At 69.2% G+C, this 55392-nt stretch carries 49 protein-coding genes and 9 pseudogenes (2 of these 58 only partly in view); 23 read left to right on the forward strand and 35 right to left on the reverse strand.

Going from position 1 to position 55392, the window contains the following annotated elements; all coding sequences use genetic code 11:
- The 3 genes and pseudogenes from C7T91_RS02435 to C7T91_RS02445 all read left to right on the forward strand — a co-directional run.
- On the forward strand, positions 1-355 hold the 3' end of the coding sequence (locus C7T91_RS02435; protein WP_108257851.1) for a thiamine pyrophosphate-binding protein. 1475 nt of this gene lie to the left of the window's left edge; the window shows 355 of its 1830 coding nt (coding positions 1476-1830); the start codon falls outside the window, past its left edge; its stop codon occupies positions 353-355.
- A 97-nt stretch (positions 356-452) separates the two neighbouring features.
- A pseudogene (locus C7T91_RS02440) lies at positions 453-719 on the forward strand (iron chelate uptake ABC transporter family permease subunit); the annotation flags it as partial.
- Positions 720-721: 2 nt separating this feature from the next.
- Entirely contained in the window at positions 722-970 is a 249-nt protein-coding gene (locus C7T91_RS02445) for an ATP-binding cassette domain-containing protein (protein WP_108257852.1), read from the forward strand.
- Between the two features lie 111 nt (positions 971-1081).
- On the opposite strand, the gene C7T91_RS02450 is transcribed toward C7T91_RS02445, so the two are convergent.
- The 6 genes from C7T91_RS02450 to C7T91_RS33215 are packed head-to-tail and all read right to left on the reverse strand — an operon-like array spanning position 1082 to position 6365.
- On the reverse strand, positions 1082-2395 hold the full coding sequence (locus C7T91_RS02450; RefSeq protein ID WP_108257853.1) for a TRAP transporter large permease: 1314 nt from the start codon (positions 2393-2395) through the stop codon (positions 1082-1084).
- A gap of 10 nt (positions 2396-2405) precedes the next feature.
- Entirely contained in the window at positions 2406-2960 is a 555-nt protein-coding gene (locus C7T91_RS02455; RefSeq protein ID WP_108257854.1) for a TRAP transporter small permease subunit, read from the reverse strand.
- Between the two features lie 51 nt (positions 2961-3011).
- Positions 3012-4040, reverse strand: a complete 1029-nt coding sequence (locus C7T91_RS02460; protein ID WP_108257855.1) for a TRAP transporter substrate-binding protein — start codon at positions 4038-4040, stop codon at positions 3012-3014.
- A gap of 26 nt (positions 4041-4066) precedes the next feature.
- Entirely contained in the window at positions 4067-4783 is a 717-nt protein-coding gene (locus C7T91_RS02465) for an aspartate racemase/maleate isomerase family protein (RefSeq protein ID WP_108258461.1), read from the reverse strand.
- A 32-nt stretch (positions 4784-4815) separates the two neighbouring features.
- Positions 4816-6210, reverse strand: coding sequence for a dihydropyrimidinase (hydA, locus tag C7T91_RS02470; RefSeq protein WP_407943246.1), 1395 nt, complete (start codon positions 6208-6210; stop codon positions 4816-4818).
- Positions 6210-6365: a hypothetical protein gene (locus C7T91_RS33215; RefSeq protein WP_201742001.1), complete on the reverse strand. Its 156-nt coding sequence runs from the start codon at positions 6363-6365 to the stop codon at positions 6210-6212. Before C7T91_RS33215 ends, hydA begins: the two co-directional genes overlap by 1 nt.
- A gap of 38 nt (positions 6366-6403) precedes the next feature.
- Between C7T91_RS33215 and C7T91_RS02475 the strand changes: the two are divergent.
- Positions 6404-6715 (forward strand): annotated as a pseudogene (locus C7T91_RS02475) (IS30 family transposase); the annotation flags it as partial.
- 31 nt (positions 6716-6746) lie between these two features.
- Here the strand turns inward: C7T91_RS02475 and C7T91_RS31325 are convergent.
- The 4 genes and pseudogenes from C7T91_RS31325 to C7T91_RS33220 all read right to left on the reverse strand — a co-directional run.
- Positions 6747-7169, reverse strand: a complete 423-nt coding sequence (locus C7T91_RS31325) for a hypothetical protein (protein ID WP_145962747.1) — start codon at positions 7167-7169, stop codon at positions 6747-6749.
- Between the two features lie 401 nt (positions 7170-7570).
- Entirely contained in the window at positions 7571-8182 is a 612-nt protein-coding gene (locus C7T91_RS02485; RefSeq protein ID WP_108257857.1) for a YitT family protein, read from the reverse strand.
- A gap of 4 nt (positions 8183-8186) precedes the next feature.
- Positions 8187-9365 carry an aspartate aminotransferase family protein gene (locus C7T91_RS02490; protein ID WP_407943255.1) on the reverse strand — a complete coding sequence of 393 codons (1179 nt, stop codon included), beginning with the start codon at positions 9363-9365 and terminating at the stop codon, positions 8187-8189.
- Positions 9366-9662 (reverse strand): annotated as a pseudogene (locus C7T91_RS33220) (MerR family transcriptional regulator); the annotation flags it as partial.
- A 160-nt stretch (positions 9663-9822) separates the two neighbouring features.
- Between C7T91_RS33220 and C7T91_RS38990 the strand changes: the two are divergent.
- Positions 9823-9882: pseudogene (locus C7T91_RS38990) on the forward strand (cation transporter); the annotation flags it as partial.
- 228 nt (positions 9883-10110) lie between these two features.
- Here the strand turns inward: C7T91_RS38990 and C7T91_RS34530 are convergent.
- Positions 10111-11154: pseudogene (locus tag C7T91_RS34530) on the reverse strand (aminotransferase class I/II-fold pyridoxal phosphate-dependent enzyme); the annotation flags it as partial.
- A gap of 977 nt (positions 11155-12131) precedes the next feature.
- On the opposite strand from C7T91_RS34530, the gene C7T91_RS02505 reads away from it, so the two are divergent.
- The 3 genes and pseudogenes from C7T91_RS02505 to C7T91_RS38995 all read left to right on the forward strand — a co-directional run.
- Positions 12132-12512: an EamA family transporter gene (locus C7T91_RS02505; RefSeq protein ID WP_236637931.1), complete on the forward strand. Its 381-nt coding sequence runs from the start codon at positions 12132-12134 to the stop codon at positions 12510-12512.
- Between the two features lie 109 nt (positions 12513-12621).
- Positions 12622-13215, forward strand: coding sequence for a 2-dehydropantoate 2-reductase N-terminal domain-containing protein (locus tag C7T91_RS02510; RefSeq protein ID WP_145962748.1), 594 nt, complete (start codon positions 12622-12624; stop codon positions 13213-13215).
- A gap of 78 nt (positions 13216-13293) precedes the next feature.
- Positions 13294-13539 (forward strand): annotated as a pseudogene (locus C7T91_RS38995) (ketopantoate reductase C-terminal domain-containing protein); the annotation flags it as partial.
- A 235-nt stretch (positions 13540-13774) separates the two neighbouring features.
- Here the strand turns inward: C7T91_RS38995 and C7T91_RS02525 are convergent.
- Positions 13775-14404 (reverse strand): FMN-dependent NADH-azoreductase, encoded by a 630-nt coding sequence (locus C7T91_RS02525; RefSeq protein WP_108257861.1) that lies wholly within the window; start codon positions 14402-14404, stop codon positions 13775-13777.
- A 294-nt stretch (positions 14405-14698) separates the two neighbouring features.
- On the opposite strand from C7T91_RS02525, the pseudogene C7T91_RS39000 reads away from it, so the two are divergent.
- Positions 14699-15043: pseudogene (locus C7T91_RS39000) on the forward strand (ABATE domain-containing protein); the annotation flags it as partial.
- On the opposite strand, the gene C7T91_RS02535 reads toward C7T91_RS39000, so the two are convergent.
- The 4 genes from C7T91_RS02535 to C7T91_RS33225 all read right to left on the reverse strand — a co-directional run bounded on the left by C7T91_RS02535 (position 15040) and on the right by C7T91_RS33225 (position 18412).
- The gene (locus C7T91_RS02535; RefSeq protein ID WP_108257862.1) at positions 15040-15525 is read right to left on the reverse strand and encodes a type VI secretion system baseplate subunit TssF; all 486 of its coding nucleotides are present in this window, start codon (positions 15523-15525) and stop codon (positions 15040-15042) included. The pseudogene C7T91_RS39000 and the gene C7T91_RS02535 sit on opposite strands and share 4 nt — an antisense overlap.
- A gap of 6 nt (positions 15526-15531) precedes the next feature.
- The gene (gene tssE / locus C7T91_RS02540) at positions 15532-16002 is read right to left on the reverse strand and encodes a type VI secretion system baseplate subunit TssE (protein ID WP_108258465.1); all 471 of its coding nucleotides are present in this window, start codon (positions 16000-16002) and stop codon (positions 15532-15534) included.
- Positions 15975-18110: a primosomal protein N' gene (locus C7T91_RS02545; protein ID WP_108257863.1), complete on the reverse strand. Its 2136-nt coding sequence runs from the start codon at positions 18108-18110 to the stop codon at positions 15975-15977. The genes tssE and C7T91_RS02545 overlap by 28 nt, the downstream gene beginning before the upstream one ends.
- Before the next feature lie 83 nt (positions 18111-18193).
- Positions 18194-18412 carry a hypothetical protein gene (locus tag C7T91_RS33225; protein WP_201741942.1) on the reverse strand — a complete coding sequence of 73 codons (219 nt, stop codon included), beginning with the start codon at positions 18410-18412 and terminating at the stop codon, positions 18194-18196.
- Between C7T91_RS33225 and C7T91_RS02555 the strand changes: the two genes are divergently transcribed.
- From C7T91_RS02555 to C7T91_RS02570, 4 genes are all read left to right on the forward strand, one after another.
- Positions 18405-21431 (forward strand): HAD-IC family P-type ATPase, encoded by a 3027-nt coding sequence (locus C7T91_RS02555; RefSeq protein ID WP_161555704.1) that lies wholly within the window; start codon positions 18405-18407, stop codon positions 21429-21431. The two genes, C7T91_RS33225 and C7T91_RS02555, sit on opposite strands and share 8 nt — an antisense overlap.
- A 183-nt stretch (positions 21432-21614) precedes the next feature.
- Positions 21615-22838: an ABC transporter substrate-binding protein gene (locus C7T91_RS02560; protein ID WP_201741943.1), complete on the forward strand. Its 1224-nt coding sequence runs from the start codon at positions 21615-21617 to the stop codon at positions 22836-22838.
- 533 nt (positions 22839-23371) lie between these two features.
- Complete coding sequence (locus C7T91_RS02565; RefSeq protein ID WP_330848799.1) at positions 23372-23683, forward strand: hypothetical protein; 312 nt, start codon at positions 23372-23374, stop codon at positions 23681-23683.
- A 26-nt stretch (positions 23684-23709) separates the two neighbouring features.
- On the forward strand, positions 23710-24294 hold the full coding sequence (locus C7T91_RS02570; protein ID WP_108257867.1) for a hypothetical protein: 585 nt from the start codon (positions 23710-23712) through the stop codon (positions 24292-24294).
- A 1300-nt stretch (positions 24295-25594) separates the two neighbouring features.
- Here C7T91_RS02570 and C7T91_RS02580 read toward each other — a convergent pair.
- Entirely contained in the window at positions 25595-27085 is a 1491-nt protein-coding gene (locus C7T91_RS02580) for a sensor histidine kinase (RefSeq protein WP_407943247.1), read from the reverse strand.
- Between C7T91_RS02580 and arsH the strand changes: the two genes are divergently transcribed.
- A complete protein-coding gene (arsH, locus tag C7T91_RS02585; RefSeq protein ID WP_108257869.1) occupies positions 27084-27875 on the forward strand; it encodes an arsenical resistance protein ArsH in 792 nt (263 codons plus the stop codon). The genes C7T91_RS02580 and arsH overlap by 2 nt on opposite strands.
- An 873-nt stretch (positions 27876-28748) precedes the next feature.
- On the opposite strand, the gene groL is transcribed toward arsH, so the two are convergent.
- From groL to C7T91_RS02600, 3 genes are all read right to left on the reverse strand, one after another.
- A complete protein-coding gene (groL, locus tag C7T91_RS02590; RefSeq protein WP_108257870.1) occupies positions 28749-30389 on the reverse strand; it encodes a chaperonin GroEL in 1641 nt (546 codons plus the stop codon).
- A 53-nt stretch (positions 30390-30442) separates the two neighbouring features.
- The gene (groES, locus tag C7T91_RS02595) at positions 30443-30736 is read right to left on the reverse strand and encodes a co-chaperone GroES (RefSeq protein ID WP_108257871.1); all 294 of its coding nucleotides are present in this window, start codon (positions 30734-30736) and stop codon (positions 30443-30445) included.
- Between the two features lie 293 nt (positions 30737-31029).
- Positions 31030-31623, reverse strand: a complete 594-nt coding sequence (locus C7T91_RS02600) for a calcium-binding protein (RefSeq protein ID WP_330848816.1) — start codon at positions 31621-31623, stop codon at positions 31030-31032.
- On the opposite strand from C7T91_RS02600, the pseudogene C7T91_RS02605 reads away from it, so the two are divergent.
- A pseudogene (locus C7T91_RS02605) lies at positions 31524-31859 on the forward strand (CAP domain-containing protein); the annotation flags it as partial. The gene C7T91_RS02600 and the pseudogene C7T91_RS02605 overlap by 100 nt on opposite strands.
- 4 nt (positions 31860-31863) lie before the next feature.
- Here the strand turns inward: C7T91_RS02605 and C7T91_RS32135 are convergent.
- Positions 31864-32064 (reverse strand): hypothetical protein, encoded by a 201-nt coding sequence (locus tag C7T91_RS32135; protein WP_161555705.1) that lies wholly within the window; start codon positions 32062-32064, stop codon positions 31864-31866.
- Between the two features lie 152 nt (positions 32065-32216).
- Here C7T91_RS32135 and C7T91_RS02610 point away from each other — a divergent pair, with 152 nt between their 5' ends.
- A complete protein-coding gene (locus C7T91_RS02610) occupies positions 32217-33011 on the forward strand; it encodes an IclR family transcriptional regulator (protein WP_269099591.1) in 795 nt (264 codons plus the stop codon).
- 35 nt (positions 33012-33046) lie between these two features.
- Positions 33047-33514 (forward strand): helix-turn-helix domain-containing protein, encoded by a 468-nt coding sequence (locus tag C7T91_RS02615; protein ID WP_108257875.1) that lies wholly within the window; start codon positions 33047-33049, stop codon positions 33512-33514.
- Between the two features lie 245 nt (positions 33515-33759).
- On the opposite strand, the gene C7T91_RS02620 is transcribed toward C7T91_RS02615, so the two are convergent.
- The 4 genes from C7T91_RS02620 to C7T91_RS02635 all read right to left on the reverse strand — a co-directional run bounded on the left by C7T91_RS02620 (position 33760) and on the right by C7T91_RS02635 (position 40648).
- The gene (locus C7T91_RS02620; RefSeq protein WP_108257876.1) at positions 33760-35316 is read right to left on the reverse strand and encodes an amidohydrolase family protein; all 1557 of its coding nucleotides are present in this window, start codon (positions 35314-35316) and stop codon (positions 33760-33762) included.
- Positions 35313-36356, reverse strand: a complete 1044-nt coding sequence (locus tag C7T91_RS02625; protein ID WP_201741944.1) for a questin oxidase family protein — start codon at positions 36354-36356, stop codon at positions 35313-35315. Before C7T91_RS02625 ends, C7T91_RS02620 begins: the two co-directional genes overlap by 4 nt.
- Positions 36357-38492: 2136 nt before the next feature.
- On the reverse strand, positions 38493-39065 hold the full coding sequence (locus C7T91_RS02630; protein ID WP_108257877.1) for a DoxX family protein: 573 nt from the start codon (positions 39063-39065) through the stop codon (positions 38493-38495).
- A gap of 1145 nt (positions 39066-40210) precedes the next feature.
- A complete protein-coding gene (locus C7T91_RS02635; protein ID WP_108257878.1) occupies positions 40211-40648 on the reverse strand; it encodes a hypothetical protein in 438 nt (145 codons plus the stop codon).
- A gap of 195 nt (positions 40649-40843) precedes the next feature.
- Between C7T91_RS02635 and smpB the strand changes: the two genes are divergently transcribed.
- The 3 genes from smpB (at position 40844) to C7T91_RS02650 (ending at position 43859) form a co-directional block, all read left to right on the forward strand.
- On the forward strand, positions 40844-41317 hold the full coding sequence (gene smpB, locus C7T91_RS02640; protein WP_108257879.1) for an SsrA-binding protein SmpB: 474 nt from the start codon (positions 40844-40846) through the stop codon (positions 41315-41317).
- Between the two features lie 162 nt (positions 41318-41479).
- Positions 41480-42331, forward strand: a complete 852-nt coding sequence (gene sseA / locus C7T91_RS02645) for a 3-mercaptopyruvate sulfurtransferase (protein ID WP_108257880.1) — start codon at positions 41480-41482, stop codon at positions 42329-42331.
- A gap of 172 nt (positions 42332-42503) precedes the next feature.
- Positions 42504-43859, forward strand: coding sequence for an aminotransferase class I/II-fold pyridoxal phosphate-dependent enzyme (locus C7T91_RS02650; RefSeq protein WP_161555707.1), 1356 nt, complete (start codon positions 42504-42506; stop codon positions 43857-43859).
- A 939-nt stretch (positions 43860-44798) separates the two neighbouring features.
- Here C7T91_RS02650 and C7T91_RS02660 read toward each other — a convergent pair.
- The 3 genes from C7T91_RS02660 to C7T91_RS02670 are packed head-to-tail and all read right to left on the reverse strand — an operon-like array spanning position 44799 to position 46259.
- Positions 44799-45512, reverse strand: a complete 714-nt coding sequence (locus tag C7T91_RS02660) for a ribonuclease activity regulator RraA (protein ID WP_108257883.1) — start codon at positions 45510-45512, stop codon at positions 44799-44801.
- 58 nt (positions 45513-45570) lie between these two features.
- The gene (locus C7T91_RS02665) at positions 45571-46035 is read right to left on the reverse strand and encodes a MerR family DNA-binding protein (protein ID WP_108257884.1); all 465 of its coding nucleotides are present in this window, start codon (positions 46033-46035) and stop codon (positions 45571-45573) included.
- A gap of 23 nt (positions 46036-46058) precedes the next feature.
- The gene (locus C7T91_RS02670; protein ID WP_108257885.1) at positions 46059-46259 is read right to left on the reverse strand and encodes a heavy-metal-associated domain-containing protein; all 201 of its coding nucleotides are present in this window, start codon (positions 46257-46259) and stop codon (positions 46059-46061) included.
- Between the two features lie 131 nt (positions 46260-46390).
- Between C7T91_RS02670 and C7T91_RS02675 the strand changes: the two genes are divergently transcribed.
- Positions 46391-46990: a hypothetical protein gene (locus C7T91_RS02675; RefSeq protein ID WP_108258467.1), complete on the forward strand. Its 600-nt coding sequence runs from the start codon at positions 46391-46393 to the stop codon at positions 46988-46990.
- 70 nt (positions 46991-47060) lie between these two features.
- Here C7T91_RS02675 and C7T91_RS02680 read toward each other — a convergent pair whose 3' ends face one another.
- From C7T91_RS02680 to C7T91_RS02710, 6 genes are all read right to left on the reverse strand, one after another.
- Complete coding sequence (locus C7T91_RS02680; protein WP_108257886.1) at positions 47061-47402, reverse strand: hypothetical protein; 342 nt, start codon at positions 47400-47402, stop codon at positions 47061-47063.
- 441 nt (positions 47403-47843) lie between these two features.
- The gene (locus C7T91_RS37700) at positions 47844-47975 is read right to left on the reverse strand and encodes a hypothetical protein (protein WP_269099606.1); all 132 of its coding nucleotides are present in this window, start codon (positions 47973-47975) and stop codon (positions 47844-47846) included.
- Between the two features lie 2 nt (positions 47976-47977).
- Complete coding sequence (locus tag C7T91_RS02690) at positions 47978-48985, reverse strand: imelysin family protein (RefSeq protein WP_108257887.1); 1008 nt, start codon at positions 48983-48985, stop codon at positions 47978-47980.
- Entirely contained in the window at positions 48985-50481 is a 1497-nt protein-coding gene (locus C7T91_RS02695; protein ID WP_108257888.1) for a di-heme oxidoreductase family protein, read from the reverse strand. The genes C7T91_RS02690 and C7T91_RS02695 overlap by 1 nt, the downstream gene beginning before the upstream one ends.
- Before the next feature lie 520 nt (positions 50482-51001).
- Positions 51002-51775: an ABC transporter permease gene (locus tag C7T91_RS02705; RefSeq protein WP_236638029.1), complete on the reverse strand. Its 774-nt coding sequence runs from the start codon at positions 51773-51775 to the stop codon at positions 51002-51004.
- Positions 51776-51827: 52 nt separating this feature from the next.
- A complete protein-coding gene (locus C7T91_RS02710; protein ID WP_108257890.1) occupies positions 51828-53726 on the reverse strand; it encodes a glycosyltransferase in 1899 nt (632 codons plus the stop codon).
- A gap of 166 nt (positions 53727-53892) precedes the next feature.
- On the opposite strand from C7T91_RS02710, the gene C7T91_RS02715 reads away from it, so the two are divergent.
- Positions 53893-55062, forward strand: a complete 1170-nt coding sequence (locus C7T91_RS02715) for a substrate-binding domain-containing protein (protein ID WP_108257891.1) — start codon at positions 53893-53895, stop codon at positions 55060-55062.
- Between the two features lie 46 nt (positions 55063-55108).
- Positions 55109-55342: pseudogene (locus C7T91_RS02720) on the forward strand (ATP-binding cassette domain-containing protein); the annotation flags it as partial.
- Here C7T91_RS02720 and C7T91_RS34540 read toward each other — a convergent pair.
- A protein-coding gene (locus C7T91_RS34540) for a hypothetical protein (protein ID WP_236638057.1) crosses the window boundary here: on the reverse strand, positions 55329-55392 show its 3' portion. 83 nt of this gene lie beyond the right edge of the window; 64 of the gene's 147 nt are visible here — the last part of the coding sequence; its start codon lies off the right edge, out of view; the stop codon is at positions 55329-55331. The pseudogene C7T91_RS02720 and the gene C7T91_RS34540 sit on opposite strands and share 14 nt — an antisense overlap.

Below are 55392 nucleotides of genomic sequence, written 5' to 3' on the forward strand. Positions count from 1 at the left end.
CTTCAAGAACGTGCAATCGGCGCTTCTCGAGACGCAGAGCGTGGTTCCGGGCTTCGCCGGGGCGGCAACCGCCCTGGGGCTCAAGGGCATCTACGTGGAGAAGCCCGACCAGATCGCGGCGGCGCTGGACGAGGCCTTCGCCCATGACGGCCCGTCGGTGGTCGAAGTGCGCGTCGACGACCTAGCAACGCCGATCCACTCCTTCAAGCGCCGCATGAAGGAAGGGGCCGATGCACCGCGCCCGCGCCCCGGGACGGTCTACAAGCTGCGCGACTACAAGATCTCGCCCGACCTGCCCGAACCGGCAGAGGCCGGAGCCGACCTGCATCCGCGCACGCCCGAACAGGTGGACTGACGGCACGGCCTGCGGCGGCAGCCCCGTGCCGGGCATCTCCGCAGCTTAGGCGGCTTGCGCACGGACCCGGCGTCCCGAAGGCGCGAGGCCGGTCCGGAGCGCAGCCCTGGTGGCGGTGACCGGTGGGATCGGCTTTGTCGGCATCGTGGTGCCGCATCTGCTGCGCCTCGTGCAGGGGCCGGACCATCGCGGGCTCCTGCCCAATGCGGCGCTGGCCGGGGCGATCCTGCTGCTTCTGGCCGATGCCGTCAGCCGCAGCGTCGTCGCGCCCGCGGAGCTGCCCATCGGCATCGTGACCGCCTGCCTCGGCGGGCCGTTTTTCCTGTGGATCGTGCTGCGCAACCGCGCATTGCTGGAGGCCTGATCATGGAGCTGCGCGCAGAGGATATCCGGATCGCGCTCGGCGGGCGCGACATCCTCGGCGGGGTCGATTTCGCGGCCCGCGCCGGGCAGGTCTCGGTCATTGCCGGGCCGAACGGGTCGGGAAAGACGACGCTCCTGCGGGTGCTGACCGGCGAGCTGGCCGCCTCGGGCGGGGTCACGCTCAACGGCCGCGACTGTGCCGCGATGCGCCCTCGGCCATGGCGGTCGCCGAGCGCGCGGAATGGGCGTTGAGGACCGGCTCGCGCGCGTCGATCCGGGCGAGGGTGGCGGCCATGACTTCGGCCGGGTCGGCCTCGCCGGAGGCGAAGGCGGCGAGCAGGGCGGTTGCGTCGCGTTCGAGCATCAGAACAGGTTCCCCGGCAGCCAGAGCGCCATGCCCGGCCAGAAGATCAGCAAAGCGGTGAAGAGAAGCATCAGGAGCGCATAGGGAATGGCGCCATGGACGACATCCGAGAACGGCCCGCCATCGCTGCGCACGCCCTGCACGACATAGAGGTTCATGCCCACGGGCGGGGTGATCATGCCGAGCTCGCTCATCAGCACGACGAAGATGCCGAACCACACCGGGTCGATGCCCGCGGCAGTGACGATCGGCACGACGACCGGGATGGTAAGCACCTGCATCGACAGCACGTCCATGAACATGCCGAGGATCAGGTAGAAGACCATCAGCGCGAAGAGGAGCGCGGTGGGCGACAGCCCGAGCCCCGCCACCCAGGCCGACATCGTGCCGGTGATCCCGCCGAGCGCCAGCGTGACGTTCAGCGTGAAGGCCGCGCAGATGATCAAGAGGATCATGCCGGTGGTCTTGGCGGTCTGGCGGAAGCAGGTGTCGAGGAAGCCGAAGGTCAGCCGCCCCTCGCGCCAGACGAAGAGCAGCGCGACGATCACGGCCAGCGCGGCACTCTCGGTGGGCGTGGCGATGCCGAGATAGATCGAGCCCATCACGATCAGGAACACTGTCGCGGCGGGGATCAGATGGAGGAGCGCGCGCAGCTTTGCCTCCAGCGGCACCTCGGCCTCGGGACGGGAGGCGTCCGTGAGGCCGCGGCGGCGCAGCCAGAGGCTTTCGCCCGTCACGAAGGCCATGAAGAGGAGCGTCAGCAGGATGCCGGGGATGACGCCCGCGACGAAGAGCTGGCCGACCGAGACCGAGGCGAGCGAGCCATAGACCAGCAGGTTGACCGAGGGCGGGATCAGGATGCCGAGCGTACCTCCGGCGGCCAGCGATCCCAGCGACCTTGCCGGGCGGTAGCCGCGCTCGCCGAGCGCCGGGAGCGCCACCGTGCCGACCGTCGCAGCGGTGGCAACGGAGGAGCCGGAGGTCGCGGCGAAAAGCGCGCAGGAGCCGATGTTGGTGTGCAGCAGCCCGCCGGGCAGCCGCCCGAGCCACAGCGACAGCGCGCCGTACATGCGGTCGGCCATGCCCGAGCGCAAGAGCAGCTCGCCCAGCAGGATGAACAGCGGGATCGCGGTCAGGACGCTCTCGTTCGAGACGCCCCAAAGAACCGGGCCCATGCTGTTCAGCAGGACCGGACCGTAGAGGATCATGCCGCCGGCGACGCCGAGCGCGACCATCACCACGGCGACCGGCAGGCCGATCAGCAGGAGCCCCATCATCACCGTGAAGCCCAGAAGGATGTCTATGATCGTCATGGAGGGGTCCTCAGCGGGCGCGGAGCTGGTCGAGTTCCTCGGACAGCTCCTCTTCGGCGGATTTCGGATTGAACTCTGCGGCGACCTCGCGGATGCGGCCCTTGGCGACCAGCAGGGCGGCGCGGAGGGCGAGCCACAGCGAGGCGGCGGCGAAGAGCGCCAGCGCGCCGTACCACGCGGATTGCGGCCAGATCAGCGGCGTGCGCCAGGGCGTGGCGGCGGTGGACTTGTAGGCCAGCGTATCGGCGATCACGCCCCAGCCGACATGGAGGAAGAAGACGCCCAGGAGCCCGAGGCTGAGGACCGAGGCAAAGTCGATCCAGGCCTGCACGGCCAAGGGAAAGCGGCGGTGCAGCACGTCGATGCGCACATGCGCGCGGTCGACCAGCGCGACGGTGAAGGCGGCGGCGGCGCCGAAGGCCAGGATGTAGCCGCCGAGCTCGTCCGCGCCCTGCAGCGAGGTGTTGAAGGCCTTGCGCAGCACCGTTTCCAGCGCGACGAAGCCCGAGAGGAAAAGGAGCGCAGCGCCGAAGAGGCGGCTGATCCAGGTGGCGAGGCGGTCCATGGCGTCATCCTTGGCGAAGGCCCGCGCCGGGACAGGCGCGGGCAAGGGGGATCAGAACTGGTAGTTCGTGCCCACGGTCTCCATCCAGGAGGCCGAGCAGCCATCATTCACCGCGTCGCAGGTTTCCTTCCAGGCGGGGAAGGACACTTCGGTCACGGCGGTGCCGATCAGCTCGACATCGGCGTCGGAGGGCTCGACCAGCGTCAGGTCGTATTTGGTGCCGGTCTCGCAGGTCTCGCCGCCGGTATTGCAGCTGACCGCATCGACGAAGAGCTCCTCGGAATAGGCCCAGATCTTGTCGGAAAGCCCGTCGAAGGCGCCCTGCAGCTTCTCCTGGTCTTCGGCGGAGAGCTTGTTCCATGTGTCGAGATTGATGCCGTAGCCGTTCATCGCCAGCTGGAAGGCGATCGGCATCATGTAGGAAGTGACCTCCGGCCAGCCGGCCGAATTGGCCGAGGACGGGCCGGTAATCGCGCAATCGACGACGCCGCGGGCCAGCGACTGCTGCACTTCGGGGAAGCTCAGCGGGACCGGCGTGCCGCCGACCAGCGAGATGAAATTGGCGAGGTTCTGGTCATAGACGCGGACCTTCAGCCCCTTGAGGTCGGACAGCGAGGCGATCTCGGGTTCGCAGAACAGCACCTGCGGGCCGAAGGGCCAGACGCCCAAGAGCTTGGTGTTGAATTTCTCCTGAAGCTGCGCATCGACCATCGGCGCGAATTCCTCCACCGTGCGCTTGCCGGTGGCGTAGTCGGGGTTGAGGCCCACGAGGTCGAGCCCGAGGATGGTCGGCTCGTCGCGGCTGACCTGGGAGAGACGCAGCGAGACGATGTCGAAGAGCCCGCCCTTGAGGATGCGCAGCTGCTCGGTATCCTTGATGCCGGTGACGTCGACGGGCTGGTAGTCAGCGGTGAAATCGAGCCCGGTCTCCTCGGCGAAATTCTCGAAGAAGGGTTGTTCGACAGTCTTCTGGATCAGGCCGGTGGCGACGGGCTGGCCCATGACGCGCAGGCTTTCGGCGCTTGCGGGCATGGCAAGGGCGGTCGCGGCCAGAGCCGCGGCGGTCAGGGTGAGTTTCATGTGGGTCCCTCGTTGGTTGGTGGTGGTCAGTCGATGTCGGAGAACAGCCGGAACACGGAGCCCCAGCCGGTGACGCGGGCGGGGTCGAGCCCCATTTCCCGCATGGAATGCGCGGCGGTGACGGAGATGGAATCGAGCACGGGGATGCCGGTCTCGGCCTCGATCTCCTCAGCGACGGGGGCGCCGCGGAAATTGGTGCAGACGACGGCGATGGCGTCGGGCTTCGCCTTGGCGACCTCGCGGATCATCCCGGCGACCTGCGCGGGCGGGTAGGTGGCGAAGGAATAGTTGCCCTTGTCCTCCAGCCGCGCCTCGGACACCGTCTCGATGCCTTGCGCGGCGTAGTTCGCTTGGATGAGGCTCTGGATCTCGCCCAGATAGGGCGTGACGAGGCCCAGCCGCTTCACCCCGAGCCCGCGGAAGGCGCGGTCGAAGGCGAGCATGGTGGAGGAGGCCGCGATGCCGGTGCGCGCCTTGATGGCCGCGCAGAGCGCGCGGTCCTTGTCGAGCCCGAGCCAGGCTGCCGAGGTGCCGTTCCAGCAGATCAGCCGGGGATGGCATTCCGCCAGCCGTTCGGCGGCTTCGAGGATCGGGGCTTCGGTGAACTGGGTCTGCGAGGCCTCGGACATGGAAATCTCCACGACGCGGAAGCGGCCGAAATGCGCGCTGGCCTCCTCCCCGAAAGGGGCGAACATGGCCGAGGTATAGGGCTCCAGCGCGGTATTGGACGAGGGCGTCAGCATGCCGACGCGGGCGCCGTCGATCAGGGGGAAGGTCACAGCAGGGTCTCCGGGGAAGTGCGTTCGAGATGGCGGCCGAGGGGGGCGCCGACGGGATCTCCGCCCAGCATGACGGTCTGCCCGCGCAGGAAGGTGCGGACCGGCCAGCCGGTGACCTCGAAGCCTTCCCAAGGCGTGTAGTCGGAGCCGTGATGCAGGTCGGCCTGGCGGATCGTGCGGGTCAGGGACGGGTCCCAGAGCGTGATGTCGGCATCCTTGCCGACCATGATCGCGCCCTTCGTGGCCAGCCCGTAGAGCCGTGCGTGGTTGGAGGAGGTGATCGCAGCGAAGCGCTCGAGCGAGATCCGGCCCTTGATGACGCCCTCGGAGAACAGGATCGGCAGCCGCGTTTCGACGCCGGGAATGCCGTTGGGGATGTTGCGGAAGCTGGCCCGTGCGCCGGGCGCGTCCTTGCCTGCGGTGTCGGCGAAACGGAACGGGCAGTGGTCGGAGGAGAAGAGCTCGAACGTGCCCTGCTCGATCCCGGCCCAGATATCGGCCCAGTTCCCGCGGTCGCGCGGCGGCGGCGAGCAGACGTATTTCGCGCCCTCGAAGCCCGCGCGATCGAGATCTTCGGCGGTCAGGGTGATGTATTGCGGGCAGGTCTCGGCAAAGACCTTCGCGCCCCGTGCGCGGCCCCGGCGGATTTCCTCCAGGCTCTCGCCGTTCGAGACATGGACGATGGTCAGCGGCACATCGGCGATCTCGGCCAGGGTGATGGCGCGGTGGGTGGCTTCGCGCTCGACCGGGACGGGGCGGGTGCGGGCATGCCAGACCGGCGCGCCTTCGCCCTCGCGCGCGGCCCTGTCGCGCAGGAATTCGATGGCGTCCTCGTTCTCGGCATGGACCATCACGAGCGCGCCCTGCTCCTTCGCGACGCTCATCACGTCGAGGATCTCGCGGTCCGTCAGCGCCAGTCCCTCGTAGGTCATGAAGACCTTGAAGCTCGTATGCCCGGCAGCGATCAGCGCGGGCAGGTCCTGGCCAAGCGTGACCGGGTCCGTGTCCTTGACGATCAGGTGGAAGGAGACGTCGCACATGCAGTTGCCGTCGGCCTTCGCGTGATAGGCGGCGACCGCCTCGCGGAGCGTCTGGTCGCCCTCCGGCAGGCAGAAGGGCAGGACGGTGGTGTTGCCGCCCGCCACGGCCGCGCGGGTGGCGGAGGCGAAATCGTCGGCCATCTCGATGCCGGGGCCGGAGGGCTGCGAGATATGCACATGGCTGTCGATCCCGCCCGGCATGGCGATCAGCCCGGCGGCGTCGATGATCTCGGCCGCCGCGGGGACGTCCTCGCCGAGAAAGGCGATGCGCCCCGAACGGAGGCCGATATTGCAGGCCGTGGTTCCTGCGGGAGTGACGACGCGCGCGCCTGCGATCAGCGTGTCGAGCATCAGGGCCGTTCCATCGCAATGGCCCGGGTCAGGGCGGCGGGAAGTCCGGTGGCCGCCTTCGCGGCAGGCTTCCAGGCGCGTCCGGAGAAGCTGGCGCCCAAGGCGGCGAGGCTCAGCGCCTGCGCAGTGGCGGCTGCGATCGGATCGATGACCACGGCGCGCACCTCGGGGGCGATTTCGGGGGCGAGCCCGGCCAGCGCCCCTGGCTGCCCGGCAGTCGATCACCTTCGACCGTGGATTCGAGTTCGGCGCCTGGCGCGAACTCGGCACCGGCATGGGAACCGAGAGCTGGTTCTGCGATCCCCAAGCGCCTTGGCAGAAGGGCCAGGTCGAGAACCTCAACCGCCGCGCGCGCCGCTACCTGCCCCGCGACACCGCGGTGTCGGCGCTCCCAAATCGATCCATGAGGTCGATTTGCGACCGCCTCAACGCCACGCCGAGGAAGTGCCTTGGCTACCGGACTCCGGCCGAAGCTTTCCGCGAGGAACTCGCCAGGCTAATCTAGCCTCGAACCGGTGTCGCAACCGGGTTAGAACTCACCAGGGGTGCGCGCTGCCTCGAAGTGCGGCTTCCATTGTAAACCAATGCGTTATCAAATGGGGAGAGCCGGAATGGGAACGGTCTGCATGCAACTGGCGGCACGCCAAGGTCCCCGTCAGAGAGATGGCACGCATCCTTGAGCGGCACAAATGACCATCTTCCGGGAGGTCGAACGCAACTTCCGGGCCGATGGCGCGCTGCCGAAGACGCATGTCGGCAACTTCGGGCAGGCCGCACAGCTGCAGCCCCGGAAACGCCGGACGGTGCAGCGCAAGCTGATCCGGCACCCGGACCTGCGCAAGAGCATCGCGGCCGAGATCAAGCTCGGGCGGACGTCCGGGCAGACCGGCAACCGGATGATCCATGGGGGCGCGGAGCGGCGCGTCTGCCGGGATCGGCTGCGGCAGCGAGTTCGCCAACCGGCCCCGCCTTCAGGCCGGGACCGGCCTGGAGGCGCGATTCTGCGATCCGTCCCCGCCCTGGCAGACGGGAACGGCCGGGACCGCCACCCGGCGCGCGGGAAAGCGGCTGCCGGGGACACGCGGCATCCCGGCAGCCGGTGACCATGATTTGGAGAGGAGTGCCGGCCGCCTCGGCGCCACGCCCCGGAAATGCCTCGGCTGGAAGACACCGGCCGAGGTGTCCCGCGAAAGGATGGCGGAAGAAATGGGACGGGCCCGCTGCCCTCAACGGCAGGAGCCGCGCAGCAAAGAGCGCTCACAATTCCCGGGCGGAGGAGCGCACGGGGCCTCCGTTCCCTTCATGGTGCATGGGCGCGAGTGCCAGCTCCGGAAGCGGCCATCGCCTGCGGCGGGTGCGGTCAGCCGGGCTCTGCTGCCGGGGCTGCCTGCGACACGCGGAAATTCCAGGCGATGATGGCGTTCAGCACGATGGCGCCGATGCAGGAATGCAGGATGCTCTCGACCGGCAGGATCAGCAGCGCCACCGCGAAGATCACCGCGTCGAAGCACATCTGGAACCATCCGGTCCGGAAGCCGGTCCTCTCCTCGACGATCAGCGCAAGGATGCCGAGACCGCCGGCCGAGGCGCCATGCCGGAAGAGCGCGATCAGCCCGACCGCACAGCAGGCACCTGCCAGAACCGCCGCCAGGAGCGGCGGCAGCGCTTCGAACCGGATCAGCGAGCCGAGGACCGGAGATGCCGCGGAAATGCCCAGCACGGCGGCGATGGTGCGCAGCGTGAAGCCGGCGCCGCGCCGCACCCAGGACAGCCAGAAGAACGGCAGGCTGACCAGCACGAAGAAGGCGCCGAAATCGAGCGGCAGAACGTAGGAGAGCAGCACTGCCGCCCCGGCGGTCTGGCCGGTCACCAGCGCTGCCGCTTTCAGGAAGGTCACCCCGAGCGAGGTCATCAGAACGCCGAAGGCGAGGCCTTGTGCGTCATAGAGGGAAATAGGCGATTTCAGGGCCATGCTGTCAGGTCTCCGGTCGGGCGCGGCCCGCGGCGAGCACGGCGTCGAGCGCGTCGAGGAAGCCCCCGGTCTCGGCCTCGCCCAGCGGGAAGGACAGGGCGATCAGTCCCCGCGCGGCAAAGTAGAAGCCCCGCTCCATCATGCGGAACTGCAGAAGGCGCAGGCGGTCGCGGCGGATGGCGGCGTCCGGCCCCGTGCCGTGGATGTTCATGACCGATCCCATGCCAGTGACGTGGAAGGCCCCGCCATGGTCGGCGAAAAGGTCGTTCAGCGCGGCGCGGAACGCCTCGCCCCGCGCGTAGAGCGCCGCCAGAGCGGCGGGCGTCAGGTGATGGCGCACCGCCTCGAGCCCTGCCGCCATGGTCAGGCGGTTGTTGTTGAACGTGCCGGCATGCGGGATCGGATCGGCATGGGCCGGATCGAACCGTTCCATTGCCGCCTTGCGCCCGCCGAAGGCCCCGAAGGCCAAGCCGCCGCCGAAGATCTTGCCCAGCGTGGTCATGTCGGGGGTGATGCCCAGGAGTTCCTGCGCGCCGCCCGGTGCCATGCGCGCGGTCTGCACCTCGTCGAAGATCAGCAGCGCGCCGCTGCCGTCGCAGAGCTCGCGCAGCGCCTGAAGGAAGGCGGGCGTGCCCACCGTGCAGCCGCCCGCGCCCTGCATCGGCTCGACCAGGACGGCGGCGATGCTGTCGCCCGAGGCGGCGAATTCGCGCGCGGCCGCTTGCGGGTCGTTATAGGGCAGGATCGCGAAGTCCAAGGGCAGGTTCACCGGCGCGTTGCCCTGGCCGAAGGTCAGCACGCCGCCGTGATAGCCGCCCGCGAAGACGACGATGCGGTCGCGGCCGGTCACCAGCCGCGCGGCGGCGAGCGCCATGACATTCGCCTCGGTCCCGGAATTGGCGAAGCGCAGCAGCTCGATCGAAGGGAAGCGCGCCGCCAGTTCCCCGGCCAGCTCGGTTTCGTAGGGCGTGTGCGAGGACAGGCCGAACCCGCCGCGATGCGCCGCCGTCAGCGCCTGTTCCAGCGCCGCGCAGGTATGGCCGAAGATGCCGGCGGTGAACTCGCCGAGGAAGTCGACATAGCTGTGGCCGTCGGCATCGGTGATGCGGCAGCCCGCGCCGCCGGTGATGGACAGCGGATAGGGCGCAGCCCAGAGCGAACTGCGGGTGTTGCCGCCGGGCAGGACCCGGGCCGCACGGGCGAGCGCCGCGGCGCTTTCCGGCGTCCGCATGGCGTCGACATCGGCGCAGGACCGGTCGGGCGTGTCGGCGAGGCCCAGAAGCTCGCGGACCGCCTCCAGCGGGAAGCCGAGCTGCCGTGCATGTCGGATGAAAGCCAGCCGGTCGCGTGCCGCCTCGCCATAGCGCCGCTGGCCGCCGGCGCTGCGTTCGGGCGCGGGCATCAGCCCGATCTCCTCGTAATAGCGGATTGTCTGGACCTTGGTGCCGGCATGGAGGGCCAGCGCGCCGATCGTGTGCATCGGAAGCTCCTTGCTGCGTGGCGGCCACATTAGCGCGGAACCCCCCTTGAAGCTACAGTGGCTGTAGGTCCTATCTTCTGTCCCGACTCGGAAACCCCAGAGACGGAGCGGCGGAATGGCGGACGGAGCCCGCAGCATCGAGGAATGGCGCGTCACCGGCATGGATTGCGGATCCTGCGCGGCGAAGGTGCGCGGCGCGGTCGAACGGCTGCCCGGCGTGTCCGGCGTCGAGGTGGCGCTGATGGCCGAACGGCTGCGGCTGGAACTTGACAGCGGCCAATCCAGCCGGGCCGAGGTGGAAACCGCGGTGCGCGCGGTGGGCTTCGGCATTTCGGCCCCGGACGGCCCGGCGGAACGCGCGAAGGGCGGATTTGTCCTGCCGGAGGCGGCGCAGGCGGCGCGTGGCCTCGGCGGCCGCGGCCTCGCTGCCGATCAGCACCGGCACGATATGCACCTCGCTGCCGAGCGTGTCATAGCCGAGCGCCCGGACCTCGCGGCGGAAATAGGCGGCGTTCTCCAGCGCCTTCTCGCGGCGCCAGGGCTCGCGCTCGGCAATGTCGATGGATTCCGCCACCCCCGCCGCTATGGCGGGCGGCAGCGGCGCCGAGAAGATGTAGGTCCGCGCCGAGATGCGCAGGAAGTCGATCAGCCCGCGATCGCCCGCCACATAGCCGCCGACCCCGCCGAAGGCCTTGGTGAAGGTCCCCATCTGCAGGTCGATCTCGGCGGGCGGCACGCCCAGATGCTCGAGGCTGCCGCGCCCGCCCGCGCCGAGCATTCCGACGCCATGGGCGTCGTCGATCATCAGCACCGCGTCGTGTCGGCGCGCCAGCCGGGCCAGTTCGGGTACCGGGGCGATGTCGCCGTCCATGCTGAAGACACCGTCGCTGACGATGAATTTCGAGCGCGCGGCCGAGGCGTCGAGCCGTGCCGCGAGCCCGGCCATGTCCTTGTGGGCATAGCGGCTGACTTCGGCGGCGGCGAGCCGCACGCCGTCGACCACGCTGGCGTGGTTCAGCTCCTCGCTGAAGATTTCCCAGGAGGGGCCGGCGGTCCCGGGCTGCGGCGGGGCGAGCGTCCGGACCTGGTCGATCTGCATGTAGCGGTCGAGCTTCATCAGCGCCGGGATCACGCCGACATTGGCCATGTAGCCCGCGGCGAAGCAGATCGCGTCCTCCTGGCCGAGGAAATCGGCGATGCGGTGTTCCAGCGCGCGGTGGACGTCGATATTGGCCGCCATCTGGCGCGAGCCGCCCGAACCCAGCCCGTAGCGCTCCAGCGCCTTGGCGGCGGCGGCGCGGACTTCGGGGTGGTTCGACAGGCCGAGCAGGTTGTTCGAGCAGAACAGCAGGTGGTCGCGCCCGTCGACCCAGACCACCGGCTCGGTGGTGGCGCTGTTGACGATCGGGTTCTGCGGATAGAGCCCGGAGTCCCGCACGGCGCGGACGAACTCCTTGATGCGCCTTGCCGGGGAATGTTCGGTTGCAGTCATCACGGCCTCCCTCCGCGCGGCCCGCCGGTCGCAGGGCCGATGCGCCGACCATGCTAGGCCGGGCAGCCGGGCGTGCCTTGACCTGTGTCAGGCAGGCCCCGGGGCCTGCCGATGCCGCGCTCCGTCCGGGCCGCATCCGCCCCCCGTGAACAGCGACCGGACGTTCCATCCTGCGGCGGGGCCCCGGACCGGGGCGCGGAGGACCCTGCCTGCAGAGCTGCGGTACCAGCCGCCGGAAGGATCGCCGCCGCGGAGGCCAGCGGAACAGCGGATCCGGCGCGCCGCAGCCGGGCGGCATCTGTCGACGGGTCCGGACAACTCGAAGCGCGGCACGGAACGGCGTCCGGTTGGAAACTTCGGGACCCGTTGTTTCCGCCGATCCGGGCGAATGATTTGGCCAGTCCCGACGGAGGACCGCATCTTGGCAGCCGGCCATCGCCCGAAGATGCCGGCCGTCTGGCGCAACTCCGGCCAAGCGCGCTGCTGCATGACCGCCAGCCGGCGCATCCGGCCCGAGTTGCCGGCAATTTCGGCCAGGCCGAAAGTGGCCTCCGCGCGGGCCGGGCCGATCCTCCGGACGGCCAAGCTCCTCCGATCCTGCCATCGGACGGAGACAGCCGCGACCGGCAACCGCAACCGGGAGCCCCCGGGCGCCCGAAAGGTCCTGCCCTGCACCAGATTGCCTTCCAGCTTCCGGCGAGCCGCCTCGCCGCGGATCATGCCAGCCGCGGTCAGCTGCTTTCCGCCATCCGGCAGGCCATGCCTGCGCAAGCCTCCTGCCCGGCCTCCGACGTTTCCGCCAACCCTCCGCGCAGGAGCGGCATGCGGCAAGGCATCGGCGATGCCCTGGCGCCCCGGATGGCCGGAGCGGACCCTCTCCGCCATCGGGATTTTTCATGATACCGAATCGTACTATTTAGGGCATATCGGTATGGAATCGGCCATACAGGCTGCATCCCCCCTTCGAGAGAGGTTCCATGACACTTCCGCCCAAGACCGCGGCCGCCGCCGCCACCATATTGTGGGGCTTCACCTACATCCTCACCACCACCATGCTGCCCGCCAATCCCTGGTTCATCGCCGCGGTGCGGGCGATCGGCGGCGGGCTGCCGCTGCTCCTGCTGGCGCGCGACCTGCCGCCGCCCGGCTGGTGGGGCAAGCTCGTCATTCTCGGCACGCTGAACAACGGCCTGTTCTTCGGCCTGCTCTTCGTCGCCGCGATCCGCCTGCCGGGCGGCGTGGCCGCGACCTTCCAGGCGCTGGGGCCCGGGCGGCGCTGGCCGTCTCCTCCGGACAGCCGGCCTCGGGCAATGCGGAGCCGGGGCACGGCCCCGTCCGGGAAAGCCGGCGGCCGGTGAGCCGGCCTCTGTGGCCCGGCTGCTTGCGCGTCCGCCGTTTCCGTTTCGCCGGATCGGATTGCCATCTTGGGTTGTGAGGGCTCGGGCGGATTCGATCTTGGAGGGCGCGATGGCCAGCTATCGCATTGCGGTGCCGGGCGGCGGATCGGCTGGGCTTTTGCCTGGCGGCGAATTTTCCCTGGCCGGGGCGGAGGTCACGTCGCTGGTGCGCGGCGGCAGCGTGGCGAACGGCCTCGCGGTATCGGGCCTGCTCGGCGGGCATCGCATCCCGCCGGGCGCGATCCGCGTTGCGGAGTCCGGCGCGCCGGATGCCGAGACCCTGTCCTGCGGCATGCTGCCGGTCGCGGCCAAGGCCCATGATCTTGCCGCGGCGCTCCGGCCCGATGCCGGGCGGTTCGGCGGGCGGAGTTCGGTGCTTCTGCTGCAGAACGGGCTTGGCACGGCGGAGCTGGCCCGCAGCATTCTGGGCGGAACCGTTGCAATCTACCCGGCCGAGATGATGATCGGCATGGCCCGCCGCGGTCCTGCGGAGGCGGAGGTGAGGACGCATGCCGGTCCGCTCCGTTGCGGAGCGGGCTCGGAGACGGCGAGGCGCCGCTCGCGGCTTTTCCCGAGCTGGCCAGTTCGGGCTTCCTTCCGGTCGCGCAGGATCCGGCAGTCGGCGAGACCATTTTCTTCAAGGTGCTGTTCAACAGCTGCATGAACCCGACCGGTGCGCTGACCGGCCTGAGCTATGGCGGAGTTCTGGAGACCCCGCAGTCCCGCCGGCTGATCGCCGATCTTGCCCCAGGAGGCGCTGGCGGTCTTCGCGGCACGGGCCTACCGCCCGGAAGACAGCGGGCGCGCCCATGTCGACGGAACGCTGAGCCGCATCATCTTTCCCGGGGCCGACGGACACCAGCCTTCGATGCTCCGGGCCATCGAGGCCGGGCGGCGGACCGGGATCGATTTCCTGAACGGCGCGATCGCGGAGATGGCGAGGACGTCGGGGGTTTCCGCCCCCAAGCACGAGGCCGTCACCAACCTCATCCATTCGCGCGAGGCGCTGCGGGCGTGCCCCCGGCCTTGCGCAAGGCTGCGGTCCCGGAGGCGGGGGCCGCAGGTGCGAATGCGGCGCGCGGCGGTCCAGCAAGCGTGCCGGGCCAGGGCAAGGCGTCCGTTTCGGGCTTTGCGGTCCTCCGGACTGCCGGTACGCCTCCGGTGCTGCAGTTCCGCGCGACGGGAAAGGTGCCCCGGAACCGCCGGTCCCGGGGCACGGGGGATCATGCGGGCAGCATGGCGATCTCCGAGGCGCGCTGCAGGGCCCGCGCCTGGTCTCCGGCCGGATCCGCGGTCATCAGCGACGGCTGGAACCGCACGGTTTCGACCTCGGTCACGCCGATGAAATCGAGCCACCATCCGAGATAGGACGAGTGGTGGTCGGTGCCGTATTTTGCCGGTGCGCCGGGGGCAAAGACCCCAGCCGTGTAGAAGACACGCGCCGTCTTGCCGGTCAGCAATCCGCGGTATCCCTCCTGCGGATCGAAGCCGAACAGCAGCCCCGGCTGGGTGACGATGTCGATATACTGCTTCAGCTTGTAGGGAATGCCGCCATTCCACATCGGCACCGACAGCACGTATTCGTCCGCGGCGGCGAAGCGGTCGGCGATGGCGACGACCTCGTCCCAGGCGCTCCGGCGCGGCGCGTCCATTTCGCCCTGGCCGAAGAAGGTCATCTTGGCGGCTGCCTTGTCGCCGTCGAATTCCGGCAGGGTCTCCTGCCACAGGTCCAGCCGGTCGATCGCGACATCGGGCTCCGCGGCGCGGCGCGCGCCGAGATAGGCATCGGCCAGCTTGCCGGACTGGGAGGCCGCGCCTCGGGGGGAGGCGGCGATGTAGAGGATCTTCTGCATTCTGTCGTTCCTTTCCGAAAAGAGTGGTCCGGCGCGGGCATGCCGCCGGGCCAGGCGGTCCGGCTGGGGATCGTCCGGGCGGTCCGGCGCGCCGCGGGCGGCCCTGAATGTGGTGGTTGCTTCCGGGATAACCGGTGAAATGCCTGTTTGGCAGGTGATTGAGTAACCGCTCAAAATATACTTAGCCAGTTACTTTAACGTGACCGCAAGAAACGTCCCGTGACTCGCGAAGCGGTCTTTCAAGGGTTAGTCTGGCAAGGTTGCGCCCCCTGCTTTCCCGCCCGGATGGATCAGATGCCCCGCGAAGCCAGACCTGCCCCTTTCTTCGTCGGGGAAAGCCCCGCCCTGGATTTCCTCAACTCCGTGGCAACGCCGCGCGCCGTCCGGTTCGACTGGCTGGAGACCGGGGCGGACCTGCTGGATTGGATGGTCGCGGCAGGACTGGCCGCCGAAGCGGAAGTGGCCCCGTTCCGCGGCAGCGGCGCGCGGGACGCGCTGGAGCGCGCGCGCTGCGAGGCCGTGCAGTTCCGCGCTTCCTTCAGGTCCTTCATCGAAGAGCGCAGCGGGACGGAGCTGACGCAGGCCGACCACCCGGTCCTCGGAGAGATCAACCGGCACCTGGCCCGCGCCCGCCGCTACCTGCAGCTCGAGGCCACCAGCGCGCCGCGGCCCTCGACATACTCGGCCTCGGCGATGCGCACCGGCCAGAGCGTCACGTCATGGGCGGTGCGGAACTCGCAGCGCGTCGAAGCCCCCTCGGCCGGGAGCGCGTTGAGCCGCGTGCCGCGCGCCAGCAGATGTCCGTCGGCCAGCGCGGCATTCTCCATGTCGGGCACGAATTGCGCCACGGCCATCGACGGCACCGGCGCCAGGAATTGCGGATAGACGATCTCGAAGAGATGGCTGGCAAAGGCCGGGTATTGCAGCTCCAGCTCCAGCTGGACCCGCGCGGCCAGGAAGGCCGAGCCCTCGAGCAGCCGCTCGACATAGGGGTCGAGCACCTCGGTGCCCTCCATCCCCAGCCGGCCGGCGATCTTCGGATAGGCCTCGGCGAATTCGGCGCCCATCCTGCGCAGATAGGACAGCTCGGCTTCGTAATGGCGCAGCAACCGGGTATCCATCGCGGCTCAGCCCACCACGTCGAGATTGAGCGCGCCGGTGGTCAGGTCGACCTCGGAGCGCAGGTAGAGGCTCTGCGGCACCGGCTGCGCCCACATGTCGGCGCGGATGTCGTAGCTGATCACCGTGACGCGGGCATGTTCCTCGCTGCGCAGCTCCACCGACAGGGACGAGGGGTCGATGCGCGGCTCGAACGCGGCGATCGCCTCCCGGATGGCGTCGCGGATCAGGCTGGCGCGGGTCTTGACCGAAAACGCGCCCGCCACGTCCGACACGCCGTAATTCAGCACCGAGGCCGCCGCCTCGGGCCAGTCGGCGGCGTCGATCCGGTCCTCGAGGTTGCAGGTGTTCAGGAGCCAGCCCAGATCGCGCTGCAGGATGTCGCGCAGCCGCCGCGCATCGATTGTCCGCGCGCCGCGCGGCTCGGTCCGCTCGCCCGGCGCGTCATCGGTCAGCCGGTCGAGCAGCGAGGGCTGCAGGCGGTCCTGGAGTGCTGCAGCGGCGCGGCCTTGTCGGCCTTGACCAGGAGCCGCACCCTGTGGCGGCCGCGGATCCGCGCGATCGGCGCCGGGGCCGGGCCGTAGACCTCGGCGCCGATCTCCTTCAGCGGCCCGGCATTGCGCGCCAGCGCCTGGCCGAAATCGAAGACCTGCGCCACGTCGGGCGAGCTGAGGATGATCCCGGCCATCCGCCCGAAAGGCGGCATCGAGATCCAGCGGCGGCCTTCCGCCTCGGCCCTCCAGAACGCCTCCTCGTCGCCCGACAGGATCGCCCGGATCACCGGATGCTCGGGTTCGTGCGACTGCAGCAGCGCCAGCCCGGGCTTCTCGGCGCGGCCCGCGCGCCCCGCCACCTGCCGCATCTGCTGGAAAGTCCGTTCGGCGGCGCGCAGATCCGAGCCCTTCAGCCCCAGATCGGCATCGATCACGCCGACCAGCGTCAGGTTGGGGAAGTTGTGGCCCTTCGACACCAGCTGCGTGCCGATGATGATCTCGGCATCGCCGGCCGCGATCTCCTCGATCCGCTCCTTCAGCTCGCGCGCCGAGGCGAAGAGGTCCGAAGACAGCACCGCGAGCTTCGCCTCGGGGAAGAGCGCCTGCGCCTCCTCGGCGAGCCGCTCGACGCCCGGGCCGATCGGGGCGAGCTTGTCCGCTGCGTCGCATTTCGGGCAGGTCTCGGGCTTCGGGATCGACAGCCCGCATTGATGGCAGATCAGCCGCTTCTGGAAGCGGTGCTCGACCAGCCGCGCGTCGCAATGCGGACAGCCGATCTGGTCGCCGCAGGCGCGGCAGACCGTGACCGGCGCATAGCCGCGGCGGTTGAGAAAGAAGAGCACCTGCTCGCCGCGCGCCAGCCTGGCCTCGGCCGCGCGCTGCAGCGTCGGCGAGATCCAGCGGTTCGAGGGCAGGCTCTCGCGGCGCATGTCGATGGCGCGCATCTCGGGCAGCACCGAAGGACCGAAGCGCGACACAAGGTCGAGGCGGCGGTACTTGCCCTGTTCGGCATTGACCCAGGTTTCCAGGCTGGGCGTCGCCGAGGCCAGAACGACCTGTGCCTTGCAGAGCGAGGCGCGCAGCACCGCCATGTCGCGGGCGTTGTAGAGGACGCCGTCCTCCTGCTTGTAGGAGGTGTCGTGTTCCTCGTCGACGACGATCAGCCCGAGATCGCGATAGGGCAGGAACAGCGCCGAGCGCGCGCCGATCACCATCTGCGCCTCGCCGGTCGCGGCCATGCGCCAGCAGCGGCGGCGCTCGGTCATGGTAACGCCGTGATGCCATTCGGCGGGTTTCGCGCCGAAGCGCTTCTCCACCCGGGTCAGGAACTCGGCGGTCAGCGCGATTTCCGGCAGCAGCACCAGCGCCTGGCGTCCCTGGGCGAGGCAGGCGGCGACGGCTTCGAGATAGACCTCGGTCTTGCCCGAGCCGGTGACGCCCTTCAGCATCGTCGTGCCGTAGCGCCCCGAGCGGATCGCCTCGGCCAGCGCTTCGGAGGCGCTGCGCTGGTCCTCGGTCAGCGCCTTGCCGGGCAGCGCCGGGTCGAGGGCCGGATAGGGCGTGTCGCGCGGCGCCTCGATCTCGGCGACCGCGCCCTGTTCGACCAGCCCCTTGATCACCGAAGACGAGGTGCCCGCCTCGTCCGACAGCTCCTTCATCGTCACCGGCTGGCCGCCGAATCCGTCGAGCGCGTCGAGCACCCTTGCGCGGGCCTCGGTCATCCGCGCAGGCTCTTCGGCGCCGCGGATGTAGAGCGTCTTCATCGATGGCGGGTCGGTCAGGCCGGGCGCGCGGGCGGCGAGGCGCAGCATGGCGGGCCAGGGGGTCAGCGTGTAGTCGGCGGCGCGGATCAGGAATTCCTGCATCTCCCCGCGCATCGGCGGCACGTCGAGCACGCGATAGGCGGCGCGCAGCTTCGATTCCTCGAAATCGCCGCCGCCCTCGCCCCAGACCACCCCCAATATCTTGCGCGGGCCGAGCGGAACTTCGACGAAATCCCCCGTCCGGCAGCCGCCTTCGGGCGCCTTGTAGTCAAGGAGCCGGTCGAGCGGCTGGGTGGTGAGGACGGAAATGCGCGCGCCTGCTGGGAACAAGGGGGATCCTGCCGGTCTCGTGTGTCAGGCCCGAGCCGTAGCGGAGGAAGCGGGCCGAGGGCAAGGGCCGGAGCCGCGCGGCGTCAATGTGCCGAGGAGAGCTTCATCAGCACGAGGCCGCTGGCGATCAGCGCGGCGGCGGCCAGCCGCAGCGGCGTCAGCGCCTCGCTGAGCAGCAGGATGCCGGCGAGGAAGGCGCCGAGCGCGTGCGCAGCCTGCCGCTCGGCACCGCCTACATGGTCTGGACCGGGATCGGCAGGCCGCCAAATCGCGCCGGATCCTTCCGGCGGCGGAATGACCATGAAGCCGGCGCGCAGCCTTCCCGGATGCGCCCTGCGCGGCAACGGCCAGGCCGAGATCACCCGGAGCCTGCCCGAGGAGACCCCCGTCGCGATCACGTTCGACGGGGCGACCCAGGCCGTGATGATGGCGACGCCCTCGGATATCGAGGATTTCGCCATCGGTTTCGCGCTCAGCGAAGGCATCCTGCAGGGGCTGGCGGACATCGCCAGCTTCGAGGTGCTGGAGCACGAGACCGGCATCGAGGCGCGGTTCTGGCTCGCCGCCGACCGCTCCGCCGAGGTAAAGGCGCGGCGCCGGGCGATGCTCGGCCCGGTCGGCTGCGGCCTCTGCGGCATCGACAGCCTCGACCAGGCGCTGCGCCCCCTGCCCGGTGCCCTGCCGGAAGCCGGGCTGACGGCGGCGGAGGCGGCGCGGCGGCTGGAGCTGCACGGGCCGAACCGTCTGGACGAGGCGGCGGCGGAGCCCGCCTGGCGGCTGTTCCTGCGCCAGTTCCTCAATCCGCTCCTGCTGATCCTGCTGGCCGGCGCCGCGATCTCGGCGGTGACCGGGCACATGATCGACACCGTCGCCATCGCCGTCATCGTCTTCCTCAACGCCGCGATCAGCTTCTGGCAGGAATATTCCGCCGAGCGGTCGCTGGCCGCCCTGCGCGAGATGGCCGCCCCCGAAGCGCTGATCCTGCGCGGCGGGACGTGGCAAGACGTGCCGGCCGCGCAGATCGTGCCCGGAGACATCGTCCGGCTGAAGGCCGGGGACATCGTGCCCGCCGACCTGCGGCTGATCGAGGCGCACCGGCTGCAGATCGACGAGGCGGCGCTCACCGGCGAATCCGAGCCGGTCGACAAGCATGACCGCGCCATCGCCGATCCCGATCTGGCGCTGGCGGACCGGCTGAACATGGGCTTCATGTCGACGGTCGTGACGGGCGGCACCGGCATCGGCCTGGTGACCGGCACCGGGATGGCGACCGAAGTCGGCCATATCGCCGGGCTGATGGCCGCCGCCAAGGAGCCGAAGACGCCGCTGCAGCAGAAGGTCGAGGCGCTGTCGCACGTGCTGATCGTCATGGCGCTGGTCACGGTCGCGATGGTCGTCGGCATCGGCGTGATCAAGGGCATGCCGCTCGACGACATGCTGGGCACGGCGATCTCGCTTTCGGTTGCGGCGATTCCGGAGGGCCTGCCGACCGTGGTGACGATCCTGCTGACGCTCGGTTCGCAGAAGATGGTGCGCTCGAACGCGCTGGCGCGCAGGCTGTCCTCGGTGGAGACGCTGGGCGCGGTCTCGGTGATCTGCTCCGACAAGACCGGCACGCTCACCCAGAACCAGATGCAGGTGATGCAGCTCTGGGCCGGCGGGCGCCACTGGAAAGTTACCGGGCAGGGTTTCTCTCCCGAAGGCGCCTTTCTTTCCGAGCACGGCCACGAGGCGGCGATCGGCGAAGAGAAGGACCTGCGCCACATGCTGATGAACTCGGCGCTTTGCAACGATGCGGTGCTGGCCGAGGCTGATGGCCGCCCGGCGATCCAGGGCAACCCGACCGACGGCGCGCTGGTCGTGGCCGCCGCCAAGGTCGGCATCACGCGCCAGGCCATGCATGACGGCGGGGTCGAGAAGCTGGCCGCCTTCCCCTTCGACAGCACCCGCAAGATGATGAGCCTGCATATCCGCGTGCCGGACGGCGGCGAATACCTCTCGGCCAAGGGCGCGCCCGACGTGATCCTGTCGCGCGCCACCCATGTGCGGATCTCGGGCGCGGAGCTGCCGCTCGACGGGGCGCTGCGCGCCGAGATCGAGGAGGTGATCGCGGGCTTCGGCCGCGACGCGCTCAGGACGCTGGCCATCGCCTATCGCCGGATCGGGCCGGAGGGGCTCGACCATGCCGATCCCGAGCAGCAGATCGTGCTTCTGGGCATCCACGGCATCATGGACCCGCCGCGCCCCGAGGTGAAGGCGGCAGTGGCCGAAGCGAAGGCGGCGGGCGTGCGCACGGTGATGATCACCGGCGACCATGCGGTGACCGCCAGCGCCATCGCCGAGGCGATCGGCATCCGCCATTCGCCCGCCCAGACCGTCCATGCCGGCGCGGATCTCGACCAGATGGACGATGCCGCGCTGGAGGCCGCGGTGCCGAAGGCCGCCGTCTTCGCCCGCGTCACGCCCGAGCACAAGCTGCGGATCGTGCGGGCGCTGCAGAAGACCGGCGAGGTCGCCTCGATGACCGGCGACGGGGTGAATGACGCGCCCGCGCTCAGGACCGCCGATATCGGCGTCGCGATGGGCATAGCCGGCACGTCGGTAGCTAAGGACAGCTCGGCGCTGATCCTCTTGGACGACAACTTCTCCACCATCGTCGGCGCGGTGCGCGAAGGGCGGCGGATCTACGACAACCTGCTGAAATTCATCCGCCAGGCGCTGACCGCCAATGTCGCCGAGGTCTCGGTGATCCTGCTGGCCTTCGTGCTGATGGGCGACCATCCGGTGATGCCGGTCACGCCCTTGATGATCCTCTGGGTCAATCTCGTCTCCGACGGCATGCCCGCGCTGACGCTTGGCTTCGAGGCGGAGGAAGGCGACATCATGGCCCGCCCGCCGCGGCCGCGGTCGCATTCGATGTTCGGCGACGGCATGAAGGAGCGCATCCTGATCCGGGGCCTCGCCATCGGCGGGACGACCTTCTGGGTGTTCCAGACCAGCCTGTCGCTCGGCGGCAGCGAGGCCTATTCGCAGACGCTGGCCTTCGCCACGCTGATCTCGGGGCAGATCTGGCATATCTTCGACGCCCGCACGGTCTCGACCCTCTTCCGCCGCTCGCCGTTCGGCAACCGCCAGCTGCTGATCGCGGTGGGCGCCTCGGTCGTCCTGTCGCTCGGCGCGATCTACACGGGCTTCGGCAACCTGGTTCTGGGCACGGTCCCCGTGGATCTGCCGCATCTTCTGGGGGCCGCCGCCATCGCCGCGCTGCCGGTCTTCGCGCTCTCCGGGATCAAGGAACTCACCGGCGCCAAATGGCTCTGACCGCGCGCCCGTCCTGACGCGCCCTGCCCTCCGGCCGCGCCGGTCCGGTCCGGCACGGATTTTGCGTCTCCGGCTGCGCTGCCGATGTAAGGGCCGCGCAGACCGGCACCCCGGACCTCCGGACAGGTGCCGGCAGGATTGCGGCCCGGCGGCAGCGACATGCAGTGGGGAGGACACTTGAATATGAAGACCGCAGTATTTGCCGCGCTTGCCGCGGGCACCGCGCTGGCCGGGCCGGCCCTGGCAGAGCGGGCCGGCGCTGCCGACGGAACCGTGAAAGTCGGTGTTCTCGTCGACATGTCGGGCGCCTATTCCGCCCATGGCGGGCCCGGGGTGGTCGAAGCCGTGAAAATGGCCGCCGAGGATTTCGGCGGCACCGTCGGCGACCGGCCGATCGAAGTCCTGGACGCGGACTACCAGCTCAAAATCGATATCGGGCTGTCCACGGCGAACCGCTGGCTCGACACCCAGGGCGTCGACGCCATCATCGAAAGCACCGACAGCGCCACAGCCATCGGCCTGTTCGACCTGAGCAGGGAAAAGGACTTCGTCGCGCTCGGCGTGGGCTCGGCCTCGACCGAGCTGACCAACGGCCACTGCTCGCCGAATGCCGTCCATTACGTCTACGACACCTGGGCTCTGGCGGCGGGGACCGGCGCTGCGATGGTGGCCGAAGGCGGCGACAGCTGGTACTTCCTCACCGCCGACTACGCGTTCGGCCATTCGCTCGAAGAGAACACGTCGAAATTCGTCGAAGCCGCGGGCGGCGAGGTGCTGGGCGCGCTGCGAGCGCCGCTCGGAACGTCGGATTTCTCGTCCTTCCTCCTGCAGGCGCAGGCCTCCGGCGCCAAGGTCGTGGGCCTGGCCAATGCCGGAACCGATTTCGTCACCGCCGTGAAGCAGGCAGGCGAATTCGGTCTCGTTGCCATGGGGCAGAAGCTCGGCGGCATGCTGGTCTTCATCAACAACGTCAAGGCGCTGGGGCTCGAGACCGCCGAGGGGCTGACCTTCACCGTCGGCTACTACTGGGACCGCAACGACGAGACCCGCGCCTTCGCCGAGCGGTTCTTCGAGCGGACGGACCAGTATCCGTCGATGGTGCAGGCCGGCGCCTATTCGGCCACGATGCATTACCTCCATGCGGTCGAGGCAACCGGCTCGGAGGATGCCGCGGACGCCGTCGCCTGGATGAAGTCCAATCCGGTCAACGACTTCTTCGCCGAAAACGGGACGATCCGGGCGGACGGGCGTATGGTCTACGACAACTATCTCGTCGCGGCGAAAGCGCCGTCGGAAAGCTCCGGCGACTGGGATCTGATGAAGGTGCTGCGGACCATTCCCGGCGAGGAGGTCGTCATGCCGCTGGAGCAATCCAGCTGCGACCTGGTGACCGGCAGCACGCAGTAACCGGCCCCGGCGCCGGTTTCCCGCGGTTTCCGGGCGCAGACCGCTCTGCCCCGGACATGCGGAGGCGCCCCGCCGGGGCGCCTTCTGCAGTCCCGCAGGCCCGGAAACAGAGGCTGTCGGCAGCGGGTCCTCCGATGCAGAGCGCGGCGGGAGGGGGCGCCGCCTGTGCGGCTCGTGTCTGTGCCACCGTGGAGAGAGACACCCGGAACTCCGCCATCAGGTCTTTCCGGGAATTTACCTGCACGTCCTGCATGACTGCATTCATCGCTGGCCGCCGCGCGCGCCAGGCGACGGCCAGCCCGCAACGAAATTGCCCCGGCAACCGAAGTTACCGGGGCTAAGCATGCTTCAAATGCGTCGCGGGCTGCTCCATCGGAACCTTCCGCTGGCCGAACCGTAACACGGGCCGGGGATAGCTTCCAGAAGATTATCATCTTGATAATTTCCGGAAAACCATTCCCCGTTGACCCCGCATGGCCATTCGGGGATTATGAGTCATGGACAGGCTATCTTCCATTTTCGAATTGCGGGAAATGCTCGGCCAGCTGGAGCGCGATGTCGGACTCGACCGCCTCAGCCGGATCGAGCGGGATGTCCTGCTTGCGGCCCACAGCCTTGCCCCGGCTCCCGGCTCCGTCGTGAATTCCGATCAGATCCGGGCGCATCCCATGCTGGCCGCGGTGACGCAGGCGACCTATTACCGGGCGCTCCGCAGCTTGCTGAGCGCCGGTTTCCTGGAGCGCGCCCAAGGCTCGAAAGCCAAGAGCTATACCGTGCGCAGCGACCGCATGGAGCAGACCGCGACGGCTCGGCAGGGGCCCGGAGCCGCCCCCGCGGGCGACTGAACCGGCCGGGCAGAAGCGAGCGGACCTTGAAACTCCTCCAGACAGAAGCAATCGTGATCCTGGCCTACATCCTGTGCCATGGATTGACCGCATTGCTGGTCACGCCGCTGCAGTCCCAGATCTCGCCGCATGTCACCGCCTTCGCCAGCCTGCTCTACCTTCCGCACGGGGTGCGGGTGCTTTCTGCCTGGCTTCTCGGATGGCGGGCGGTGCTTCCGCTGTGCGTCGGCGCCTTCCTGTCGGAGCTGATCTTCACGCCCGCGGGGATGTCGGGCGCGGCGAGCCCCGTGATCCTGGCCTCCATCGCGGTCGGCGCCGTCTCTGCCCCGGTTGCCTTCGAGCTGCTCAAGCTGATGGGCCGGAACCTCTATGCCGGCACCGGGATGCGGATCCACTGGAGCGCGCTGCTTGTCGCGGGCATCCTCGCATCGATCCTGAACTCGATCGGCCAGGCAGAGGTGTTTTCCGGCCTGATCCTGCCCGGCAGCTCGATGGCGGTTCTGGCGGTCTATGCCATCGGCGATCTCGCCGGGCTCGTTGCGGCGACGCTGGTGCTGATGATGGTCTTCCGCTGGATGCGGCTCGCTGCCCGGCCGGGCGCGACGCGCTGACGCCGGTCGCGTTGCGCCAGGCAGCGCACGGGACCGCCCGTTCCCGATCGGGCTGCCGAAAAAGTCCGTTCCGCCGGAGAGACACGAACCAAGACCGGGAGAAGAGCCTCAAGGCGGCCTGGAATTATCTGCTTCCGGAGCCGGTCTTGCCTGGCTCCGGAACGGTTTCGCCACCGAAGGCGCCCGGCAGCCTTTTCCGCAGCCAGCACCCGCTCCTGGTCGGTCCTTCGGGGAACCGGCGGCCCCCTGAGCGGTCTGTCTCCCGGATGGTTGCCGCGCTCGTCGCCGCATGTCGCTTGACGCGGAAATCGGCATGCTCCGGACTGGCCGCAGCCGGTCAGTCGCTGCGATTCAGGCCATGCATGGCCGTTTTCCCGGAAGGCGTCCGCAGCGCGCTGTCCAGTCCGAGGGCCGTGCGGAGGATCCGCCAAGCCGGTGGCGTATCCGTTGCGCATATCTCCCGCCGGTCCCGTCTGTCGCTTGGCGGATGCCACGGTCGGCCGGCGCCTTGGCAGGCTGGAGCCGCTCCACCTCGCTCCGTGTCAGCCGGTTCCGGTTTTGCGGCTTCGGCGCCGGTGGCGATGTGACGGGCCTGTCGATCGCGGCCAGCCCGGTGCCGCCCATGCCGATGGCCGCAAGCCCGCCCCACCGGCCTGTCCCTCCGTGGCGCGTGGCGGCCGTAGATCTGCTGCGGATGAATCATGTTCTGCAGACCACGTCGAGGTCCGACTATTTCAGCACCCTGCTAGGGTCGGAAAGCTTCGCCGGAAGCGGCGCACCGCGGATGGGCGGCGCCAATGATTGAGGTCCCGCAGCAGACGGGGCCCGCAAGCGCGCGGCGCGGACGGCATCGGACAGACGCGGCGGCGAACCGGAGAAAGCTTCCCCGATCCGGGCCGCCGCGCCGAAGACCGGCCGCCGCGGGGGGGGGGACCCGGGCCCGGAGAGGACAGGAGAGGAGCATCCGCGCCCCTCGCGGGGAGATCTCCGGTCCAGAGCGCAGGAGCCAAGGCCCCAGGAACGAGCAAAATCCAGGGATCACCTCCACGGCGAACCCGGCGCCGGACCAAGCCGATTGCCCCAGCCCCATCTCTCCAGAAGCGCTTCGGCGCAGCCAGAGCATGACACGATGGTTTGCAAGGACAAGTCCGATTGCATTGATGCCCTGCAGATTTCGGTCCCGGCGGCGCCGCGCCGGACCTTGCGTCGCAGCATCTGTGCCGGTCCCGGGCGCTGCGAGGAGCAGCGCGCGTGGGGGGCTCCCCGTCCTCCCGGCAGGCATGCCGGATGCAGGCGTGGATCATCCCGGTCCTCGCGGCCTTGCGCGCCCCGGTGCCGCTCCTTCGCATATCCACGAGGCTCCAAGTGGGCGTTCCCTCTTTTCCGGCTGGCATTTTCGGTTGCGGGCGGGGGACGTTGCCATCCCCATGATGTCCGGTCGGCCTCTGCCTGACGGGCGCCGGTCGCGGCTGCCGCGCTTGGCGCTTCCGTGCCGCAAGGGCGGATCCGGGCGGATGCCTGCGGCTGCAGCACCGGGATGCCCGGCGGGCGAGTCCCGTTCCGTCGAGGCGCGGCCGGGAACGTCGCGGGCCTCGCGGGCGAGCGTCAGCCGCAGCCGGCCGGAGCCGCCCATCGCCTGCGCCGCGTTGAGGATCAGGTTGATCGCCACCTGCTGCATTTCCCCGGCTTCGATTGCGGCGGGGGGCAGCGCGGGCAGCTCGGTGTCCACCTCGATCCCGGCCCTGCCGAGCGCGTGGTCGGCCAGAAGCAGCGAGTCCTCCGCCACCGCTGCCAGATCCGCGGTGCCGCCGCCGTCGGAGAACTCGCTCGGCCGGGCGAATTTCAGGAGCTTGCCGACGATCGCCTCCATCCGCATCACCTGGCGGTCGATCAGCGCCAGCTCGGTCTCGACCCGCGCCGCCTCCGGTCCGAGTTCCAGCCGGATCACGTCGACATTGCCCTGGATCACCGCCACCGGATTGTTGATCTCATGCGCCACGCCGGCGGTGATCTCGCCGATCGAGGCGAGCTTCTCGCTCGTCACCAGCTGGCGGAAGGTCTGCTCCAGCCTTGCATTCGCGTCGCGCAGCTCGGCGGTGCGGCGGTCGACCCGGTCCTCCAGCTCCTCCGCCCAGGCGCGCAGCTTGCGGTCGCGGTCCTGCACTTGGTCGAGCAGCCCGTCGAGATGCGCCGCGACCTGGCCGATCTCGTTGCGGCTTCCGACCGGGCCGATGCGCGCGGCAAGCTCGCCTTCGCCTACGCGCGTCATGGTCTCGGTCATCCGCTCCAAGGGCGCGAAGATGCCCTTGGCGAGCCAGAGGAAGACCGGCGCCGAGATCGCCAGCACCGCGGCGAAGGCCGCCATCATCCACAGATAGGCGTCGCGCTTGGCGGCGGCAAAGGGGGCTTCGAGAATGCCGACATAGAGCATGCCGACGCGGTTCCCGAAGCTGTCGTCGAGCGGCAGATAGCCCGAGATGTACCAGTCATTGACCACGAAGGCGCGGTCGAGCCAGGTGCGGCCCTCGTCCAGCACCGCTTGGCGCACCTCGGCCGAGACCCGGGTGCCGAGCGCGCGGACATCCTCGAAGAGCCGGACATTGGTGGAGATCCGGACGTCCTCGAGGAACAGCGTCGCAGTGCCCTGCCGCGTGCCGCCATTGACCGGGTTGAGGTAGACCAGCGCGTTGATCGCGTCGATGAAGTCCAGATTGGCATTCAGCAGGATGCCGCCCGCCAGAACGCCGTCTGCGCCGGGCAGCTCCACCGGAGCGGCAGCCTGCACGACCATGCCGCGGTCCTCGGCCGAGCGGCCGGTAGGCAGCGCGGCGCGGGTCTCGATCAGCTCGATCCGGGCGCGGGAACCGGCCGACCCGGCCACGCCGCAGCTCGACGAGGCCTGCTTCCGGACCGCCGATGCCAGGCAGCTGGAGGCGGCGGAGGAGATCGGCCACCGGCCGCGGATCCTGCTGCTCTACGGCTCGCTGCGCGAGCGGTCCTTCTCGCGGCTGATGGCCGAGGAAGCTGCGCGGGTCCTGCACCGGCTGGGCGCCGAGACGCGGATCTATTCGCCTGCCGGCCTGCCCCTGCCGGACGATGCGCCGGCGGAGCATCCCAAGGTGGCCGAGCTGCGCGACATGGTGACCTGGTGCGAGGGCATGGTCTGGTCGAGCCCCGAGCGCCACGGCGCGATGACCTCGGTGATGAAGGCGCAGATCGACTGGATCCCGCTCAGCCTGGGCGGGGTTCGGCCGACCCAGGGCAAGACGCTGGCGGTGATGCAGGTCTCGGGCGGCTCGCAGAGCTTCAACACCGTGAACCAGCTGCGCATCCTCGGGCGCTGGATGCGGCTGCTGACGATCCCGAACCAGAGCTCCGTGCCGAAAGCCTGGAGCCAGTTCGGCGAGGACGGGCGGATGCTCCCCTCGCCCTTCTACGACCGGATGGTCGACGTGATGGAGGAGCTGGTGAAGTTCACCCTGCTGACCCGCGGCCGCGGCGGCTACCTGCTCGACCGCTATTCCGAGCGCGTGGAGAGCCGCGAAGCGCTGTCGCAGCGGGTCAACCAGGCGGATATCTGAGGGAGGGATTCCGGGACCCGGCGCGTTGCGGCGTGGGGGCTATGAAGCAACCCGCCGGGTCCCGATAGCCTGTGTCTAGCGCTGCCATGCGGCGGCGGCATGGACCTCCTTGGACGTCCGCGGGGTCTTTCCGTGGCCGGAATGAGGCAGCGACACCGCGCGAGCCGACCCGGCGCTGCGCCGTCGGCGGAAGCGATCCCGAAACCGCAAGACGGGCCTCAGCCTGCACGGCCATGCGGCTTTCCGGGATTTCGGCGGCCGGTTCGGGACGAGACCGCCGGGGCGCCGCGCTGGCGGAGAGGCCGGAGCACGGATGTCCGGGGGCAGGCATCTCGCGGACCAGCCCATGAAAGGCATGACGACGCCTGTCGGCACGCCCCTTGAAAGCAGGGAGCCTTCACGGGGCACCTCCCGCAGACCGGCCGCCCGCGCCACACGCCCGAACACAGCGCGCGGATCGCCCTTCGCCCTGTTTCGTCGCCACCCCTGTCTTCATCCGGTTTCCGGGGAAGGACCCTGAAAGGCAAATTCGATGTTTGCCGTCCACTTCGGCAAACATGGCAGGCCAGAGCCCCGAGCCCGAATTGCTCCTCCTCTCCGGCCGCGGCAGCCGGACATCGGCAACGCCATCTAGCGCCAGCTCGAGGCCGATCCGGAGCTTTTCCCGGGCGACCCTCTCCGGTCTCCTGCAGCCGTGATCCCTGCACGGCCCCTGCCGGACGCCATGCCTGCCGACTGGACAGATCGGGGCCCTCCCCGCTCGGCATGCCGCACTTGGACCGGCGGAGCCTGGCGCTCCGGAGCCATGGTCCCGGAATGCAGAAAGGGCCGCCCGAGGGCGACCCTTTCCGTAGTTCCTGGCGGAACGGCTGATTACATCATGCCGCCCATGCCGCCCATGTCGGGCATGCCGCCGCCGGCCGGTGCGTCCTTGACCGGCTTGTCGGCGACCATGGCTTCGGTCGTGATCAGCAGGCCTGCGACGGAGGAGGCATCCTCCAGCGCGGTGCGGACGACTTTCGCCGGGTCGATGACGCCGAACTTGAACATGTCGCCGTACTCTTCGGTCTGCGCGTTGAAGCCGAAGGTCAGGTCGTTGGATTCGCGGACCTTGCCGGCAACGACGGCACCGTCGACGCCTGCGTTCTCGGCGATCTGGCGCAGCGGCGCTTCGATCGCGCGGCGGACGATGGCGATGCCTGCGTCCTGGTCTGCGTTCGCACCCTTGAGGCCTTCGAGAGCCTTGCCGCCCTGGACCAGGGCAACGCCGCCGCCGACGACAACGCCTTCCTGCACGGCTGCGCGGGTTGCGTTCAGGGCGTCATCGACGCGGTCCTTGCGCTCTTTCACTTCGACTTCGGTCATGCCGCCGACGCGGATGACTGCGACGCCGCCTGCGAGTTTCGCAACGCGCTCCTGCAGCTTCTCGCGGTCGTAGTCCGAGGTGGTCTCTTCGATCTGGGCGCGGATCTGGGCAACGCGTGCCTCGATCTCTGCCTTCTCGCCTGCACCGTCGACGATGGTGGTCTCATCCTTGGTGATGGAGACTTTCTTCGCCGAGCCGAGCATGTCGATGGTGACGTTCTCGAGCTTCATGCCGAGGTCTTCGGAGATGACCTGGCCGCCGGTCAGGATCGCGATGTCCTGCAGCATGGCCTTGCGGCGGTCGCCGAAGCCCGGTGCCTTCACGGCTGCGATTTTCAGTCCGCCGCGCAGCTTGTTGACCACGAGGGTCGCCAGCGCTTCGCCTTCGACATCTTCCGCGATGATCAGCAGCGGCTTGCCGGACTGGATGACCGACTCGAGCAGCGGAACCATCGGCTGGAGCGAGGAGAGCTTCTTCTCGTGCAGCAGGATGATGCAGTCGTCGAGTTCCGCGATCATCTTGTCGGCGTTGGTCACGAAGTACGGCGACAGGTAGCCGCGGTCGAACTGCATGCCTTCGACAACGTCGGTCTCGGTGACGAGGCCCTTGTTCTCTTCGACGGTGATGACGCCGTCATTGCCGACTTTCTGCATCGCGTCTGCGATCTGGCGGCCGATTTCGGCTTCGCCGTTCGCGGAGATGGTGCCGACTTGGGCGACTTCGTCGCTGTCGGTCACGTCGCGGGCAGCGGATTTGATCGCTTCGACGACCTTGGCGGTTGCCATGTCGATGCCGCGCTTCAGGTCCATCGGGTTCAGGCCGGCAGCAACCTGCTTCAGGCCTTCCTTGACGATGGCCTGGGCCAGCACGGTCGCGGTGGTGGTGCCGTCGCCGGCTTCGTCATTGGTGCGCGAAGCGACTTCGCGGACCATCTGGGCGCCCATGTTCTCGAACTTGTCTTCCAGTTCGATTTCCTTCGCCACGGACACGCCGTCCTTGGTGATGCGCGGTGCGCCGAAGGATTTGTCGAGGACGACGTTGCGGCCTTTCGGGCCCAGCGTGACCTTCACGGCGTCTGCCAGGATGTTCACGCCCTTGAGCATGCGGTTGCGGGCGTCGGTGTCGAACTTGACGTCTTTTGCAGCCATGGGAATAGCTCCTTAATTTCGGTGTTCGGGAAAGGTCTCAGGCAACCGGCCGCTTACGCAGCTTCGGTGATGCCGAGGATGTCGCTTTCCTTCATGATCAGCAGCTCTTCGCCGTCGATCGAGACTTCGGTGCCGGACCACTTGCCGAAGAGCACCTTGTCGCCCGCTTTCACGGTCATCGCGATCAGCTCGCCGGAGTCCTTGCGTGCGCCTTCGCCGCAGGCGACAACCAGGCCTTCGGCCGGCTTTTCTTTCGCGCTGTCGGGGATGATCAGGCCACCTTTGGTTTTCTCTTCGCTCTCGACACGCTTGACGAGAACACGGTCATGCAGCGGCTTGAATGCCATCTCTGACTCTCCTGTCTCAGAGTTTATGACGCTTTTAGCACTCACTCCCCGCGAGTGCCAACACCGGGGAGGTAGTCACCGTCTCCCCCGCCTGTCAAGTCCGGCGTCCTGCAAATTTGCAGCTCTCCCCCGGATTTTTCCGCCGGCGCCGAAGATGGCAGCTGGCGGCGGCGGACGGAACCGGCCGCCCCTGCCCTCCGCAGGTAGGAAGGCCGCTCCGGAGGCGCAACCCGTGCGCCTCCGCCGCAGCGATTCTCCGCCGGCAGCCGGCCTGCGGACCCGCCGCCGCGCGCTCAGAACAGGAAATCGGCGTTCGACAGATCCGCGGCGGCCACGCCGTCGAGCAGGATCGACAGGCCGTAGGTCCCGGACAGGTCGATCAGCACCCCGCCCGCCGTCTCGGCGACATGCGCGGACAGGCTCGCGCCGTAGCCGGTCAGCCTCAGCGCCGTCAGGTCGATCAGGTCGGTGCCGTCCTGGAAATCCGCCACCGTGTCGAAGCCGTCATTGGCGCGGAACACGAACGTGTCGGCGCCGCCGCCGCCCTCGAGCAGATCGTCGCCCTTGTTGCCTTCGAGCACATCCGCACCGGCGCCGCCGCCGAGCGTGTCGTCGCCAGCGAAGCCGCGGAGCCGGTCGAAGCCGAAGCCGCCATTCAGCCCGTCATTGCCGCGCCCGCCGATCAGCAGGTCGCTGTTCAGCCCGCCCTCGATCACGTCGTCGCCGTCGCCGCCGCGCAGCTCGTCATTGCCGGCACTGCCCGAGAGCGTGTCGTCGCCCAGCCTCGGGCCTGCCGCCGCTGGCCGCCGATCCGCTCTGCGAGCGCGCCGCCCAGGCCCATGCCGCCGACCAGGCGCAGCGCCAGGTGCTGACCCATGGCAGCGGATTCGAGAACCGCGACACCGCCGCCAACCGGATCGCCCAACAGGGCTACCAATGGAGCTTTGCCGCCGAGAACGTCGCCTTCGGCCAGAAGGACGCGCAGGCGGTGCTGGAGGCCTGGGCCAGCTCCCCGGGCCACCGCGAGAACATGCTGAGCGGCAAGGCGGTGCATTACGGCTTCGGCGGCGCCTCGAACCGGCTGGGACCCTATTGGGTGCTGGTGCTGGCCGCGCCGCTGTGACCGCTCAGCGGTAGCGCGCGTCGAGCGCCCGCTCGACCTGGCCCGCGAACTTGGCCGCCGCCACCGGCAGCGCGCGGTTCCTCAGCTGGCAGAGATAGAGCCGCCTGCTTCTCCATCGCGGAGTTCCTCCTCTCCATGGGGCAGGACGGGCCGCCGCGCAGGGCCGCAGGCGCGGCCCCTCGGGGCCGTGGCGCGGTCCGGACATGCGGCATGCCTCCCTGCCGGGCAGGCCCGAGACCTGCCGTTCCTCCTAGTTGTATTTCGTATATGCCAAATACATATGTCAATAAAAAATCTTGTTCCCATCCCGCGGAACGTGCGATCACTTCGGAAACAGGCAGATGGCGGGAATACGGGATGGGCAGTGAAAGCCGGAGCGCGCGGGGCATCCAGTCAATCACGGTGGGCGGACGGCTGTTGCAGGCATTGATCGACGGCGCGCGGCCGATGACGCTGCGCGAAATCGCTGACCGGGCCGAGATCGCGCCCGCCCAGGCCCATGCCTATCTGGTCAGCCACCGGCGCACCGGCATGGTGGTGCAGGAATTCGATTCGGGCCCCTATCTTTTCGGCCCCTTCGCGCTGAAGCTGGGGCTGGCACGGCTGCGCGCCCTGCCGGTCTATGGCCGCGCCGAGGCACTGCTGAAATCGCTGTCGCAGGAGCTGAACGTGATGTCGGTGCTTGCGGTCTGGGGGCCCGGCGGGCCGAGCGCGGTGATGGTGGTGCAGGCCAGCGACAAGCGCAGCGACCTGAACATCCGGATGGGCACGCGGTTCTCGGTGCTGAATACCGCCACCGGACGGATCTTCGGCGCCCATCACGACCCGGCGCAGGTCGAGCCCCATGTCGCGGCGGAATTCGCGCGCAGCCCCGCGGCCTTCTACCCGACCGACGTGGCCGGACCGGAGGATTTCGCGCAGCGCGTGGCCGAGGTGCGGGACCAGGGCTTTGCCTCCATCCGCGGCGCCAGGGTGCCCGGGATCGACGCGATCGCCGCCCCGATCTTCGACGAGGACGGCCAGTTCGCCGGGGCGGTGACCTGCATCGGCCATGCCGAACATATCGACACCGGACCGGAGGGCGCGGCCGTCCGCGCGCTTCTCGGCGGCGCCGCCCGGCTCAACGCCGCCGACGCCGCCTCCGACACCTGACCTCCTGCCGCAGCCGCCAGAACCGGACCGATCCCATGACAGCCAAGACCAGCAAATCCGAGGGCCGCGGAGTCCAGTCGATCGAGATCGGCGCGCAGCTTCTCGAGGCGCTCGCCGAACGCGCCGCGCCGATGATGCTCAAGGAGCTCGCCGCCGCCGCCGGCGTCGCCCCCGCCCAGGCCCATCCCTATCTGGTCAGCTACCGCCAGATGGGCATGGTCGAACAGACCGCCTCGGGGCGCTACCGGCTCGGTCCCTTCGCGCTCGATCTCGCGATCATGCGGATGCGCACCATCGACCCGATGCAGCTGGCCTCGCAGGCGGTGATCGCGCTGTCGCTGGAGACCGGGCTGACCGGGCTCCTGTCGGTCTGGGGCGCCTTCGGGCCGACCATCGTTCTGGTCCATGAAGGCACCGACCAGGTCCACATGAACACCAAGGTCGGCACCGTCTATAATCCCGTCACGACTACCCGACGCATGGTCTGCTCCCGTTCTCATTAGCGCTTTTGGGCCTGATACCGCGTGGCGCGCGATGCGGCAAGCGCAAGACCCGCACCGGGCGGGGCAATGCGGCCCCGCCGCGCCAAACCGGCGGGAAACCGCAAAGCCGCCGCGCCGCCCTCGGCCAGGGCTCGGCCGGGCCTTCGGCGGTGCCGGGCGGGACGATCTGCGCGATGCGCCCCCGGTCGATCACGATATCGGCCGTGCTGCCGCCGGGCAGGGCGGCGCCGGAGAGAACCAGCCGCTCAGACATCGGCCATCGCATTGTAGCGGTAGGACCGGTGCGCGGCGTCCGGCGCATGCCGGTGCTGGAAGTCCTCCAGCACCGGCATGGCCGCCTCGACCATCGCCCGCATTTCGGCCTCCTCCGCGGTTTCCGGCGCCGCGAGCCGCGCGGCGATCTCGGCCAGCACCGCCTCGCTGTCGATCGAAGTCACGCGGCCGTTCTCCACCACGCGGCGGCCCTCGACGAAGACGCTGTCGACCGCGCCCTTCATCGCGCGGTGCAGCACGGTTTCGGCGACCGGCGTGTGCGGCGAGACGACGGGGCGCTCCACCTTGGCGCGGTCGAGCAGAAGGATATCGGCGCGCCGCCCCGGCTCCAGCCGCCCGACCTCTGCGCCGAAGCCCGCCGAGCGCGCGCCATGCTCCGTCGCCATCGCGATCACGGCGCCCGCATCGGGACGGTCGGTCCACATCGCGGTTTCACGGTGGAGCGCCCAGGCGAGCTTCATTTCCAGGAGCATGTCCCGGTCATCGGCGATGTTCGACTGGTCGATGCCGAGCGCCACCGGAATGCCGCGGGCGCGCATCTCGTTGACCGGCGCGATGCCCGAGCCCAGCCGCAGCCCCGAAGACGCGTTGTGGCAGATCATGCAGCCGCATTCCGCCAAGAGGTCGAGATCTCGGCGGCTGGTCCAGTTGCCATGGCCGAGCGTCAGCTCGGGACCGAGGCAGCCCAGCCGGTGCAGATGCTCCACCGCCGAGCAGCCATAGGTCCTGTGCGCGAAGGCGGCCTGCCGCGCGGTCTCGACCAGATGCATGTGCAGGTTGGCGCCTTCGGCCCGCGCCGTTGCGGTGATCTCCTGCAGCGCCGCGTCCGAGCACCAATGCAGGTTCGCCGGCGCCAGATGCATCCGCACCATGCCGGGCGCGCGCGCGGCCCAGTCGGCCTTCATCTGCCGGAAGAAGGCCATGTAGTCGCCGATCGGGGTCGCCGCCGCCGAGAGCCGCGGCTGCCACCAGGCGGCGATCTCCGCGGGCAGCGCGGCGAGCACCTCCGCGTCCGGGTCGTAGCTCAGCACGTTGCGGTCGCGGATCATGAAGGAGAAGCCCGCCCGCATGCCGATCTCGCCATAGGCGCCCAGCACCGCATCGGCCCCGGCCTGCCAGTCCTGCGGCGTCCCGGCCAGCCCCGAATGGATGTGGTGGACGGTGGTGGTGCCGCTTTCCAGCATCTCGATGGCGGAATAGAGCGTGTCGAGCCGCGGCCCGATCTGCCGCATCGCGCGGAACCGCGGCAGCCAGAGTTCCAGCGGCGCGAAGGGCACCCCGCCCATCAGCGGCGTCACCCCGAAATGATGGTGCGCATTCACCAGCCCCGGCATCGCGATCATCCCCGGACCGCCGAAACGCGGCAGGTGGCCGTTGCCGAAGCCCACCGCCTCGGGGGTGCCGATATGGGCGATGCGGCCCTCATGCACGCGGATCAGCACGTCATGGCGCAGCTGCATCTGCCCCGCGCCGTCCAGCCCGCAGAGAACCACGCCCGCCTCGATCAGGCAGTCGGAAGGATGTGTCATTGCCGGTAGTCCCTGATCAGTCCCAGCCGCCGCGCCACCGAGATGCGGTAGAGCGGGTCGGGATATGTCCTGTCTTCCTCCGAGGCCGAGAAGGCCACGGAAATGTCGTGCTCGTCCTCCGACAGCCGCGCCGCGGCGAAGATCGCGGGCCAGTCCGGGGCCTCCGTCCGGCGCCAGCGGACGAGATCGGCGGAAGACGGCAGGGCGGGGAAGCCCATCTCGCCGCCGAGCGCGGCGATGCATTGCCAGAAGCTGCGCAGCATCGTTTCCTGTGTGGCCGCATCGCAGAAAGGCAGCACGATGCGCAGCCAGTGGCAGCCGGTCACGGCATGCAGCGCCGAGAAATCCTGGGTTGCGGCGAAGAGCGCGATGGAGGCGGCGGCCATGCGGGCCAGCGTGTCCGGTCCGATCTCAAGCCAGTCGACGACCGGGACGAAATCCGGGCAGCGGCCGCTTTCCGCCATGTTCTGCCAGAGGAGCCCGTGGAGCGGCAGGCCGCGCAGCGCCTCGATGCGGAAGGCCCGCGCAAGAACCTCCGCCGGATCGGCCGTGACCGGGGCGGCGCCGGTCGCGGGCGGCAGCGCCAGATAGGACCAGTGCCAATAGGCCAGAGCGATGGCGATTTCCTGCGGGTCTTCGCGCAGGATGCCGTAAGCGGTGCGCATCAGCGCATGCAGCGCGCTGGCACCGGTTCCCGGGGCGAAGCCGGGCAGGTGCACGGCCAGCGCCTGCTGCCATCCGAAGCGCTCAACCTCGGCAGCGAAGTAACGGCGCAGATCGGCTTCGCGAGCGCGCCGACCCAGAAGCGCAGGCAGATCGCCGGAGGCAAGCGGGGCGGTGGCCGGACCGACGGGAAGCAGCCCTTTGTAGTCCCGGTAGCTTGCAAAGAAATCTTCCAGCCGCGCCGTCCCGCCGATCCGGTCGAGCGCCACGAGGACCATGGGCGCGTGATTGGCGAAGGTCGCCTCGAATTCGGTGCTGTAGGCGGGCATCTCGGCCATGATGACGTCGATGTCCTGCTGTGCTGCGAGCCTGTCCATCGGAACTCCTTCACGCTGCCCGGTTTTTGCCGGTCGCGCGATGATAGGAAGGCTGCGCCGCATGTACAGGCCTTCCCGGGCGCCACGGCGGTTCAGGCCCTTCCCCGATATGTGCTGTCATGGAAAAGCGGACAAAAAAACCGCTTTCCGCGTGGCCGGACCGGAGCGCGCATCGGGGAGGACGTCCGGCCGCAGCGCAGCGCCGGCCCCCTCGGAGACCAGCGGACCGGCACCGGACGGCCGGCCAAGGGGGCAGCACCGGACGGAACGCGCATGGATGGCAGCCTGCCGGACCGCGCCGGGATGACGGCGGAGAACGGGACAGGCGGCATCGCTTCGGAGCAAGTCACCGGGCCGGGTCCCGCGTCGCGGCGACCTTCTGCGGTTCAACTCTCCGCCCCCGGAAACCGGCCTGACCCATCGGGTCCGATGGCGCTTCCCTGATTGCGGCATTGTCACGGATTGGCCCCGTATGGCCGTCGGGGGCAACGGTCTCTCCGGGACCGGGCCTGCGCGCGCCTCTTGACGGCGTGCTGTGGAGGGTCGCCCCCAATGTGCGGGCAAGGTCGCGGAGCGCAAGAGACCTCCGCGGGACCGATCCCGCCTCCGTCCCGCCGGGACCTCCGCAATTGGCGTCTGCTTGGCCGGGCATCTCGGCGTTTCTTCAGCCAGCGCTCCCTGCGGCGGACCATCCGGCATCCGCTCCTGTCTTCCAGAGGGCCTGCATCAGCTCGGCAGTCTTGCCCCGTTTGGGCGCCGTGCACGCAGCCGGCGGGAAGGGCCCATGAGTTGGACGGCAGGAACCGCCCGACCCGGCAGTTCCTCGCGGCCGCGGTCTCGGCCAGCAGGCTGCGCAAGGCGGCCTTCCCGCATTTCGATATGCGCCCCTCATCAATTGTCTCTCCGAACTGGTCGCAAGGCGGGGCCGAAGACCGTTCCGATGCTGCAGGCTGCCGGAACCGGTCTGCGCTGTCCAAGACGGCGATGACGGCGCGCACGGCACTTGCTCCGGCACCGGGGACGGCCGTCAAGCGCCAGGCCCGCTCAGCCCTTTCGCAACGGCCCGCGATTGCGGCGCAATCGGGCACGGCTTGGCATGGACGGCCATGAAGCCCTCGGAACTCGCGCCGAACTCCGGTTCCCGCCGTCGCCGTCGGCCTGCTGATCGCGAACGATTTCCGGAGCCAAGCCTGACGAATGCCGGTCATCCGGATGCCGACCGTCTGGCCCATCTGGCGCGGACCGGCCGGATCACGCCTGTCCAAATCCGCAGCGTTGATGCGGGCCGGCTGGGAATGCCGACCGGGGCCCGGGACCGGCTGCTTCCGCCGCGCCATGACCTCGAACGGCAGGTCCCTGGCAGCCTGGAGACTTAGGGAACCGGAGTTGTTCCGGCGCGGACAGGGCCTTGCGGTCACACTCCCATCGACGCAGGCCACATGGCCACGTCCGGCTCGCCCAGCGGCCGCGGCTGCCGGATCGAGAGCAGATCGCTTTCGCGAACGGTCAGGACCTGTGCGGTCTGCTTCCCTGAGAAGACCTTGTCTCGGCCTCGGGCGCGCAGGGGACGGTCGTTCCGGTCCGGACGGCCGCGGTCTCGCCGACCACGCGGATCGAAATTTCTCCGAGGGATGCATCGCGCCCGGCATGGTGCTTCATGGCGCCTGTGCGGACCGGCGGCAATGCCGGCAAATCCGTTCCGAGCGGGCGTGTCCAAGTCTTCTTTCGAGGCCGCGGCGCCGACGTTTCGCGGCCTCCGCCGCCGCCAGCCGGGCCGCGATGGCGCTTGGCGGTGCAACAGGGGCTGACCCCCGGTCTCGCCGCCCTGCGCCGGGAAAGGCTCCGGGGATGTGCGGCCGGCGCCGCTGGATCCGGCTTTGCGGTGGCTGTGCCTCCAGCGGACGCCGACTCCCATAAGCCGGTCACCGCTTGGTCCCAACCTTTCCTGACAGCTTGGCGCCAAGTGCGGAAAGGGGCGGTGGCCTGCCGCTGCAAGGGAGATGCCCCGATCCGTTGCCTGCTCCCGCAATGCGGACACGCCCGCCGGAGGGGCGGGCGATGCATGCGGCGACCGGCTTGCGGATGGTCGGCGAGCGATGCGGAGCCGCTCCGGCGGCTCCGTTCGGCGGGAGCAGGCTAGAACTCCCTGGCCAAATGCCGGTCCACCGAGAAGTAGCCGCCGCCGAAGGCTGCAATGAGGGCTGCTCCCGCTGCCCAGAAGAGCGATGCGTAGATCGCCTTTTCCTGGATGCGGGCGCCGAATGCCATCCCGCCATCCCCCAGCAGCGCTGCCTGCGCGGACGGCGTCAGCAGGTCCGGATTCGCGCTCAGATAGGCGAGGCCCTCGGCCGTCAGGAACGGCTCGGGATAGGGGTTGGCGACATGGAACCAGAGCGTGATCAGGAGCATGGCGGCGTTGGCCAGGGCAACCGGCCGCGTCAGGAAGCCGACGGCGATCAACATGCCGCCGAAGAATTGCATGGCTGCCAGCAGGGGCGACCAAAGCCAGCCCGGATACATGCCCAGCGACTCGACGAAGCCTGACTGGGCGAGCGGCGCGACGATCTTCGGCCATCCCGCAACGACGAGGCCGAGGCCGACGGCCAAGCGGAAACCGAGCCATCCGACGGGCTCGGCGAATTTGGAATAGACCGGGCAAAGGAAAGGGATGATGAGGCGGTGCCGCGCCGGAACGAAGATATCGGACATTCTTCTGTCTCCTCTGTGGGCGCCAGTCGGCGCAGCTGGACTCTATTGCGGGCCCCTGTCCGCATAAATGCCGGCGACCGCACCGGCCATGTGCGTGAATGGCCGTCAATCCATTGATTTGGATCATTTTCGAGGCTGCAGGTGCCGTTCGGGGCGGGCCATTACCTGCGCCGGCCGCCGTCATCGGGAAGGCCGGGAGGCAGAGCTCCGGATCGGCCGCATGGCGCATCGTCGCCGAGCCGTGCCTGCCCGGCCATCCCGGCGCGGGCAATCTTGACCGGCCGGGCCGGATTCCGGGGGGCTGTTTCCGCCGGCGGCCGCGTTTTCGGTCTTCTCGGGCCCTGGCACCGGGGGTTCGCTCGGCGCGGGCCTGGGCCCGCATTGGCCAGGCGCCCATCTCGGGACGTCCTGCCCCGGCAAGCGGCAATGGAGAAAACGGCCGGCGGGGCCAAGCGGCGCTGACCGGGGCTGCTGCCGAAAGCGGCGGAGGCCCGGGGCCGGACCGGCGCCCGCGACGCTCGGGAAGCGGCGCAAACCAGCATATCCGCAGCCCGCGGCCGACCTTTGCGGCCGCCGCAAGGCCGGGTCCGGGATGGCCGCTCCACCGCCAAGGCAACAGGCATGGCAGCCTTCCGAAACCGGCAGGTGCCTTGGCATCCCGGGCGCCGCGTCCGCGTCGGCGGGCACTCCATGGACCGCCACAGGACTCCATCATGTGGCACGCCCCCGACCTCGGAGAGAACCATGCCCCCGAAGGAAAAACCAGACCTCCGCTTGACAAGGCTGCAATCAGACAACCGCCTCTGACGCCTGTTCCGTCCACACGCGGAGATGCCGCCAAGCTTACGGAAACTCGCCATGCCAAGGCCCCCAAGGAAGCGGGTCGCGTAGTGCGCGAACTTGGAAAGTCCACGCAAGGAACGATCCCGAAGCCAGGACGAATCACGGCGCCGAAGCCACCCAGACCGCGGTCGTCCAGAACCAGTCGGCCGGAGCCAGCCCGGAAAACCATCCACATGATTGCAGAGTCCGGCGCCCCGAGACCAATACCGGACCAAGCCAAGGCAGCCAGCGGGATTCCTACCATCATTGCATTGCCGCTTGTCCCGGCGGGCTCAGCGACACGCTGCCCAGCCGGGGCGGGATCAGCCGCTGACGCGCAGGATCCGCTTGACCGGCGCCCGCGGCCGGCCCGCCGAAGGCGGAACCGGGCTCCCGGCCGCCGTTTCCCCGTCGGGTTGCGCCGTCTGCAGCAGCCGTCTGGCCGCCATCCGGGCCGCCTCGGACCTGGCCGAAACCGGCGGACGCATCAGCGAGAATTCCTTGCAGGGATGGCGGATCTCGCTGATGTAGCGCATCTCCGCCGGGTAATCGGCGCCGACCAGCATGTCGCGCGGATCATGGTCGATATGGATCGTGGCCAGCTTTGCCTGGGGCACGGCCTTGACCATGTGGCCCGTCACCATGCCCTGGCCCAGGACCAGGACGCCGAACTGGACCTTGCATCTGATGGCTTCGTCGAGGAGCCGCTGGGGCCAGTCCTCCATGGGCGGAAGCTCGCGCCCGTATACCTGATCGATCATGTCGAACCTCGCTCAACCGTCATGAGACAGGAGAGCTATCGCCGGACAAGGTTTAGATTGCCTCAACATTTGCGGCCGGGCCCGGGTCCGAATGCGGCGGATTTTACCGAACCATGGCGAAACCAGGGCCGAATTGCGGCAGCGCGCGCGCAACGCCTTTTCAAGCCGCCTCCGGCACCCTATATCCCGCTTCCCATGGCAAAAGCGAAATCAGACCCGAACTACAAGGTGATCGCGGAGAACCGCCGCGCACGCTACGACTATGCGATCGAGGACGATCTCGAGGTCGGAATCATGCTCCTGGGGTCCGAGGTGAAGTCGCTGCGCCAGGGCGGATCGAACATCGCCGACAGCTACGCCAATGTCGAGGACGGCGAGCTGTGGCTGATCAACGGCTACATCGCCCCCTATGAACAGGCCAAGACCTGGGGCCACGAGGAACGCCGCAAGCGCAAGCTCTTGGTCTCCAGGCGCGAACTGGCACGGCTCTGGTCGGCGACCCAGCGCGAAGGCATGACGCTGGTGCCCCTGGTGATGTATTTCAACCACAAGGGCATCGTGAAGCTGAAGATCGGCATCGCCAAGGGCAAGAAGACCCAGGACAAGCGCGCCACCGAGGCCAAGCGCGACTGGAACCGCCAGAAGCAGCGGCTGCTGCGCCACGGCTGAGCGCCCGGCGCCGGTTTTGCCTGCAACTTCGGCGCCCTGCCCCGGCCATCGGCGCCGGGGCGCGCGATAACGGATTGTTTCTGCGCTGCAGCGTTTCCGGGGCCTTGTGTGCGGCGGGCCATGCCGGTACGCCTTGCGAGAGGCGGAGTGTGGAAGGCGGACATGGCTGAGAGCGACCCCAAGACCCTGGTGACCACGGACTGGCTGGAGGACCATCTGCGCGATCCGGATCTGAGGATTCTGGATGCCTCCTGGTACCTTCCGGGCGAGGACCGCAACGGCCGGGCGGAATACGAGAAATCCCACATTCCCGGAGCCCGGTTCTTCGACATCGACGAGATTTCCGACCTGCGCTCGGAAATGCCCCACATGGCGCCGCCGATCGAGAAATTCATGTCGCGGATGCGCAAGATGGGCGTCGGCGACGGGCACCAGATCGTGATCTATGACGGCTCGGGCCTGTTCTCGGCCGCGCGCGTCTGGTGGCTGTTCCGGCTGATGGGCAAGACCGATGTCGCGGTGCTGGACGGCGGCTTCCCGAAATGGCTGGCCGAGGGGCGCGAGGTCGAGGACCTGCCGCCGATCGTGCGCGACCGCCACATGACGGTGAGCCGCCAGAACCACATGGTCAAGGACGTGACCCAGGTGGCCGCGGCCTCGAAGCTCGGCGATTACGAGATCGTCGATGCCCGCGCGCCGTCGCGCTTCGAGGGCAAGGAGCCCGAACCGCGGCCCGGCCTGCGCTCGGGGCATATCCCGAACTCGAAGAACCTGCATTACCGCCTGGTGCTGAACGAAGACGGCACCATGAAGGACCCGGCCGGGCTGCGCGCGGCCTTCGAGGCGGCCGGCGTGGACCTGTCGAAACCGGCGATCACCACCTGCGGCTCCGGCGTCACGGCGGCGATCCTGAGCCTGGCGATGGAGCGTATGGGCAAGACCGACCACGCGCTCTATGACGGGTCCTGGGCGGAATGGGGCATGTATGACGGGCTGGCCGCGGCCACCTGCTGATCCCTGCCCGATCGGGGAAAATCCCTAGATTTCTAGGCATCTGGGCGCGGCTACACGCACCCTTAACGCCCGCCCGCCAGTGTGCAGCCACAGTGTGGCAGTAAGCGGTTGGTCTGGCATGGGCAGGTTGCTGGGGGCTTTCAGAGGCCCCTTCCGGCATTCACGCGATCCCGTGCGGATCGCTTTCGAGGGCGGCTTCCGCGACGCGGCGCTGGACCTGTCCGGCGCCGATGTCATGACCGAGGCACGCGCCCTCCGGGGGTTCGGCGCGGTGTCGCAGATGCGGCGGAATCTGGCCCGCCGCGACGGCTTCCTGCGGGGCACCGGCGATCCCCTGGGCGACGCGGCCTTCCATTGCGTGCTGCATGACTACCTGATGCCCGACCCGCTGCTGGACAAGCCGCGCTGCGCCGCGGCCTCCACCGCGGCCGGGCACGGCGCGCTTTTCATGGCGCTGCGGATGCTGCGCCGCCTCAATCCCGAAACCACCATCTGGCTGCCCGGACCCGGACGCGGCTGGCAGGCCGACATGGTGCGCCGGACCGGGCTGAACCTGCGCAGCTACCCCTATTCCGACGGGCGCACCCTGCTGCTCGGCGAGATGCTGGCCGTTCTGGAGGCGGCGGCGCCCGGCGACGTGCTGCTGCTGCAGGCCTGCGGCCACGACCCGACCGGGATCGACCTGCCGCACGAGGCCTGGGGCGCGCTGACGGCGCTGTGCATCGAAACCGGCGCCGTGCCCTATGTCGACCTGTCCCATGCCGGGCTTTCCGCGGAGCCCGCAAAGGACACCGACGGTCCCGGCGGCCTGATGCTGGCGGTTCCGGAGGCCTTCCTGGCGATCAGCTGTTCGCGGAGCTTCGCGCTTCACGCCGACCGGACGGGGATGCTCGTGGTACAGGCGGAGACCCCGGACGAAGCCTCGCGGGCCCGCGACATGATGGCCGGGCTGAATGCCGACATGCTGGGCGCCCCGCCGCGGTCCGGCGGGCTGATCGTCACCGGCGTGCTGTTCGGCAGCGAACTGCGCACCTCATGGGAGGCCGAGCTGCGTCAGCTGCGGATGCAGCTGGGCGAGACCCGCGCGAAGCTGGCCGAGGCCCTGGCGGCCAGCACCGGCGAGGCGCACTGGGAGGCGCTGGCTTCCCAGGCGGGGTCCGCCCGGCGCATCCCTTCCCCCCGGCGCCGGGCGGTGATCCCTTCGGCCGCGGCGGCCTGTCCCGCGCGGCAACCGGCATCCCCAGCCATTCGCGGGACCCTCTCCGCAGCGGACCGTCGCAGCAAGCCCGATGGCACGGGCACAATGCCGACAGGCACGGGACGCAACTTCGCCCGGAGCGACCCGCCACGGCAACCGGAAAACGGGTCCGAAACGCAGGGCGGCGGGTGCAAGAGGGCTGTGCCGCCAGAAGCGGCGTTCGGTCCGGACGAAGATCCCATGGAACATGCCGACGGCAGCGGCGGGCTGAAACCGCCGTTTTCCAGACCCGCGACACCCGCTGCCGCGAAAGCCCGCTCCTGTCCTTGAAGCCGAGGCTGATCAACCTCCGATTCCGCCCGAAACTGCAGTCCGCGACCTGTCCGGGCGGCGTCCCATGCCATCGATGTCCGGCTTGACCGGTTGTGCTGAACGCTTGCTGGACCGCATGCCTCCGCCTTCCGGCCTTGGGACGCCGATCATCCGCGCAGGGCACCGGCATCGCCTCCGGGGCGGGGCGGCAGGTACCGAATGGCGTCTGCTGCACAGTTTGCGCAGCCCCAGGGGCCGGACGGGACCGCCGTGCTTGGAATGGACAGCCCGGCAACGGAGGACCCGGACACGCATGGCGCAATGTGCGGCGCACCCGGCTGCAGGCCATCGCAGGCATGCTTGAAAGACATTGAACAGACCTGTCCGCCGCAGGTGTTGCCATGCAGCGCCTGCACCAGCGCCAGGGTGTCGCCCCGACGGCAAAGGGCCCGGAGCAATTCTTGACCCACTCCTCCGTCTCGCCCATCTGCACCTTCACGGTGACTCCCGCATCGGCGGACATTGCTTCCATCACCTCGGTCACATCTGGGACATTGCCCAAACGGCCCAGCATCGGGGGGGCCGTCCCAACCGGCACGCCGTCGGCCTTCACCTTCTGAAAGAGCTTCCGCGTGCCGTCGGAGTCATGGGCCGCCCCGCCAGGTCCACGTCCGCGCACGGCGTCGATGGCACCGTCATGAAGCTGGCGATCAGCGTGCCGGGGAAGACCTCGTCGACCCGCGCAATTGCGGCGCGCACCGTCGCGATCTGAATGCGCCGCGTGGTGTCCCGCGATATCGGCTTGCCTACGGAGGTCCTGCAGCCAGACCGCCACCCGGCGATGCAGCCGAAGGCGTCCGGTCCGCTGATGGCCGGGAACTGCCGCGCGGAGGTCCCCGGCCGGGCACTTCGGGGCGGGAAACGGACGAGGCCCCGGCCTGCGCCGGGGCGGGCGTGTCAGCGGTTGTTGGCCTTGCGCCATTCTTCGAAGAGCGGCAGGTACTTCTCTTCGTTGACGCGGGGATAGAGGCCGATGATCGGCTCGCCTGCCTTCACCTGCTCGACCACGAAATCCTCGTAGGCGGTCATCTCGACGGCCTCCTCGGCGATCTCCTCGGCGATCTCCGCCGGGATCACGATCACGCAATCCGCGTCGCCGACGATGATGTCGCCCGGGAAGACCGGGGCATCGCCGCAGCCGATCGGCTCGTTGATCGCGATCGCTTCGTTGGTCGTCAGGTTGGTCGGGCTCGAGGGCCGGGCATGATAGGCCGGGATGTCGAGCTCCGCGATCGTCGCCGCGTCGCGGAAGCCGCCATCGGTGACCACGCCTGCCCCGCCACGCTTCATCAGCCGGGTGATCAGGATGTCGCCTGCCGAGGCCGAAACCGGGTTCTTGCGGCTGTCCATCACCATCACGCTGCCCGGCGGGCAGGTCTCGATCGCGACGCGCTGCGGATGCCCGGGATTGCGGAACTCCGCCAGCGTGTTGCGGTCCTCGCGCGCGGGGATGTAGCGCAGCGTGAAGGCCGGGCCGACCATGTTCTCGCCGGTCCATCCGAGCGGGTGCACGCCCTGGATGACCTGGTTTCTCAAACCGCGCTTGAAGAGCGCCGTGGCCAGCGTCGCCACCGACACGCCCTTCAGCTTCTCGCGGGTTTCCTCGTTCATGCGGGATCCTCCCATGGATGCCGGCCGGCTGTCCCGGCTCCGGCTTTGGTCTTCTGGTTCAAGGGGCTGGCGCGGGCCGGTCCCGAGCCCCGCCCTGCGGCTGCGGACCGCGGAAGCGGGACCGCCCGGGGCCGCTCCTCTTCAGGCGATGTCCTCGGGCAGTATGCTGCCGGGGGCTGTCATCGCCGGGGCAGCGCGCGATCAGGCCTTCCAGCGTGGCTTCGAGCCCGCGCAGCTCGGCGATGCGCGCGCGCACCGTGTCGAGATGGCCCTGCGCGACCTCGCGCACCTCGCGGCTGGCACGGCCGTCATCGGAATAGAGCCCGACGAGACGGCGGCATTCCTCGAGCGAGAAGCCGAGCGAGCGTGCCTGGGCGAGGAAGCGCAGCCGCTCGACCTCGTCCCGCCCGAAATCGCGGTAGCCGTTGGCGGTCCGCGCCGGCGCGACAAGGCCGATCTCCTCGTAGTAGCGGATGGTCTTGGCCGGCAGGCCCGAGGCCTGCGCCGCCGCACCGATATTCATCGCGGCCTCCCTTTCCCGGCGGTTCAGCCCGGCAGCTCGGTTGCGGCATAGCCCGCATCCGCGAGCACGGCGGCCAGGGCCGGCGCGGCGAGCGTGCTGCCGATCTCGACCTGGCGGCTGTCCTGGTCGAAGGCCAGCCGCGCGGCCGGATCGGCGGACTTCACCGCGGTTTCGATGCTTGCGCGGCAATGGCCGCAGCTCATGTCGGGAACGCTGAACTTCATCGCGACTCTCCTGTGGTTGCCTCCCGCATTTGGGGCTTCCAGCAGCTGGAAGGTCAAGGGGGGAGGGACTGCGTGCTTGGCAGGGCCGCATCTTCGTGCTGATCTGGACCCGTCCTGCATTGGAGCCCAAGATGACCTCACCTCTCGACCGGCTGGCCCGGCGGATCCGCGACCTCGAGCAGGAGCTCGAGGACGAGCTGGGAGAGAAGCGCAGGATCTTCCGCTACCGGCTGGAACGGCGCCGGGTGGTGTTCGAGGCCGATGTGCTGGCGCGCCACCGCGCCGCGCGGGAGAAGCTGTCGGGCTTCCTGGCGCGGACGCGCCTCCTCGTGCTGCTGACGGCGCCGTTCATCTATGCGCTGGTCCTGCCGCTCGCGCTGCTCGACCTGTCCGTCATGCTCTACCAGGCGGTCTGCTTCCCGGTCTACGGCATCGAGAAGGTGCCGCGGCGCGACTACATCATTCTCGACAGGCGCCATCTTCAATATCTCAACGGCCTGCAGAAGCTGAACTGCGTCTATTGCGGCTATGCCAACGGGGTGATCGGCTGGGTGCGGGAGGTGGCGTCGCGCACCGAGGCCTATTGGTGTCCGATCAAGCATGCCCGCCGCGTGGCCGAGCCGCATCTGCGCTATCCCGGCTTCGCCGATTTCGGCGACGAGACGGATTTCCAGGAGGGCCTGGCGGCGCGTCGTGCAGCCCTGCGCGGCGAAGACGGAACAGGCGGCTAGCCCGCATCGATCCGGCCCGGTCCGCGCGGGTCCCATAAGGTTCGGCGGCGCGCTCCGTTCGGGGCGAGGGTCAGGACCGGGCGACGCACCGGGGTGCCTGCCGGAGCTGGACGGGCAGGTGGCGCCCTGCCTCGGAATGCCTGACCGGATGGCCCCGGAACGCGCACGCCGCCGCACGCCAGATCGCCGTGCTGATGCCGACGCTCTCGAAAACGGGCACGGAATTCCGATGGCCCGAGGAGGCCGCAGCCTGAAGACACATGGAAAGGCCAGCCGAGATGTCCCGAAGGGACGGAGGCATGCTCTTGGCGACATCGAGCTCCCGGCTGGCCAGAACTGCGGCAAGGCCGCGCTCCTGCACCAGCCGCACAGCCTCGACCTTGAACACCTCGCCGAAAGTTCGTCTCTTCATCTGATGTCTCCAGTGACATGGTCACGATCTTATCTTCGTGCCCGCGAAACCGGCCGAAGGCCAATCCTCGAAACCGGCACAGAGAGCTGGCGCTTCAAGAACCGCGCCTGAACTCAAGCAAGCTGGCCCGACACGGCTGCTCCACCTGAAGGCTGCGCCGCATCGGGCCAGCTCGAGACGCAAAAACTGGGAGACCGCCACGGGGCCTGCGTCGCCAGCCGCCGGCATCTTGCGCTTGCCCGCCGGGCGGGCGGCTGGCGACGCTCCCGCATCTGTTCCGGCAGGAGGAATGCGGAATGAAGCTGTTCATTGGCCTCGACGTCCCATGCGCGAAGACGGCGGCCGGCGTGCCCGGCGAACATGGCAGGATCGTCAGGGAGGCGGGGGCCGCCAGCGATCCGGAGGCACTGGCGGAATTCTCGGAAGACCAGCCCGGCGAGATCAGAGCACGTACGCGCCGGTTCCGACCTTGCCTGCGGCCAGCGCATCCGGCGCCCCCGCTTCGGCCCAGCTCGGGCGCGGCAAGGCCCCGGCGGCGAGAAGTCCGGTCAGGAAGCTGCGGCGCGACGTCATGGTCAGTCTCCGTCCTGCGAATTGAAGCCCTGCGCGAGCCCCAGCGGCCCGCCCACATGTTCGCGCACGTCCTCGCGCACGTCGTCGATCCGCTGCTGCACGGTCTCGACGCGGAACCGGCCCATCGGGTCGGACACCTCGCCGAGCGTCGGGTCGCCGAGCCGGTCGAGCGTGACGAAGGCGCGGTCATAGGCGCTGCGCACCGACTCGGCATCCTCGGGGAAATCCATCGCCAGAATCAGCGCCAAATCCCGCGTGCCGTCGAGCGACAGCCGCACATGCGGCACCGAGCGGGCCGAGCGCCAGGCCTCGGCGCGGGTCGGGCGCGGCCGGTCGAACTCGCCCATCGGGCGGCCGAGCCGCGCCTCGGAGGTGAATTGCAGCCCGGTCGTCACCGCAGTGAAAAGCGCGCCGAGCGCCTCGGTCTCGGTGCGGTAGGGCGCATCGGCATCGGGATGCACGAACTGCTCGGCATAGGACCCGTGCCAGTCATCGGCGATCAGCCGCGCGGTCGCGGCGATGTCAGCGGCGATCGCCCGCACCAGCTTGCAGCCGTAATCGCCCGCATCGGCGAAGTCCGGATCGTAGAGCAGGAATTCCAGCGCGGTGAAGCCATGCGCCGCGATCGACACGTCATGGAAGGCCCCGGGGCTGTCGACCGCCGGATCCCGGTCCGCGATCAGCCCCTGCAGCGTCTTCGGGATGAAGCCCCGCGCATCAGGCCAGAGCCCGAAGGAAAACGCGCGGTTGTCGACCTCGCTCGGCCCGAAGCGCAGGTGGCTCATCCGGATCCAGGCATCCCAGGCATCGTTGAAGGCGCGGCGCAGGTGGCCGTCCTGCGGATCGCAGGTCTCCGCGGCCGCCGCGACCAGCGCCTCCGCGCGCCCCGCGAGCGCGTCGAAGCCCGGCTGGACATGGCCCGCCACCGCGGTTTCGAGGGTCTCCTGCGGCGTGGCCGCCGCCCAGAGCGGACAGGCGGCCAAGCAGGCGGCGAGGAAGAGGTGTCGCATCAAAGGCTCTCCAGGAACGCGATCAGCGCGTCTCGGTCGGGTTTGGGCATGGCGATCACGGCCGCGCTGTGCGGCGCCGCCTCGCCGCCATGCCAGAGAATGGCTTCGAGCAGGCTACGCGCGCGCCCGTCGTGAAGGAAGCCGGCCTGCGGATTGACCTGCTGCGCCAGGCCGATCCCCCAGAGCGGCGGGGTCTTCCACTCGCGCCCCGTCGCGCGGCCCTCGGGCCGGTGATCCGCCAGACCCTCGCCCATGTCATGCAGCAAGAGGTCGCTATAGGGCCAGATCAGCTGGAAGCTCTGCTCGGGCTGGTCCTCCAGCCGGGCGGTGACGAATTTCGGCACATGGCAGGAGATGCAGCCGGTGTCGTGGAAGACCTGCTTGCCGCGCAGGGTTTCGGGATCGCCGGGATCGCGCCGGGCGGGCACGCCGAGATTGCGCACGTAGAACGTCAAGAGGCCGAGCCCGCCCGCATCGATCTCGAAGCCGCCCTGCCCCGGATCGCCGCCATCGGGGGCCGCGCGGCAGGCCGACTGGGCCGCGGTGCAGTCGCCCCAATGATCCGGCGAGAGCGGCGAGGAGATGCCGATGTCGTTCGACAGCGCTTCGGCCGTCTGCTGGCGCACCGTCGGCGAGCCGGCCTTCCAGCCGAACCGGCCGAGCATCGGGCGGCCGGTCTCCGCCGAGGGCACGATCGCCGCCCGCCCGGAAATGCCGTCGCCATCGCTGTCATCGGGATCGGCATGGGCGAGGATATCGGCTTCGGGAATCGCCTCGAGCAGCCCCAGCCCGATCATCGGCGGCGCGACCCGCGGGCTCAGCATGGCGTCGGGATGCAGCGGGCCGTAGCCCAGCTCCGCCGCCGCATAGGACGGGCGGCGCAGGCTGGCCGTCTCTCCGCCGGACAGCGCGACCGGCACCTCTTCATAGGTGACCTGCATCCGGTACTCGGCCGCCATGCCGCGATTGCCCTGATCCTGAAGCTGGAAGCCGTAGACCGGGTCCGGCGCGGTGGCGATCCAGCCTTCGATATCGTTCGCGGCCTCGCCTGCCGGGATCGAAACCCGCAGGAACATCGACACGCCATGGGCGCCCGGTTCCGCCGGCGGATGGCCGCGCCCGTCCTCGACATGGCATTGCAGGCAGGAGCGCGCGTTGAAAAGCGGCCCCAGCCCGTCCGAGGCCTTGGTCGAGGAGGGCGACGCCACCCAGAGCTTCTCGAACAGCGCCTTGCCGGTCATGAAATCCAGCTCGCGCAGCGCGTCCATCCCGGCGGAGGGCTTGGCTAACGCCTTCTGCGTCGCCAGCGCTGGCACGGTGGATGCTCCGGCAGGATTGCCCTCATAGGGTTCTGCCCGGTCGAAGCTGGCCGCGGGCGCCGTCACCTCTGCCACCCGCGCCGCCTCGGCATCGCTGCGGGGCAGCATGGCCAGAGGATCCGCCAGGGCGGGCGCTGCGACCAGAAGCGGCAATACCAGAATCTTTCTGTCGGACATCTTCTCAACCCGGCTTTTTCCTGATAAATACAGTCGGAATTAGCCGGATGCCACCGAAATGGCACAGTCAAAGCAAGGATGGAACGGCCCGATGCCCCAGACCGCCCGTGTTTTCAGCGATCTTCCCGAAGCCGCTGCGGCCCTGCCCGCGCGCGCCGAGGAGCGGCTGGACCTCTTGCGCCGCGAGGCGGCCCGCGCCCGGGTCGCCCGGCCCCGCGCCGCCGCCCGGCCCTCCGGCACGCTTGCCGCCGGGTCCCGGCCCCTTGCCCGGACCGCCGGGTCCCCGTTTCGCAGGGCCGGGCTTTCCGGAAATCACCTCAGGCGTGATCGCGGAGTCGTCTTGCTTGCCCTGCCGGGCCTCGGTCTGGTTGCCGCTCTTGGCGGCTCGGGGGCTGTTCACTTTGGTCCACGCTCTTGGTTCACGGTTCGAATTAGGCCCCGCCCGGACGAGCCTGCGCAACCTGTCATGACCGCGCATGCCATCCGGAGGAACCGTTCCGCGGCCGGAGCCGCCGGGCCGCTACAGCTCGTGGAGGATAACACGGTAGTAGCGCTTGAGGAAAAAGAGTCCCGCCATGGCGGGGATAGCTGCAAAAAGGAAAACATACATGACCGAAACATAGGATGCATCGTACTGGTAGTAGACGCCGGACCGCATCAGGCCGACAATCTGGAGGATCGGGTTGAACCACAGCCAGTCCTGCAGGAAGTCCGGCATCGACTGGTAGGTGAAGAACACCCCCGAACAGATCATCAGCGGCCGCGTGATGATGCTCCAGAGCTGCTTCCACAGCGGGAAGAACGCGAACAGGAAGCAGTTGAGCAGCCCGACCCCGGTCGCGAGCATGATGACAAGCGCCAGCGCCAGGGCGATTCTCGGGATGTCGAGGATCATCTCCGGCTGGTAGACGATCATGATCCCGCCCAGCACGATATAGAACACCAGCACCTGCATCAGCGCGTTCAGCAAGAGCCGCGCCAGGATCGCGTCGATGAAGGTCACCGCCGGATAGGCCAGCAGCGATTTCGAGAAGGTGATCGTGCCCGAGATCTTCGCCTGCAGGTTGCTGTACATCATGAAGGGCAGGATGCCGGTCGCGTAGAACAGCATGAAGTTGTCGCCCACCGGCGGCACCCGCATCAGCAGCGAGAAGCCGAAGGACAGCACCACGATCCCCAGGGTCGGCTCCAGCACGGCCCAGATGTAGCCGCCCGGCGACTTGCCGTAGGTGGTGGCCATCTCGCGCAGGACCAGCGCGCCGACGACGCGCGGCATGCGGGCAAAGGCGTTCATCAGGTTCACGGCGTTTCCTCTCCGTCCTCTGTATGGCGCAGGCAGGGCATCGTCACAGCGTCTCCAGGAGCGCCATCAGCTCCTCCGCCTGGTCCGCGAAGCTGCGGCAGGGCACCGGTTCGGGATGGGCGCCGGGATTCTGCAGCTCCTGCCCGAGCAGCCGGGACAGCTCTTCGGGGCTGGCGCCGATCGGCAGCCGCCGGGACTTCGCGCGGTGCTCGGTCGCGCCGCCGCCCTCGGTCTGGATCACCCGCACGCCGCGGCTGATCGCTTCGCGCACCACGAGGCCGAAGGTCTCGCGCCATTGCGACAGGAACAGGAGAACGTCGATCGAGGCATAGAACTGGTCGAGACCGGCGGCCTGCTCGAAACGCGGATGGATCACCCAGCGGCCGCTCATCCCCTGGAACATGCTCGGCCGCCACCAGCTTCCGTCGAGCGATCCGTCGACCACGAGGCCGCGGAAATCGGTGCGGTCGAGCCGCTTGAAGGCCTCGCGCACCAGGGGCCAGCCCTTCACCGCCGAAGGGCCGCCGACGAAGCCGAAGGTCAGCTCGGGCGAGGCGGCACGGCGCTGCGCCTGGTCGTCGAAGAAGCCCGGGCCGGGGCGGTTGATGCCGTTCTCGAGAATCACGCTGCGCCGCGCGGGCAAGCCCGAGCGCATCGACAGCCCATGGGCGAAGGCGCTTGGAAAGGTCACCAGATCCGCCTGGCGGACGGCCGCGAAGAGCTTGCCGTTGCGCTCGCTCAGCTGCGCGCGGTTCGAGACGCAGCCGACGCACTGGCCCAGCCGCACCGGGTCCTGGCCGCAATAGCGCCCGTCGGGCTGGACCATGAACTGCCGCTGGCAGAGCCACCAGAAGTCATGCACCGACAGCACGACCGGCAGGCCGAGCCCGCGCAGCCCCGGGATCAGCCCCGCGCCCAGCCCCTGCAGGCAGTGCAGATGCGCGACCTCGGCACCGGTCTGCGCGGCGATCTGCACCACGCGGGCAGTCATCTGGTCGTCCCAGTAGCTCAGCGTCGGCGCCGGCCCCGGCGGCATGTTGATCCGGAAGGTGTCGATGCCGTCGCGGTGGCTGCGCACGACGGCATAGGCCGGCAGTTCCTCGGCCTGCATCGTCGCAACCGCCGTGACCTGGATGCCCGCGGCCAGAAGATGGCGCGCCACCTCCTTGGCGACGATCGTCGCGCCCCCGTAATTGTCGGGGTCGAAATGCACGTTGACCACGAGGACGTGGCGGAAACGGGCGGAGGTCACGACGCGAGCCACTCCCTGAGCCCGGCATCGGTGACGCGCGCCGCGGCCGGGTCGCTCCATTCCCGGAGCAGTTCCGCCTTGGCCGCGCGGCCGAGTTCGCGGCCGCGGTCCTCCCGCTCGGCCAGCGCGCCGAGAGGGCCCGGCAACCCAGCCGGCATTGAGATAGAGGTCGCGCCGCGGATCGCCGCGCGGGAAGCGGAGGTCGAGCGTCGGACCGCGGCCAGTGCCCGACAGCGCGAAGACCGCATCCCAGATCGCCCCCCGGTCCGGCCCGTAGGGCGGCGGCTTCGGCCAGGTGTCGCGCACCCGGTCCGAGGCCGAGGGCCAGCTGCAATCAATCTCCGGCAGCGGCCCGAGCACAAGCATGTCGCTGTCGAGGAAGAGGAACGGCCGCCCTGCGGGCAGGGCCGCCAGCGCCTCGATCTTGTTGCCCGGCGGATAGGCGGCGCCGAAATGGCGGCTCCCGAAGGGCAGGAGCGTGGCGCCGAGCGACAGGCATGCATCGCGCAGCCCGTCCTCCATCCGCGGATCTCCGGGCCAGAGCGGCCCCGGCTGCGGTTCTGCCAGCCAGACGGTTCCTGCGAAGCCCGGATCGCGCGCGCGCAGCGAGGCAAGGCACAAGAGCGCCTCGCAGCCGACCCGGCCCTTCTGGCCGACCAGCACCAGATCCGGCGCGCTGCGCCCCGCCATTGTCTCCTCCCGTCTGCGGCTGTCCAAGCCTTACGCGCGAGCGGGTTAACAACGGCTGTCGCTGCGTCGGACCGTCGTCATCCTGTTGACCCTCCGCCCGCTCCGCGCCTAGCCTGAACCGGGAGGCGCGTTCCGGCGGGGGCCGGGCGGATCAGGGAGAGAGAGCATGAAAACGGGACTTGCGGCCGGGCTGGTCGCCGGGCTCTCGGCAGGCGCGGCCATCGCCGACATCACCATCGCGCATGTCTACGGCAAGACCGGCCCGCTCGAAGCCTATGCGAAACAGTCGCATGACGAGCTGATGCTGGGACTGGAATACGCCACGGGCGGCACGATGGAGGTGAATGGCGAGAAGATCGCGGTGATCGAGAAGGACACCCAGCTGAAGCCCGAGCTCGGCCGCGCGCTGCTGGAAGAGGCCTATGGCGATGACGGGGCGGTTCTGGCCGTGGGGCCGGTCAGCTCGGGCGTGGCGCTGGCCATGCTGCCGGTGGCGCAGGATTACGAAAGGATCCTGATCGTCGAACCTGCGGTGGCGGATTCGATCACCGGCGCGAACTGGAACCGCTACATCTTCCGCACCGGGCGGAATTCCTCGCAAGATGCCATCGCCAATGCGGTCGCGATCGGCGGCGATGGCGTCAAGGTGGCCACGCTGGCGCAGGACTATGCCTTCGGCCGCGACGGCATCGCCGCCTTCCGAGAAGCGCTGGAAGCCACCGGGGCCGAGATCGTCCACGAGGAATACGTGCCGACCGGCACGACCGATTTCACCGCCGCGGCCGAGCGGATCTTCACCGCGATGGACGGGCAGGAGGGGGCGAAGAAGCTGTTCCTGCTCTGGGCGGGCGGCGGCAATCCGATGGGCAAGATCAACGCGATGGAGCCCGGCCGCTTCGGCATCGATATCGCCACGGGCGGCAACATCCTGGCCGCGCTGACCGCCTACAAGGAGCTGCCCGGCATGGAGGGCGCGACCTACTACTATTACGGCATCCCGCGGAACCCGGTGAATGACTGGCTGGTGGAGACGCATCGGCAGCGCTTCGGCACGCCGCCGGATTTCTTCACCGCCGGCGGCATGGCGGCCGGGATCGCCGTGGTCGAGGCCGTCAGGGCGGCCGGTTCGACGGAGACCGAGGATCTGATCGCGGCGATGGAGGGCATGAGCTGGGAGACCCCCAAGGGCACCATGACCTTCCGCGCAGAGGACCACCAGGCGCTGCAGAGCATGTACCATTTCCGCATCAAGGCCGATCCGGAGGTCGACTGGGGCATCCCGGAACTGGTACGGGAGCTTGGGACGGACGCGCTGCCCGTGCCGGTCCGCAACTGATTGCCACGAGGGCGCGCGGGCCGCGCCCCTTCAGCCCGGAGCGAGCGTGCGCCGAGACGAGACAGAGACCGCCCTTCTGGAAACCCGCGGGCTTTCCGTGCGCTTCGGCGGCCATGTTGCCGTCGACGGCGTCAGCTGCCGCTTCCGCGAAGGCGAGCTGACCGCCATCGTCGGGCCGAACGGCGCGGGGAAGACCACCTATTTCAACCTGGTCTCGGGCCAGCTCCGCGCCAGCGCCGGCCGGGTGCTGCTCGGGGGGCGCGACGTCACGCGGCTGAGCGCATGCCGAGCGCCTCGCCGAGCGGGGCCTCCTGCAGGCGCGCGCCCGCG

Source organism: Mangrovicoccus ximenensis, from assembly GCF_003056725.1.
Classification (GTDB): Bacteria; Pseudomonadota; Alphaproteobacteria; order Rhodobacterales; family Rhodobacteraceae; genus Mangrovicoccus; species Mangrovicoccus ximenensis.

Bases quoted from the DNA above. Each gene is read 5' to 3' on its own strand.
- C7T91_RS02445 (WP_108257852.1), top strand. From the start codon at position 722: ATGGAGCTGCGCGCAGAGGATATCCGGATCGCGCTCGGCGGGCGCGAC.
- C7T91_RS02450 (WP_108257853.1), bottom strand. From the start codon at position 2,395: ATGACGATCATAGACATCCTTCTGGGCTTCACGGTGATGATGGGGCTC.
- C7T91_RS02455 (WP_108257854.1), bottom strand. From the start codon at position 2,960: ATGGACCGCCTCGCCACCTGGATCAGCCGCCTCTTCGGCGCTGCGCTC.
- C7T91_RS02460 (WP_108257855.1), bottom strand. From the start codon at position 4,040: ATGAAACTCACCCTGACCGCCGCGGCTCTGGCCGCGACCGCCCTTGCC.
- C7T91_RS02465 (WP_108258461.1), bottom strand. From the start codon at position 4,783: ATGCTGACGCCCTCGTCCAATACCGCGCTGGAGCCCTATACCTCGGCC.
- hydA (WP_407943246.1), bottom strand. From the start codon at position 6,210: ATGCTCGACACGCTGATCGCAGGCGCGCGCGTCGTCACTCCCGCAGGA.
- C7T91_RS02485 (WP_108257857.1), bottom strand. From the start codon at position 8,182: ATGGCCCTGAAATCGCCTATTTCCCTCTATGACGCACAAGGCCTCGCC.
- C7T91_RS02505 (WP_236637931.1), top strand. From the start codon at position 12,132: ATGACACTTCCGCCCAAGACCGCGGCCGCCGCCGCCACCATATTGTGG.
- C7T91_RS02510 (WP_145962748.1), top strand. From the start codon at position 12,622: ATGGCCAGCTATCGCATTGCGGTGCCGGGCGGCGGATCGGCTGGGCTT.
- C7T91_RS02525 (WP_108257861.1), bottom strand. From the start codon at position 14,404: ATGCAGAAGATCCTCTACATCGCCGCCTCCCCCCGAGGCGCGGCCTCC.
- C7T91_RS02535 (WP_108257862.1), bottom strand. From the start codon at position 15,525: ATGGATACCCGGTTGCTGCGCCATTACGAAGCCGAGCTGTCCTATCTG.
- C7T91_RS02555 (WP_161555704.1), top strand. From the start codon at position 18,405: ATGACCATGAAGCCGGCGCGCAGCCTTCCCGGATGCGCCCTGCGCGGC.
- C7T91_RS33225 (WP_201741942.1), bottom strand. From the start codon at position 18,412: ATGGTCATTCCGCCGCCGGAAGGATCCGGCGCGATTTGGCGGCCTGCC.
- C7T91_RS02560 (WP_201741943.1), top strand. From the start codon at position 21,615: ATGAAGACCGCAGTATTTGCCGCGCTTGCCGCGGGCACCGCGCTGGCC.
- C7T91_RS02565 (WP_330848799.1), top strand. From the start codon at position 23,372: ATGCTCGGCCAGCTGGAGCGCGATGTCGGACTCGACCGCCTCAGCCGG.
- arsH (WP_108257869.1), top strand. From the start codon at position 27,084: ATGCCGCGGTCCTCGGCCGAGCGGCCGGTAGGCAGCGCGGCGCGGGTC.
- C7T91_RS02580 (WP_407943247.1), bottom strand. From the start codon at position 27,085: ATGGTCGTGCAGGCTGCCGCTCCGGTGGAGCTGCCCGGCGCAGACGGC.
- groL (WP_108257870.1), bottom strand. From the start codon at position 30,389: ATGGCTGCAAAAGACGTCAAGTTCGACACCGACGCCCGCAACCGCATG.
- groES (WP_108257871.1), bottom strand. From the start codon at position 30,736: ATGGCATTCAAGCCGCTGCATGACCGTGTTCTCGTCAAGCGTGTCGAG.
- C7T91_RS32135 (WP_161555705.1), bottom strand. From the start codon at position 32,064: ATGTCCGGACCGCGCCACGGCCCCGAGGGGCCGCGCCTGCGGCCCTGC.
- C7T91_RS02610 (WP_269099591.1), top strand. From the start codon at position 32,217: ATGGGCAGTGAAAGCCGGAGCGCGCGGGGCATCCAGTCAATCACGGTG.
- C7T91_RS02615 (WP_108257875.1), top strand. From the start codon at position 33,047: ATGACAGCCAAGACCAGCAAATCCGAGGGCCGCGGAGTCCAGTCGATC.
- C7T91_RS02620 (WP_108257876.1), bottom strand. From the start codon at position 35,316: ATGACACATCCTTCCGACTGCCTGATCGAGGCGGGCGTGGTTCTCTGC.
- C7T91_RS02625 (WP_201741944.1), bottom strand. From the start codon at position 36,356: ATGGACAGGCTCGCAGCACAGCAGGACATCGACGTCATCATGGCCGAG.
- C7T91_RS02630 (WP_108257877.1), bottom strand. From the start codon at position 39,065: ATGTCCGATATCTTCGTTCCGGCGCGGCACCGCCTCATCATCCCTTTC.
- C7T91_RS02635 (WP_108257878.1), bottom strand. From the start codon at position 40,648: ATGATCGATCAGGTATACGGGCGCGAGCTTCCGCCCATGGAGGACTGG.
- smpB (WP_108257879.1), top strand. From the start codon at position 40,844: ATGGCAAAAGCGAAATCAGACCCGAACTACAAGGTGATCGCGGAGAAC.
- sseA (WP_108257880.1), top strand. From the start codon at position 41,480: ATGGCTGAGAGCGACCCCAAGACCCTGGTGACCACGGACTGGCTGGAG.
- C7T91_RS02660 (WP_108257883.1), bottom strand. From the start codon at position 45,512: ATGAACGAGGAAACCCGCGAGAAGCTGAAGGGCGTGTCGGTGGCGACG.
- C7T91_RS02665 (WP_108257884.1), bottom strand. From the start codon at position 46,035: ATGAATATCGGTGCGGCGGCGCAGGCCTCGGGCCTGCCGGCCAAGACC.
- C7T91_RS02670 (WP_108257885.1), bottom strand. From the start codon at position 46,259: ATGAAGTTCAGCGTTCCCGACATGAGCTGCGGCCATTGCCGCGCAAGC.
- C7T91_RS02675 (WP_108258467.1), top strand. From the start codon at position 46,391: ATGACCTCACCTCTCGACCGGCTGGCCCGGCGGATCCGCGACCTCGAG.
- C7T91_RS02680 (WP_108257886.1), bottom strand. From the start codon at position 47,402: ATGAAGAGACGAACTTTCGGCGAGGTGTTCAAGGTCGAGGCTGTGCGG.
- C7T91_RS37700 (WP_269099606.1), bottom strand. From the start codon at position 47,975: ATGACGTCGCGCCGCAGCTTCCTGACCGGACTTCTCGCCGCCGGGGCC.
- C7T91_RS02690 (WP_108257887.1), bottom strand. From the start codon at position 48,985: ATGCGACACCTCTTCCTCGCCGCCTGCTTGGCCGCCTGTCCGCTCTGG.
- C7T91_RS02695 (WP_108257888.1), bottom strand. From the start codon at position 50,481: ATGTCCGACAGAAAGATTCTGGTATTGCCGCTTCTGGTCGCAGCGCCC.
- C7T91_RS02705 (WP_236638029.1), bottom strand. From the start codon at position 51,775: ATGAACGCCTTTGCCCGCATGCCGCGCGTCGTCGGCGCGCTGGTCCTG.
- C7T91_RS02710 (WP_108257890.1), bottom strand. From the start codon at position 53,726: ATGGCGGGGCGCAGCGCGCCGGATCTGGTGCTGGTCGGCCAGAAGGGC.
- C7T91_RS02715 (WP_108257891.1), top strand. From the start codon at position 53,893: ATGAAAACGGGACTTGCGGCCGGGCTGGTCGCCGGGCTCTCGGCAGGC.